This window comes from Pseudoalteromonas sp. BSi20439 (genome assembly GCF_000241165.1).
Classification (GTDB): domain Bacteria; phylum Pseudomonadota; class Gammaproteobacteria; order Enterobacterales; family Alteromonadaceae; genus Pseudoalteromonas.
The window spans coordinates 115,343-173,013 of sequence record NZ_BADW01000010.1; the positions used below are offsets into that span (position 1 = coordinate 115,343).

Consider the following 57,671-nt stretch of genomic DNA (forward strand, 5'->3'; position numbering starts at 1 on the left):
TAGGCCAGCGGCTTTTACAGCGGCAACCAAGGTTGAAAACGAACCATTGGCAGCAGCCACATCAACAATATCTTTTTTCATACCATGGTGATCGGCATGCGCTGCTGTAGAAAGGGTTAAACTTGCAAATACAAAAGTCAGAACAGAAGCTATTTTTTTAAACATGTTACTTTCCTTTAAATTGATTAGGTATCGGTTAAATATTACGCAGTGTTGCTAAGAGGCGATCATTTATTAAATGCAGCTAAATTTAGCATGGATATTAAATGCGTCTTACATAATGAAAATAGTGAAGTAAATTAGTGATTACATGAAAGCTTTTATCACTCAATACGGTCTGTGTATTTTATATTTTTTAATTAAAACGTGGAAAAACAATATGAAAAAACGGGCTATTTTTACTGCGCTATTTACTTCTCTTTCATCAATCGTTTCTTTTGCTGGTCAAACTGATACTCAAGTAACTATTAATCAACAACAGCAGCACACTATTCCTATGGTGGCACAATTAACGGGTGATATGGCACAACGCATTGTAAATGCGGCGGCTATTGCCGCTAAAAAAGATAACTTAGCGGTTTCTATTACTGTTGTGGATGCATCAGGACAAACACTTGCAGTGCTTCGTGACCACTTTGCAGGTGTTCATACTATTAGAGCCAGTTATAAAAAAGCCTATACCGCCAATTCGCAAAAGCGAGAAACCGCAGTTATAGCAAAAGGCATAAAAGAGGGCACTATTCCGGCAGATCTTCGTTATTTGGATGAAAACATTTTAATACTGGATGGCGGAGTCCCTATTTATATTAACGATACTGTGGTGGGGGCTGTGGGTGTTGGCGGTGCTCATGGCAGTGAGGATGTACGTGTTGCAAAAGCAGGGATCAAAGCGTTATGGTTAGCGCAGTATAAAAATTGAGCGCATAACTAAAATACAGCCAAAAGTGATAGTCAAAGGATTTTAAAGATTATGAACGAAACTGATTTAATACACTTAAAACGTAGCATAGCGCTAGCTAAAGAGGCGTTAGAAGCAGGCGATGAACCGTTTGGCTCTGTGCTTGTAGATGCTAAAGGAAATGTATGTATGGAAGATCGCAACCGTGTTGCGGGTGGCGATCATACACGTCATCCTGAGTTTGAAATTGCTCGATGGGCTGCAAATAATATGACACCTGAGCAACGCGCTGGGGCTACCGTGTATACCTCAGGGGAACATTGCCCTATGTGCGCAGCAGCACATGCATGGGTAGGTTTAGGCCGAATTATGTATGTGAGTTCATCTGCGCAATTAACTAGCTGGCTTAACGATCTCAAAATGACTAAGTCACCGGTTAATCCGTTACCCATTGAAGCGGTTGCTCCTAATGTTGCTGTTTATGGGCCCGTACCAGCACTTGTTGAGCAAGTTCAAGACCTGCATCGTCAATTTCACCAAGCAGATTAACAGCGCAGCAGCACACCGTGTTTAGACTAAAGCGACTACCTGTTATAGTTAACGGTAGTCACTTTTATTAAACGCAGCACAAGGGATTATTATGATCGTTAACCTGTTCGATAAATTAATATTTGCTTGCGCTTTTATTGTTTCATTGCAACTACCGCAGCTGAGTGATCATTACCAACAACATTTAGCGGGCTTGTATCATGCTACCAAGTGGCAAGTTGATGGCTATGCAGATACAGCAGAGCAATATAATTTTTCTAGTACACAAGCAATGATAAAGCGTCATTTAGCAAACACTGAACCGAGTGTCAGAGCCGATGCAAAGCAAAAACAACAAACATTACTGCAATTTGCTGATTTAAAAAAAGGGATGGCTATTTTTGAACAAGGTAATTTAGTGCAAAAAATGCTGTATATGTTCTCCCCAGAGCGCTTTGACAGATTACAAAATACACTTAATAACTTTAAGTTAGGTATTCCTTTAACCGCGAGTGCAGTGTTGTTTGCATTGGTATTAGCTATTTTATTAAATCAATTACTTATGCTGCCACATACTCTATACGTTAGGCGTAAAAAACGTATTGCATCCGATGCGGTAAAATTCAATAGTTGATCGTCAACGGATTATCATTGGTGATTTTCAATGGCTTTCTTAACAACAAATGCGCCACGAATGTCACCCAATTTAAAATCAGTTGCCTGATCATTAGGGTATAAAGTCGCTATTTTTTTAGAAACTGCGGGGGCAATGTCACTGCCATGACATGCCAAACACGCTTTTTGAGTAGGGATCGCTTTTACAAAATACCAGCCATCCGGTCTTTGCTCTTGATATTCTATGCTTGCTACCGGCTCGCCATTGAGCTTACGTTGTTCAAAGTTTAATAAAACATTTTTGAGCCATGCATCGGGTTGATTATCTGAGTTACGAGTTTTTAAAGCACTGCGGCTAATTTGCCAAGGACTGTTGCTGTGTTGTGAAGCAATAGCGGGTGCTGCTGTATTGCATACACTTATTGCCGCGAGTGGGCCGCTTTGCTTCATAGTACTAACGAGTACCTGTTTTAAATCAGTTGAAAATGCCTTGATGGTTTGTCGTGCCTCGCCGGTATTGCTAGCAAAAGCAGCGGATGAAATAAATAAACTGGAAAAAAGTAAAATAATGCGCATAATACACTCCTCAATATTAGTAATCTCTAATATACAGAGGGACAGGTGTTTTTCAACTAAATCGTAAAGTGTTTCAGCACTTTTTTATTTGATGTAGCGCGCCTAAAATCGATAAACAGTTCCAAGTGAGAATAATATGCATACTAAACAAGATGACAATAAAGTGATAGATCAACAAAACACCTATGATGCTGGTGGACTCAGTGTGGATGATCCTTTGGCGGCAATTAAAGCTATTCGACTTGAGCAGTTAGCACAATGTCGGCTAAAAACACAAAAAGAAATGCAAACTGCGCATAATAAAAATAAACCCTAAGCGATAATAATTTGCTAAATTAAGTTTATTAATTTTAAACCTTGGCTAGTGCAATCAATTCGTTATCTATAAAACACCCTCATCAGATCATTTCTTTTATTGCTTGGCTATGTGCTTTAGTTGTGCTGTTGGTAGGGCTAATTACACCTGACAAAAAAGAAATTTTATTGCTATTAACAGTGAGCTCGCTGTGCTTACTGATGTTTAATAGTGTGGCAATGACTACTTGGGTATTTCACCAGTTTAAAGATAAGCAGTTACGCTTCATAGCACTTCTATGTAGCGCAGCTTTGATGTTGTGTACAGTTGGGGATGTGATTAACTTTAATCTATCCCAACATTATCACCGCTATGCAACGTTAATAAAGCATGACTATTTAGTTGATTCAATTTTATTGTTTGCACCTGGCTACAGCCTTTTATTTTTAGCCTGTGTGTTAGCCTATAAAAGGCAACAAGCTATATCGCGACTAAAAAGCGCCTTTTTTATAGTTGTAGTACTGGTTGTAAGTGCTACGTCACTCGCCTCTATGTATCTTGATGGAGCTGGTATACCAATTTTAGCCATGACAGGCTTTTATAGTGTTGTGGTAACTGCGGTGGGACTTATGGGTCTGATGTTGGTTGTTGTTTATGGTGGTTTTTATGCACCTAAACCAATAATGTGGGTGAGCTTAGGGCTTTTACTTGCTGCATTGGCTGATGCCATTATTGGTGCTTTTTGGATTTATGGTAACCAAGGGCAAGGTTTTTATCCTCAGGTGCGCTATATAAACTGGTTTATATATATTAGCTCCCAATGCTTAGTGATTCATTTGGCAAAAGTAGTCGCCTTAGCTAAATAACGTCAACAATAAAAAAAGCCGCTAAATATTTAGCGGCTTTTTAAACAAGCACAGTGCTTACATTACTCGCATACCAGGCTCTGAACCATCGTCTGGGTTAAGAATGTATATTTCTTTACCGCCAGGGCCTGCAGCAAGTACCATACCTTCAGACATTCCAAAGCGCATTTTACGCGGTTTAAGGTTAGCGACCATCACAGTTAGCTTTCCTTCGATGTCTTCTGGTGCGTAGGCTGATTTAATACCTGCAAATACTTGGCGTGTTTCGCCGCCTAAATCAAGAGTTAACTTAAGCAATTTGTCAGCGCCTTCTACGTGCTCTGCTTTAGCTATTTTAGCAACGCGTAAATCTACTTTTGCAAAGTCATCAAATTCAATCTCAGCTGCAATAGGCTCTTTTGCCAGTGGGCTATTAGGATCGATTTTGTCTTTTTCAGCGATTAAGCTTTCTTTTGATTCTTCAACCATTTTATTCACTTTGTCCATTTCAACACGTTGCATTAACGGCTTAAATTTATTGATAGGGTGGCTTATTAGTGCAGTTTGCACACCTTGCCATGTAAGCTCATCATTTAAGAAGGCTTCAACATTTGTGGCCATACCAGGCAGTACAGGCTTTAAGTAAGTGATCAGTACGCGGAATAAGTTAAGTCCTAATGAACATACCTGATGCGCTTCTTCTTGCTTAGACTCGTCTTTAATAAGCACCCAAGGCGCAGCATTATCAATAAATTGATTTGCTTTATCAGCAAGGGCCATAATCTCACGGATTGCGCGACTGTATTCACGATTTTCGTAATGTTCAGTGATAGTGGCTGAGGCGTTTTGGAATTCCGCTAGTAGCTGTGGTTCCATAATCGTGTCGCTTAACTTACCGTCAAACTTTTTAGTAATAAAGCCAGCACAACGGCTCGCAATATTAACTACTTTACCCACTAAGTCTGAATTTACACGCTGTGCAAAATCTTCTAGGTTTAAGTCTAAATCGGTGATGCCACTGTTTAGTTTAGCTGCGTAGTAATAACGTAAAAATTCTGGGTCTAGGTTATCTAAATAAGTACGCGCTTTAATAAACGTGCCTTTTGATTTAGACATTTTTGCGCCATTAACCGTAACAAATCCATGGGCAAATACGTTAGTAGGCTTTCTAAATTGAGCGCCTTCTAACATCGCAGGCCAAAACAGGCTGTGAAAATAGATGATGTCTTTACCAATGAAATGATAAAGCTCAGCGTCAGACCCTTCTTGCCAAAACGCATCAAAGTCGATGTCTTGTTTGTCACATAAGTTTTTAAAGCTCGCCATATAACCAATAGGCGCATCTAGCCATACGTAAAAATATTTACCTGGAGCATTTGGGATTTCAAAACCAAAATAAGGTGCATCACGGCTAATATCCCATTGCTGAAGACCATCGGCAAACCACTCATCTAGCTTATTCGCCATTTCTTGCTGGATTGTGCCTGAGTGTAGCCATTCTTTAAGCATGCTTTCAAAGGCGGGTAAGTCAAAAAAGTAATGCTCAGAATTTTTTAAAATAGGCTCAGCACCCGACATAACCGAGCGTGGGTTGATCAGCTCTGTTGGGCTATAGGTTGCGCCACAGGCATCACAGCTATCACCGTTTTGATCTTCTGATTTACAGGTAGGGCAGGTGCCAGTAACAAAGCGGTCTGGCAGAAAAATGCCTTTTTCTGGATCGAATAACTGGGAAATAGTGTGCTTTTTAATATGACCGGCATCATTAAGGCGGTTATAAATAAGCTCACTAAATTCTTTATTTTCTTGGCTGTGAGTGCTGTGGTAGTTATCAAATTTGATATTAAAATCAGCAAAATCGCGTTGGCGTTCTATGCTAACATTTTTAACCATTTCCTCTGGCGTGATCCCTTGCTTTTGCGCATTAAGCATAATAGGTGTGCCATGAGCATCATCGGCGCACACATAGTATGCTTCGTGGCCTTGTAGTTTTTGAAAACGCGACCAAATATCAGTTTGAATATACTCTAATAAATGCCCTAAATGGGTAGGGCCATTGGCATAAGGTAATGCGCTAGTAATCAGGATCTTTCGCTGTGCCATAATCATTCCGAATTAAGCGTTCCTAGTCAGGAACAGATGAAAATTATTACATTATCGATAAGCGCGGTAGTAACAGAGTACACTGCTTATGGATATTTACTAATTGACTGGTGTTAATGCCCTGAATGTTACATAATTCCGTGGCACTTTTCATCAAAGAAACGCTATTTTATTGCTATGTTTGGACTGTCGAAACTATTCTCTGCTAAATCGGTGCAAAAACAACCGATTATTTCTGCTTTAGCGGCCTATCGAAGTGCCGCTTTCGCTGTGGGTATTGTGCAAGATTTTATCGCTGATATTACTCAAAACACCGATAAATCAATTATTGTTAAACTCACTCTTCCGTTTGCAGCACAATCTGAAATGCCACATGTTGCTAAATTTTTAACCGAGCGACTTAAAACCGAAGTAAATGTAAGCGCGGTGGTGACACTTAAAGAGGCTGCAAAATTTAAAGCCATAAAGCACATTATTTTAGTGGCCTCAGGTAAAGGCGGAGTGGGTAAGTCAACCACGGCTGTTAACATTGCAGGTTCGCTTAAAAATGAGGGCGCTAAAGTCGGCATTTTAGATGCTGACATTTATGGTCCTTCTATACCTATGTTGTTAGGTTTGGTAGGCAGTGAGCCTGTCACTAAAGACAACAAGCAATTACAACCATTTAATGCTAACGGCATTAAAGCGCAATCTATTGGCTTTTTAGTGCCTAGCGACGATGCTACCGTATGGCGCGGTCCTATGGCCTCAGGCGCGCTTAGTCAGCTATTAAATGAAACCGATTGGGGTGAGCTTGATTACTTAATCGTCGATATGCCCCCAGGCACTGGCGATATTCAATTAACCATGAGCCAAAAAGTCCCTGCCAGTGGCACTGTAATTGTTACTACGCCACAAGATTTAGCGCTGGCAGATGCGCAAAAAGGCATTGCTATGTTTAATAAAGTAAACGTGCCAGTGCTTGGTTTGATTGAAAATATGAGCCATTACATTTGCGGACATTGCGGCGAAGCTAATCATGTATTCGGTAAAGATGGCGCACAAAAATTAGCCATGAAGCATGGTGTTCCTGTGCTTTCGCATATTCCGCTTGCGATTAATATCAGAGAATCCTCTGAACAAGGTAAATTGATTGCCAATGATGCAAGTGCTGCTATAAGTGAAACCTACAGTGCAGCCGCACGGCTCATCGCCAGTACGCTTTATTATCAACAACATCACAACACAATTGAAGTTGTGATTACGGAAGATTAAAAATGAGACTTTCAGATACACATATAAAAGAATATTTAAACGATGGGCGTATTGTTATTGAGCCAGCGCCAACCAGTGAAATGATTTCAGGGGTGACTGCGGATCTTCGTTTGGGTAATAAGTTTAGAACTTTTCATGCTCATAATGCTGCTTACGTTGACTTAAGTGGACCAAAAGTTCAGCTTAATAAAGCGTTAGAGTCAATCATGAGCGACGAAATTGTATTAGACGATGGCGAAGCATTCTTTTTACACCCCGGCGAGCTTGCATTAGCAATAACCTATGAAAAAGTAACGTTACCTGCTGATATTGTTGGCTGGTTAGATGGACGTTCATCGCTGGCACGTTTAGGTTTAATGGTGCATGTCACCGCTCACCGAATCGATCCAGGTTGGAGTGGTAATATTGTCCTAGAGTTTTATAACTCGGGTAAATTGCCACTGGCGCTAAGACCCATGATGAAGATTGGTGCAATGAGCTTTGAAACGCTCACCGGCCCATGTGAAAACCCATATAACACTCGTGTTGATGCAAAATATAAAGATCAAAATAGCGCGGTGGCAAGTCGTATCAGTGATGATAAATAGTAATTCTGATTTTTAGAAACGATTACTATGCTTGTTGATGAAGCGCGTAACCTAATAATTGAAAATATTGGTTAAGTGCTTCATTGGCTTTTAACGTTTGGCTAAGCTCAGGGTAAATTAAATTATTACTGTTTAATCCACTGACCAAAAAGCTATTTTTTATTGTTTGATGCTGATTTATACAGGCTTCAAAACAGCGAGCTGCAAGCTCCTCTGGCATACTCATGTATTGCTGCTTGTGTGCCTTATCAAACGCGATACAGCGTTGGACAAATTCATTCGCATCTTCACCGTTTTGCGCTAAAAATACCTGCTTATAAAATTGATTAAGTGCATCATTAAGTGGATGGCTCAAATCAGGAGAGTTTGACAGCCATAACTTAGAGGCGAAACCAAAGCGGGTTTTTGATTTAAATAAATGCTCACTAATATGATGATCGAATGCATGAAACCACTCATGGGCTAAAGCACCGCCGCCTGCGTTTTTTGCCAGTGCGAGAGTTTGGTCATAAGCATTATAGTGTGCTTGCACACCTTTTTGTCCGCCATGGCCAAAGGCAAAGTTAAGTTTACCGCGAAGGCCAATTGCCGTTGGTGGTAAATGTAAAATTTGCGCTAAATCAGCTAGCGCATCATAAATTAAATTGGCACTAATAAAGCGCTCTTCTTTAGTCACCCACTTACCAACGACCATTGAACGAAAACCAAAAGTCGTTCTAATATCGCTAAAATCAACTTGGTCGTCAAAACGATAGTCAGGGCCTTGGCGTGAAAATCCGCGCTTTAATCGAGAAGGGGTATTACGCATTGGTAATTTCATTTTTAATTACAAGTAACGTGCTTTTACGTGAGCGGGCATGTGTTGGGTTTGTTTTTTTATTAATTCGTCTAATAAACCATACAAGGGTGCAGGGTTTAGTGCTTCTATGAGCCATAAACTATGTGCTACTGCTTCTAGCGTCGATAAACTATCTGCTCTAGGGGCTTTACGAATAGCATAACGGTTGGTGGGAATATGGCTAAAGCTTACCGTTTTAAACTGTTGTAATAACGGGGTTAATTGCAAAATTTTAAAGGCTTTATTCCATGTGCCATCAATCACAATTAAATGCGTAATAGCTTGCAGGTTTTCATTATTATTTGGTAGATCTAATTTTACGGCGTGCTCGCTTGGGTAGAGTAATACGGTCGATTCAATAGGCAGGTTTTGTAAACAGGCGAAGTCCTGATTATTTTCGCCTTTAATAATTTTACAGTGGGTTAAACCCAAAGCTAATAATTGCGCCGTATTTTTGCTAACTTTTGCTTCACTGGGGTGCTGCAAAATAATAACCTGAGTTTGGTTATTAACACGGGTAATTGCGTTGCAAATACAGGTGCTTAGCGAAAAATTACACTGTTTACAAAGAGGGCGAGCCATTGAATACACTATTTCGTTAGTACATTTGGCGTAATTATACATTTTTGCGGTAATAAAGTTGGTTTTTTTTGTGCTTAGATATAGAGTAAGAGATAAGAAAAAAATCGATGGACCGTATTGAAGGGCATGAATATGACAGAGATCAATATTGACGAATCCGCTTTAGAAAGTATGGAATCGCTATTAGGTGAACAATTTCCAGATACACTGGAATTTTGTTGTGCGGAATTTGAGCGATTGGGTAACGAAGCAATTGCTGCGCTTGGGCAAGATAAAGAGGCCGCTATTCGCCACTCTCATAGCCTTAAATCAAACGCCGCTCAATTTGGTGCGGCAAGTTTAGCCGAAGTTGCCCGTTTAATTGAATATAATTTAAATAATGGGAATGACGAGCAGGCTGTTGATGCAGCCGATGGATTAATGGCGCAAGTTACTGGCTCACAAGCAAAACTAAATGCATGGTTAGCTGGACGCTAAACGTGTTTCAACAGTAATAAAAAAGAGTGTTAACGTGAATTTTTTTCAGTTTTAAGCGCTTAATTTTTCTAGTAATTCACGGCTTTACTGAGTTAGTCTAATGATTAACTTGCTCTTTAGAGGTAACAATGTCAGAAATAAAAAAGAGTCATAAATTAGACGGCGTCTGTTATGACATCCGAGGTCCCGTTTTAGTGCAAGCTAAAAAAATGGAGGATGAGGGCCAAAAGGTATTAAAGCTTAATATAGGTAACCCCGCCGCATTTGGTTTTGATATGCCAGAAGATATGCATCGCGATATCATCCGTAATTTATATTCAGCTCAAGGGTACTGTGACTCTAAAGGTCTTTATTCTGCGCGTGTTGCTATTTATCAGCACTACCAACAGCGTGGCTTACACAATTTAGACGTTGATAATATTTACATTGGTAACGGTGTGAGTGAACTTATCCAAATGGTCACTCAAGCACTGTTGAATAATGATGATGAAGTGTTAATTCCTGCCCCAGATTATCCGCTTTGGACTGCCTCGGTAAAATTAGCAGGTGGCAATCCGGTTCACTATTTGTGTGATGAAGAGCAAGACTGGTTTCCTGATATTGACGATATCAAAAGTAAAATTACTTCTAAAACCAAAGCATTGGTGCTGATAAACCCCAACAACCCAACTGGGGCCGTTTACAGTAACGCTTTGCTTGAAGAATTGATCAATATTGCTCGAGAGCACAAGCTTTTGCTGTTAAGCGATGAAATATACGAGAAAATTCTATACGACGGCGTTACCCATACTTCTATTGGTTCATTATGCGATGATCTCCCTATCATTACCTTTAATGGCTTAGCTAAAACATACCGCGCTGCTGGGCTGAGAATGGGCTGGATGGTGCTAAGTGGTCGTACGGCATTAATGACAGATTTAATTAAAGGCTTAGATATTCTTGCTTCAATGCGCCTCTGTGCCAATGTGCCCGCACAATATGCAATTCAGCAAGCATTGGGAGGGGTTCAATCAATTGATAGCTTAATAGACCCCGGTGGGCGTTTATATGTGCAGCGAGATATTGCTTGGCGCGGCTTAAATGCGATTGATGGAATTAGTTGTAAAAAGCCAAAAGGGGCGCTTTATGCTTTCCCTAAAGTGGATACCGCTAAATTCAATATTAAAAGCGATGAACAAATGATGTTTGATTTGTTAAAAGCAGAAAAAATATTATTAGTGCATGGGCGCGCCTTTAACTGGCCAGAGCCTGATCACTTTAGATTGGTATTTTTACCCAATAAAGATGATTTATCGAGTGCAATGATGAAAATGCAGCGTTTTTTCAAAGATTACCGACAAGAATAGAAAATAAAAAGCGAGCCAAATGGCTCGCTTTATTGTTAATGCACTAAAGTAAATGGTCGTGTTTCAAAGCATGCAATAGGGCACTGCATACGTTGCCTTGGGATACCTGCTTCCATAAAGACGTGGCCTTGCTGAATAAACCCATTATTTTTGAATCGTTCTACTTCGTTTAAAATACAATTAATACTGATTGCTTCAATACCTTGCTCCGCTGCTAATTTAACAATGAAATTAAGCAGTGAATTATAAACATTGCGGTTGCGATGCTGCGGCAATACGGCGATTCTACCAATTAAACCATCATTACATAATCGACCTGTGGCAACAGGTGAGTGCATATTATCGGTGACCAGAATGTGTTGAGCGAGTGCATCTAAGTTGTCAAATTCAATACTTTTAGGAATATGTAACTCATATACAAACACTCGCTCCCTTATATGTTGCAGTTGACTTTTTTCACTTTGCCAATCAACTTTGTCAACGGTATAAACCATGACCTCCCCCTAGCTAAACCAGATACCCTCATTAACCAGTGTAGTAAAAGTTTCGATAAAATCTAGGCTAGGTGTGGTTGCATTAAGCACGCTACTATCAAATTCAATAAAATCAGTAAGCTGTTTTACCGCTTCTAAATCAGATAAGGGTAAAGCGAAGTTTTCGCCATTGATACTCAGAAGTAGCTCTGCATCCATACATTGATAAATAGCACGTGTGCCCCCTAAACGCTCAAATTTTACTTGGTTTTCAAGCAGTTGTTGTATTTGTTCGACACTAAATGGGTCTTCTTCAGGGGCTAAGTCCATATCATGCTTAGGTTGGCTAAGGGTATTACCTAACCAGTGTTTAAATAAACTCTCGTCTTCTAGCAATGCTTGCATTAACGTTTTTACTTTATCGACTTCGCTTTGGGTTAGCTCACCTTTAGAATCACGCAGGGCGAGGGTATGGTCGGTATACCTTTCTTGGCCGCTTTCTGTGTCGATAATATGATCAGCAAAACTTGAAAGTAAATCTTGTTGATTAGGTGCTCTAAAACCGACTGAATAGTTAAGTGCATTCTCAACCGCATAGCCTTCATGAGGACAACCTGGTGGTATATACAAAATATCACCGGGCTCCAAAATACAATCAATTACTGCACTGAAAGCTTCAACTTGCAGTAATGTTTTATTTTGAGCAAACTGTTTTAGTGTTGGGTCGGGTAATCCTACCCGCCAATGGCGCTTACCTTCACCTTGAATAATAAATACATCGTATTGGTCTAGGTGTGGGCCAACACCGCCACCTGGGGTTGAGTAGCTGATCATCAAATCATCTATTCGCCAATTAGGTATAAAGCGAAAAGGTTCAAGTAACTGAGCAGCCTCTGGATGCCAATGATCCACTGCTTGCACGAGTAGTGTCGAGTGCTGATCAGTGAGTATTTCAAAATCGTCAAATGGTCCCTGATGCGATTGCCATTGTTGATTGTGGTTAGTAATAATGCGCGATTCTATGCTGTCTTCCATAGCAAGGCCTGCGAGTTCATTCGCATCAAGTGGGTCTTGAAAATCTTTAAAACCAGCTTTGATCAACAGTGGTTTTTTTTGCCAATATTGACTTAAAAACGCTTGCTCTGATAATTCATTTATTTTTAATTGATACATAGAATGCCTATAACGTTAAGACCTAAATGAAAAAGCGAAAGGCAGGTACCTTTCGCTTTTTATTAGTAGATTTGAGTGATTAAACTAAATCATCAATAAACTTAACAGCGCGACCAATGTAGTTAGCCGGCGTTAGTTTTTTCATTTCAATTTTTGCAGCTTCTGGTAGGTCTAAACCATCGATGAAATCAGCCATAATTTCTTGATTTACACGTTTACCACGGGTTAAATCTTTTAGCTTTTCATATGGTTTTTCAATACCGTATTTACGCATAACGGTTTGAATTGGCTCAGCGAGCAGCTCCCAGTTTTGGTCAAGCTCATCTGCTAAACGTTGCTCGTTTACTTCAAGTTTGCTTACACCTTTAAGGGTTGATTGGTATGCAATTACCGCATAACCCATACCTACACCTAAGTTACGTAATACGGTTGAGTCAGTTAAATCACGTTGCCAGCGAGACACAGGTAGTTTTTGTGCTAAATGACCAAAGATAGCATTGGCTAAGCCTAAATTACCTTCTGAGTTTTCAAAATCAATCGGGTTCACTTTGTGTGGCATAGTTGATGAGCCAATTTCACCGGCAATGGTTTTTTGCTTAAAGTGATTAAGCGCAATGTAGCCCCACATGTCGCGGTCAAAATCTAGCAATATAGTATTAAAACGCGCAATTGCATCAAATAGCTCTGCAATATAGTCATGCGGTTCAATTTGTGTAGTAAACGGGTTAAGTGTTAAACCTAGGCTAGTTACAAATTTATCTGCGTGAGTATGCCAGTCGTAATCAGGGTAAGCACTTAGGTGAGCATTGTAGTTACCTACAGCACCATTTACTTTGCCTAACATTTCTACTTGTGCAATTTGGTCACGTTGACGCTTTAAACGCATGTATACGTTTGCAAACTCTTTACCCATTGTTGATGGGGTAGCAGGTTGCCCATGCGTACGTGTCATCATTGGAATGGCTTTGTATTCAATAGCTTTTTCTTTAATTGCGCTTAATAGCTCATCGCAATAAGGTAAAATAACATTGTTACGGGCTTCACTTAACATTAAACCGTGAGATAAATTGTTGATATCTTCAGAGGTACATGCAAAGTGAATAAATTCATTAATGGCATGTAATTCAGCGTTATCAGCTACTTTTTCTTTTAGTAGATATTCAACAGCTTTTACATCATGGTTAGTAGTGCGTTCAATGTCTTTAACACGCTGCGCATCGGCTTCACAGAAGTTATCGACGATAGCATTTAATAGTCCGTTTGCTTGCTCGCTAAAAGCGGGGACTTCTTTAATCTCGCTTGCTGCAGCTAACGCTTGCAACCAACGCACTTCAACGGTTACGCGGTATTTGATTAATCCAAATTCGCTAAAAATACTGCGTAGTTCAGTGGTTTTGCTGCCGTAGCGACCATCAACCGGAGAGATAGCCGTTAACGCTGAAAGCTCCATAATAACTCCTAAATTTTAGTTTGAACGATAATTAAATTTTTGTTTTAGCTATGGCGAGAATTTTTCTTTTCGCAAAAAAGAAATGACGACGTTTGCCGCCCATTTGTCGCCATAATACTGCACTGCGAATTCCGGCTAAAAGTAATGCGCGGATTTTATTTTGCGTGAGCTGCTGTTTTAATAACTCGGGTTTACCATAAACCTGAATTCGGTGCCCAAGGGGGCTTAGCACCGACGAGTATATATCTGCTAAACCGGCAACAACACTGTCATCGGTAATAGCAAAATGATCCAAACGACGATGAATATCATCAATACGTTTACCTAATTCATTGAGGCTTTTACTGTTAGCACTAAGCGCACGCTCTAACTGCATTAAACCACCTACATATTTGACTATTTCTACATCTTTTTGAGCACCGGCACTCAGTTGTGCCATCAATGTTTTATAGCCATCACGTAAGTTATGTTCACCTTGATAAACATCTTCTGGGGAAGCTGGCGAGGTTTGCACAATACTTGATAATAAAATCGATAAATCTTGTTCATCAGCGCGACCATATTGGGCAACCTTCTGAACTTGCTTAGCCACTTGACACATGGCTGCAAGCGCCATGACTTGATGTTGATTCATTACTTAATCACCGAATCAATAATGCCACCACCTAAACACACTTCATTAGCGTAAAATACGGCAGATTGTCCTGGGGTTACCGCTTTTTGTGGCTCATCAAATAATACGCGTGCCATACCATCTTCACCGACTAATAAGGTACAGCTTAGGTCTTCTTGACGGTAGCGTGTTTTTACGGTGCAACGAGTAGTACCTTGAGGACCAACACGATCTACCCAGTGTAATTGGTTGGCATTTAGGCCATTACTGTAAAGGCGAGGGTGATTTTTACCTTGGCCCACAATCAATACATTGCGTTCAACATCTTTGTCTACAACATACCAAGGTTCGCCTGAGCCTTCTTTCATACCACCAATTAACAAGCCTTTGCGCTGACCTAAGGTGTGGTACATCAACCCTTCATGCTCACCAACGTTGTTACCATCTGTGTCTTCAATAACACCAGGTTGAGCAGGTAAGAATTTTTGTAAGAAATCTTTAAATTTACGCTCACCGATAAAACAAATACCAGTACTGTCTTTTTTATCGTGGGTAATTAAATCTTGCTCTTCAGCAATACGGCGTACTTCTGGCTTGGCAATATCTCCGACAGGGAACAGCGTTTGCGCGATATGTTCATGGCTCAATGTGTACAAAAAGTAGCTTTGATCTTTATTATCATCTAGGCCACGGCACATAACATATTTATCATCTCTGAGCTCACGACGTACGTAGTGGCCCGTTGCTATAAAGTCAGCACCAAGTGCTTGAGCCGCAAATTCTAAAAAGGCTTTAAATTTAATTTCTTTGTTACACATGATGTCTGGGTTAGGTGTGCGACCAGCTTTGTACTCAGCTAAAAAGTATTCGAATACGTTGTCCCAGTATTCCGCTGCAAAGTTAACGGTATGAAGTTCAATACCTAATTTGTCACAGACAGCTTGGGCATCTTTTAAATCTTCAGCGGCAGCGCAATATTCATCATTGTCATCTTCTTCCCAGTTCTTCATAAACAAGCCTTCTACTTGATAGCCTTGTTGTTTTAATAAATATGCAGATACAGAAGAATCAACACCGCCGGACATACCAACGATGACTTTAATGTGACTATTTTCGCTCATGAATAATTTCGCTTATACAGATTACTGTTAACTTGGAAAGGCCGCGATTATAGCATGTATTTTGTAAGTGCTTAAAGAGAGGAAGGGCTATTGAATAGATTTTGTTGCTTTTTTTTATGTTGGTTAGGGATGATTTACTCTTTGTTAGTCGATTTTTACTTATCCGATTAGATTACACATTTTGCGGTGCTATTGTAGCCCCTTTGTTTGAACACATTTTAATTTGAAAAGAACAACAGGTCCAAGATGTCAGGCCATTAAATTATAAACACTCATTTAAGTTATAAATGATGAGTAAATGTTGTTTATTTAAGGTGTTAGTACTGTTTATAGAAAATCAAAGAATATATTTATTATTGTTCATTAACAAACCTTTACAACCAAATGATTATGCAATACCTTTAGATGAGTTTAAATTGCATAAACACTCAAATAAGTATTTATAATATAGTCAATGGAATGAATATATGAATTATGCTTCTCAAGCACAAAAGGTAAAATCTTACATTGTTGAGTTATCAACAAAGGTACAACGCGATGATTGCTTAGTAGCAGAACAATTACCACATAACTTTAAAGAATCAGCTTACAAACTGTTTTATCAAACCATTAGGGTTCCTCGTCCTTACCGCTTTGAAGAACCCAACCCTATTTTAGCGCTATTTAGACTCATTGAACATTCTTTAGACTTTATTAATCCCTTTCAACAAGTCATTTTAAAGCAGCTAGAAAAGTGGTGGTTAGAATGGCATTTTGTTGCCACTATGAATGCTTCTCTTGAAATGAAACACGTTGAACAGCAGCGTTTTGTTAGTAGTGCAACTGAACATCCAATGCGAAAACATGAACTGAGCCATTATGCAAAATTATTTACTATTTTGCCTTTGCCCGTGTGTAATGTTTGTATGGTAACCGGCGATATTTTAAAGCTTAATCAACGGTTTGTAGATGTATTTGGCTATACAATTGATGATATCCCTAATTTAAAACAGTGGTGGAAGGTCGCGTATCCTGAGCCTAGTTATAGAGAGTCTGCTCAAACGATGTGGGGTGAGTCTTTAGCGCAGGCAAATAAAAATAATGACGATATTCCTGCTAATGACTATCAAATTGTATGTAAAGATGGTTCGAAAGTGATAATGCAAGTGTCAGGTATTAGTGTAGAAAGTGAATTTATTGCTGTATTTAACGATGCGACGGAGCGTTTGAAAACCCAAGAGATACTCAGCGATATGGCCTTTTTAGACTCATTGACTAAAATTGCCAACAGACGCCGTTTTGACGAAAAATTACATGCTGAATTTAAAAAACTGATAAAAGTAAATACTCAACTTTCTATGATCATTATTGATATAGATAATTTCAAAAAATTTAATGATAGGTATGGTCATATTGCAGGGGATAAGTGTTTACATAGCGTAGCGCAAAAGCTAGCAGAAACAGTCAGTCGTCCTGAGGACTTTGTAGCGCGCTATGGCGGAGAAGAGTTTGTTGTTTTACTCCCACAAACAGATAATCAAGGTGCACTCTTTATTGCAGAACAAATACAAAAATCTATTGAAGATTTAGCGATAGCTCATGAAGATAGTTTTACTGGCTTTCTCTCTGTGAGTATGGGAGTTCATACGGTAAAACATGGCGAAAAAACTAACCATGTCGATTTCTTTAAAGCAACGGATAGTGCGCTGTATTATGCAAAAAGGCAGGGCAGAAATTGTATTGCCTTAGGAAGGCATGAATAACACAGCATGTTTAACCTTTGCTTTTAATGCCAGATAAGCAAAGACTAACGTAAAGTATTAACTGTTGGTTGGTGGCCCACTGATTTTATATTGACCTGTTTCAATTCCATCGAGTGTGTATTTACCAATACTATAGCGAATTAACCGTAACGTTGGGTGGCCAATGTGTGCGGTCATTCGTCGAACTTGACGGTTCTTCCCCTCGTTTATAGTGATACTCAACCAAGATGTTGGAATTGATTTACGTTCTCTCACTGGGGGAGTGCGTGGCCAAAGCGCTGGTTCATCGATTAACTTTACCTGTGCAGGTAAGGTTAATCCATCTTTGAGTTCGACCCCTTGACTGAGCGCATCAATAGATGCTTCTGTAGGCACCCCCTCAACTTGTACCCAGTACGTTTTGTTGGTTTTTTTACCAGGAGCGGTTAAGGTATTTTGTAATTTCCCGCAATTGGTCAATAATAACAAGCCTTCACTGTCTCTGTCTAAGCGACCCGCAGCATAAACATCTTTAATAGGAATAAAATTAGCCAGTGTTTGTCTATTTTGCTCGTCTGTGAATTGGCAAAGGACATCATAAGGTTTGTTAAATAAAATAACTTTTTTATCGCTTTGGGCTATCTGTGGCTTAATTGCTCTTTTTATCGGGCTCTTTTTTACAGCACTGCGCGAATATGTACGACCTGTATTGCGTTTACTTGTTGATGATGACGTGTTTTTAGCTTTTTGTTTCATTAAATACACCGTGCAGGTTTAGGTAAGCCCGCAATTTTAGTGGCTTGTTTGGCCGGTCCCTTCGGAAAAAGCTTATACAGGTACATGCTATTACCTTTATCCTCACCGAGCGCTTTAGCCATCGCTTTGACTAACATTCTAATGGCTGGACTGGTGTTGTATTCTAGATAAAATGCGCGCACAAAGTTAACAACTTCCCAATGCTGCTCGGTTAATATAATGCTTTCATGTTGTGCAATAACATCGGCTAACTCTTTTGACCAATCAGTATGATCTAGCAGGTAACCTTGCTTATCTGTGTCTATTGTTTGATTATTAAATTCCAGCATAAATCACCAAGTAATTGATTGTTTAGATGATAAACTTAGGGTAACGAACTCATCATAGCTAATCGCTTTATCATTCAAATTTAAAGAGATACCACGCGCCGCTGCATCGTCCTTTAAAATATAAAGCGAATCGGCAAATTGTCTGTATTGCCCTTTAGCAAAACAGGCATCACCCACTAATAAAACCGAGTCTGTTAGCATAATCAGATTATCGAGACTGTTTGCACTGTAGTAATTCAGTGGTTTTGAAAATATATGTAAAGTGCTCATAGCGTTACCACGTGCTGCTGATTTTGAATTAACTGTTTTTGGGCATTAAAGTTAACGGTTTTTACTTCAATAAGTAGCTCATTTTTACTTAAACCGTAGTCAATGAGTGACTTCTCACACACGTAGATATTATCAACATCATATATTTCTAGGGTTTTAATATTTTTAAAAAAATCTTTAAGCCCCAAACTATTCGGGCTTTGATTTTTTTTAAGAGCTAGCACCGCAGGACCGCTAAACAACCAACTTATATTTTGATCAACTGCGGCAAAAATAAGGGTCATATCAAGTGCATCGCGAATATGCATGTCATCAAATGGGCTTGATTGACTAATAACGAGTACATTAATCATTTAAATTGTATCCATTTATCTGCTTCACTGGCTAACATAGCAAATTCAGCGAGGCCAGCTACAGCGAATACACCAGTATTTTGCATATCTAAGCCACGCTTTTCAGCTGCCATAACGCACAGCATTAAATTAATATTTTTGTCGGCTAGCTGTTGCCAAAGCGAGGATAAATTGAGCTCATCAGAGGCAAGCTCAAAATGAGTAGAAGCATGATAGATACCATCTTGGTATAAAAATATTGCATCAATACTATGCCCTTGTGCTAAACAAGCGTGAGCAAATTTAACAATACGCTGTGTGGTATCGTGATCCGATGGTGGAGTATGTAAAGAAAGTACAAAGCGTGCCAAAACTATTCCAATAAAAAAGCCCCAATAAAGGGGCTATTTTAACAGAACTATTTAATTAGTCATTATTTGCGCCAAGTAACGCAAGTAAAGACGTAAATAAGTTATAAACGCTCAGGTATAAAGAAACCGTTGCGCGGATATAATTCGTTTCGCCGCCATTAATGATTCTGCTCGTATCGAACAAAATTAGGCCAGACATGATTAGTACCACGGCTGCGTTTAGTACCATAAACATTAAAGAGCTACCTAGGAAAATATTTACAATACTTGCCACGATAACCACAATTAAGCCCACAGTTAAAAAACCACCCATGAACGAGAAATCTTTTTTAGTGTTAAGTGCATAAGCAGATAAACCAAAGAAGATTAACGCCGTAGAACCTAGCGCTTGCATAATTAGCATAGGGCCATTAGGTAATTGTGCATAGTGATTAAGGAGTGGGCCTAAACCAGCGCCCATTAATCCTGTAAACGCAAACACCCAAAATACACCAGATGCTGTGTCGGCTTTTTTGTTAACAACAAAAAGCAGACCAAATGAGACCAGTGTAAATACTAGTCCCATGAAATAAGGTAATTGCAGTGCCATTGAAATGCCGGCGGTGACGGCACTAAATGCAAGTGTCATTGCAAGTAGAAAATAAGTGTTTTTAAGCACTTTGTTTGTTTCAATGGTCGACATTACCGGCTTTGCAGTATTGTACGATTGATTAAATGCCATTGTAGAGCTCCTGTAAGTGAAACTAAGTAGTTCCTGTAATTTAACTAAAATTAGATTACCAACTCTTATATGTTTGGGCAAACCTTTGTAGATCAATAGACAACTAAATTTAAATAAAAGTTCACTCGGCGTATAGGAATCGCCCTTTTTGCTTTATGTTTAAATAAATTAGTTGTTTTTTAATCACTTGAACAAATAATTGAAAAAAAAGCTTCACAAAGCCCATGGGTTTCCCTATTATTCAGGCCGTGCGGAGAGATGGCAGAGTGGTCGAATGCACCGGTCTTGAAAACCGGCAGGGGTTTATAGCCCCTCTAGGGTTCAAATCCCTATCTCTCCACCACCTTATTAAAATAACTATGAGTACGCACTTACTTGTAGTTTATGCACTTTCGGAGAGATGGCAGAGTGGTCGAATGCACCGGTCTTGAAAACCGGCAGGGGTTTATAGCCCCTCTAGGGTTCAAATCCCTATCTCTCCACCATTATATTAAAGCCCGCTTATTAGCGGGCTTTTTTGTGTCTAATTTTCGCTATACCTAACCTCAAAACCAAGTATATTTAGTTAAAAAATACGACCATAGTCTCTATTTATAAGCTACAGCTCTTAGGGCATGCTAAGAAATAAGATTTATGCTTGTGTATTTAAGGTTCTTACTATGAAACATCAACTTGCTAAAAGCGTCGCACTTTCATTATTATCTCCTGTTATTATCGGCAGTATGCTAGGAATATATTACGCATTGACTATGCGTGGTGACGCGGTGTCTATCTTTTTAGGGCTATTGATGACGGCCATTGCTAATGCCCACATAGTAGGGTTAACGATGGCTGCGTTTGTGGTGCCAGGCTACTTACTTATGTTTAAGTATTCTAAGGTGAATTATTCTGGGGTATTAACTCTTGGCTTACTGGGTGGCGCTATTTTTAGCTATCTGCTTAGTGCGACTACTGGCGAGATATTTTTAATCAATAGTGTGATGTCGGGATTTGCTGCAGGACTGTTTTTATTTGGCCTGCGTAAATCGGTACAAAGCTAATTGCAGAATATTTAATCAAGTGTGTCGTAAAACCATGTAATTTCCTTTTTTTTACCCGCAAAAGGTTTCAATTTTTAGTGACAAAGAGTACCTTTAGCTACTGTATGTTTAATAAGAAGTAGTTTGGTATGCAAAAGCACGATTTTTACCAGTCATTAGTTAAGCAAACTGAATCGCTGATAGGCGGTGAATCAAACATAATTGCCAATATGGCAAATATTAGCGCGCTATTATTTACTTCTTTAGAAGATGTGAATTGGGCGGGCTTTTATTTTATGGATTCACCGACAGAATTGGTACTTGGTCCATTTCAAGGCAATCCAGCTTGTATTCGTATTCCGGTAGGGAAAGGGGTATGTGGCACTGCTGCGGCAACCGAGCAAACCCAGTTAATTTCAGATGTGCATGCGTTTGACGGTCATATAGCCTGTGATGCGGCGTCAAATTCTGAGATAGTTGTACCTATCATGAAAAACGGCCGTGTATTTGCGGTACTTGATATAGATAGCCCAAGTATTGGCCGATTTGATACTGATGACCAAGCAGGGCTTGAAGCACTTGTAAAATGCTTAGAGGCTAGCCTGTAATGAAAGATTTGCTAAATGTTCAAGATTACCTATTCGCCGTTCAAGATGTAGGTGATTGGGAAGGTGAAGAAGAACATGTAGCGGAAACGCTCAATGATTTGATTCACATGGCCTGGGATCGTCTACCTGATGATTTAGACTGTGATTCAATTGATGAAATTATAAATGGTATTTGGGAACATTTACGTGGTGATATGGCTGTGATTGAAACTGACTTTGAAGAGTTAGTTGATTGGAGCATCCACTATGTTGATTCTGCCCTTGATGAAAAGATGTGATTAAATAGGTTCTAAAATGGAAACCACAAACAAGCTAAAAGATATTAATGAAGTATTGGAGTTCTTATACCAAGAATTTCCACAATGTTTTAAACAAAAAGAAGGCATTCAGCCGCTTAAAGTAGGTATCTTTAAAGATATCGCTGAGCGTATTGAAGGGTCTGAAAAAGTTAGTAAAACACAAGTACGCCAAGCACTTAGAAAATACACATCTAACTGGCGCTATCTTGAAGCGGTTACTAAATCTGAGTTCCGTATTGATCTTGACGGAAATCAAGGCGAGAAAGTTGAGCAAGAGCATATCGACCACGCACAAAAAGCGTTGGAAGAAAGCCGTGCTAAAATGGCAAAGCGCAAAAAGCAGCAACGCCCACGTCAAGACTCAGATGCAAAATCTTTTAAGAAGAAGCCAGCGCATTCAGCTAAAAATCCATCAGCTGCAGCAAAACCTGCCAAAGCCGCTGCGCCTAAGCGTTCAGGAAAAGTTGAACCTTTACCTGCAGGCGAGGTCAAGGTTAATAACAAGGTTAAAGTTAAACTTGGCCAAGCACTTGTTAATGCAGTAATCACTGAAGTAAACAAAGACGATGTTCACGTTGAACTAGTGACAGGTATGCAAGTAAAAACCAAAGCCGACAGCTTATACATTATTTAAGTTGCGAAAAAAATTAAGGAGTTGTGTATGAGTAAAAAGTTTACGCTCATTCCGTTAGTTGCTGCGCTGTTTTCAGGTTCGTTATTTGCTGCAGTAGAGCCGGTAACATTAGAAGACTTACCCTTGTTAAAACAAGAAAGTCAGCACGGTACAGCCAGCAAACGAGTGGCTAATCTATTTACTCGTTCACATTACACACCCGTTCGATTTAACGATGAGCTTTCGAGTAAAGTATTTGATCGTTACATCGAATCCCTTGATTTTAATAAAAGCGTGTTTTTAAAAAGCGATGTAGACTCATTTGAGCTATATCGTAACCGTTTTGATAACGCGCTGCTTAGCGGTCAGTTAGGGTTTACGTTTGATATTTTCAACTTAAGCCTTAAACGCCGTTTTGAACGTTATGAATTTTCACTGTCGCTACTTGAAAACGAAATGACGTTTGACGAAGAAGATGAATATTTTTATGACCGCGAAGATGCACCGTGGGCAACTACCCAAGCTGAGCTTGATGAAATTTGGCGCGAACGGGTAAAATATGATGCACTGCGTTTAAAAATGACTGGCAAAGATTGGCCAGGCATTAAAGAGGTGTTGACTAAGCGCTATAAAAACGCAGAAAAACGCCTTGTTCAGTCAAAATCTGAAGACGCATTTCAAATTGTAATGAACTCGCTAGCACGCAGTATTGAAGCGCATACTTCATACTTGTCACCTCGTCGTGCTGAACAATTTAAAATGGACATGGACTTAGAGCTTGAGGGGATTGGCGCAGTATTAACGCCTGATGAAGACTACACGGTTATTCGTAGTCTAGTTCCAGGAGGCCCTGCAGACAAATCTGAGCAAATTAAAGCCGATGATCGCATTATTGGTGTGGCTCAAGAGGGCGAAGAGTTTGTTGATGTTATTGGTTGGCGTTTAGATGACGTGGTTGATCTTATAAAAGGTCCTAAAGGCACGAAAGTACGTTTACAATATTTAAAGGGTGCAGATGCTCACGGTACGCCAAAGGTAGTTGAGATAACCCGTGATAAAATTCGTCTGGAAGACCGAGCAGCAAAATCAGAAGTATTTGAAGCCAGCTATTCAGATCTGACTAGTAAAATAGGGGTAATCGAAATCCCTGGCTTTTACAACAACCTTTCTAAAGATGTAAAAGTAGAACTTGCTAAATTAAAAGAGCAAAAAGTTGACGGTATTATTATAGACCTACGTCAAAATGGCGGTGGTTCGCTATATGAAGCGACGCAGCTGTCAGGCTTGTTTTTTGATCAAGGCCCAGTGGTACAGATTCATACATTAAATAATCGCATTGAAGAGCAAAAAGATCGTGATGGCATTACTTATTACGATGGCCCACTGACAGTGCTTGTTGATAGATACAGCGCGTCTGCATCTGAAATATTTGCAGCGGCAATGCAAGACTATGGCCGCGCAGTTATCATAGGTGAACAAACCTTTGGTAAAGGCACTGTGCAGCAGCATAAAGGCCTCGCACGTGCTTATGATTTATACGATAACCCGCTAGGTAGTGTGCAATATACAATTGCAAAGTTTTACCGCATTAATGGTGGTAGTACACAGCATAAAGGGGTGATCCCAGATATTACGTTCCCATCGGCTATTGACCCTGCTGAGTGGGGGGAAAGTAAGCAAGATAATGCACTACCATGGGATAGCATAGTACAAGCACAGTATAAGCAAATAGGGCGTTTAAATCCTGTTATAAATGTGCTTGAAAAACAGCACAATGAGCGAATTAAAACTGAACCTGAATTTAATTATGTGTTTGAGGATATCGCTCGTTACAACGAAGAAAAAGATCGTAAAACAATTTCTTTAGTCGAGAAAAAACGTATTAAAGAAAAAGAAGAAAATGAAGCGCGAGCATTAGCACGCACTAACGAGCGTTTAAAGCGTTTAGGCAAACAACCTTTAGAAAATTTAGATGACGTGCCTGAGGTAATTGAAGAGCTTGACCCATTTCTTGAAGAAGCAGCACTTATTACACAAGATTATATTAAATATGGTCGCGTAGCTAAGCGCTAACATAGGCTTTATTCAGTAAAAAAAAAGGCGCTAAGGCGCCTTTTTTACTATCGATAATTTGCTAAATTGTTATAATTGCTGATTACCAAAAGTTGAGCTAGATCAAGCATGCTCAATAAATGCGCGTACGTGCTAATAAAAATAATCAACATGCATCGAATGTGTGTAGGAGTCTATATTTTGAAGCCAATTGAAGAAAAACCACTTAAAAGTGCCTCGTTTCTTGATGCACTCATTCCAATTACTGTATTAATTTGTTTATTAGGTGCCGCTGTGTACTTATTTGGTGATGACTCATCGTCAGGTCCCAATCAAATTGCCTTGTTGTTTGCAACATTCGCTGCGGCATTAATTGGTTTAAAAAATGGCTACACCTGGAAAAAATTAGAAGATGCAATGATTGAGGGGATCACCTTATCTCTTAGTGCAATTTTGATCTTACTCATGGTAGGGGCATTAATCGGAACCTGGCTATTATCAGGAACCGTACCAACGTTAATTTATTACGGCCTCCAAATTATCAATCCTAGCTGGTTTTACGCCGCGAGTTGTTTAATTTGTGGCATTGTAGCAATGAGTATTGGTAGTTCATGGACTACAGCAGCGACTATAGGTGTCGCGTTACTTGGTGTAGCTTCTGGGCTTGGTTTAGAGCCGACAGTTACCGCTGGCGCCGTAATATCAGGCGCTTATTTTGGCGATAAGCTTAGCCCACTATCAGAAACTACCAATTTAGCACCGGCTGTTGCTGGCGCTGATTTATTTGAACACATTCACCATATGTTATGGACAACTGTTCCAAGCTTTGTAATTGCATTAATCATCTTTGTTTTCATGGGCTTTAACGCGACAGCAGCGGGAGAGGCTGGTCAAATAGACCAAATAACTGCAATTCTTCAGCAAAACTTTAACATTGGCTTAGAAATGTTGGTGCCTTTAATTGTGTTACTAGTCTTAGCAATAAGAAAAATGCCAGCGTTTCCGGCTATTTCTATAGGCGCTGTCATTGGCGCTGTATGGGCATTGTTATTTCAATCTGATTTAATTGCTAGCCAAATAGATATGACCCAAGGTGAATTTGTTGGTTACTTTAAACTGGTTTGGACCACTTTTTTTGACGGTTTTACTATTAGTACCGGTGATGCAAAAATGGACTCGTTACTCAGTGGCGGTGGCATGTCAGGCATGCTAACCACGACATGGTTGATCATGACGGCACTTATGTTTGGTGCGATTATGGAAAAAACGGGTCTACTTGATATATTTGTTAAAAGTATTCTTAAAATCGCAAAAAGTACCGGTTCATTAATTGCTTCAACTATTGCTACCTGTATTGGTACCAATATTATCGCAGCAGATCAGTATATTGCTATTGTTGTACCCGGGCGTATGTTTAAAGAAGAATATAAAAAACGCGGGTTAAAGCCGGTTAATTTGTCACGCACACTAGAAGATGGCGGTACAATTACCAGCCCGCTCATACCATGGAATACCTGCGGTGCGTATATGCAAAGTGTCCTATTAATCAATCCGTTTGACTATGCGCTTTATGCTTTCTTTAACCTTATAAATCCTTTCTTAGCCGTTATTTATGCTTACTTAGGTATTAAGATACTGCGTATCAAGCCTAAGAAAACGGCTTAATTTAAGTAGCTCCTTTTATCACTAAAAGGGGCTATTTTTTTGGAGTGATCATGACTGAACTACAAAAACCTCAAGCAGAATATTTAAAAGACTATAAAGCCCCCGATTTTTCAATCGAGCATACTGAGCTGACTTTCGACTTACAGCCATTAACGACTCAAGTAAATGCTTTATTAACGCTTAAACGCGTGGGTGATTCAAATGCACCACTGGTATTAGATGGCATTGACTTAACTTTGATTTCTTTATCGATTGACGGTGCAGAGCTCACAGATTATAAAATTATAAATCAGCAATTAATCATTAATAATCTGCCTGATGAATGTCAGTTAAGCATAGTGACGCAAACTTCACCGCAAGCAAACACATCACTTGAGGGGTTGTACTTATCGGGCGGGGCTTATTGTACTCAATGTGAAGCGCAAGGGTTTAGAAAAATAACCTACTATATGGACCGTCCTGATGTACTTTCAACTTTTGATGTCACTATTATTGCCGATACGGCATTTCCGCATTTGCTCTCTAATGGTAACCAAGTGGACAGTGGTGAAACGCAAGATGGACGCCATTTTGTAAAATGGCAAGATCCGTTCAAAAAGCCGAGTTATTTGTTTGCTCTAGTGGCAGGGGACTTTGATGTTTTACACGATAAATACACTACCCGCAGTGGTAAGGATGTCACCCTAGCGTTATTTGTCGATAAAGGAAACTTACCTAAAACAGAGCATGCTATGACGTCGCTTAAAAAAGCGATGGCTTGGGATGAGTCACGTTTTAATTTAGAGTATGACCTTGATATTTATATGATTGTTGCCGTTGATTTCTTCAATATGGGAGCAATGGAAAATAAAGGGTTAAACATTTTCAACAGTAAATGTGTGCTGGCAAATCAAGAAACGGCAACCGATAAAGATTACCACACCATTGAGTCTATTGTTGGCCACGAGTACTTTCATAACTGGACCGGAAATCGTGTAACTTGTCGTGATTGGTTTCAGCTGTCTTTAAAAGAAGGTTTAACGGTATTTAGAGATCAAGAGTTTAGTAGTGATTTAGGCTCTCGTGCGCTAAATAGAATTGACGCGGTAAAAGTGATGCGCACTCATCAATTTAGCGAAGATGCCGGCCCAATGGCACACCCAATACGCCCAGAAAAAGTCATCGAAATGAATAACTTTTACACCGTTACTGTGTATGACAAAGGGGCTGAAGTTATTCGTATGATGCATACATTGTTGGGTGAGGAAAACTTCCAAAAAGGCATGATACTGTATTTTCAGCGTCATGATGGCCAAGCGGTTACCTGCGATGATTTTGTTGCGGCAATGAGTGATGCATCATCAATTGATTTATCACAATTTAAGCGTTGGTATAATCAGTGTGGGACACCACGTTTAAACGTTACCAAAGCGTATGATGAAAGTGCACAAATCTTCACGCTCACTATAGAGCAACTTGCGCCCCTGAATCAGCCTAATAATGCGATGTTACATATTCCTTTTGCGATTGAACTTTTAGATCAGCAAGGCCAAAGTATTGCATTGCAATACCAAGGTAAAAAGGTTGATAGCGTATTAAATGTTACTCAAGCTAAACAAACATTTCATTTTGATAATATTGAACACAGTCCAACCGCCGTATTGCTAGAAGATTTTTCAGCACCGTGTATTTTGAATCAACAGATCACTGAAGCTGATTTATTACATATTATGCGTTTTGCACGCAGTGACTTTTCACGCTGGGATGCACAACAACAATTGTTTATTGATGCACTCAAGGCAAACGTTATTTCAGCTAGTAATGCACCACTAAGCGATGCCGTTATTGATGCACTTAGGGTGCTAATATCGCAACGAGAGGGTGATTTAGCGCTGATTGCTGAACTCTTAAAACTGCCTAGTTTTGATACTTTAGCTGCGGAGTTTGACGTTATTCCGGTTGATGACATTATTGCCAATATTGAGCTATTCGAACAACAAATTGCCAAACAACTACATACTGAGTTTTTAAGTTGTTATCAGGCAATCACCGATGATGGTAGTGTGAGTGCCAAAGCGGTGGCTATTCGCGCTTTAAAACAACTTTGCTTGCACTATTTAGCAAAAACAGACAGTGCTAAGGCGGCAAGCTTAATTGAGCAGGCAGCAGCATCAACAAATATGACTAATGTGCTTGGCGCTTTGAGCAGTGTAGTTAAAGCTGCGCACCCATTATCAAATCAATTACTTGCGCATTTTGACAGCCAATGGCGCCATGATGTGCTAGTAATGGATAAATGGTTTGCTTTACAAGCAATGAACAGCGCTGATGATGCCATTGAGAAAATTAAGGCCTTGTATACACATCCATGTTTTGATTTTTCAAATCCGAATCGAGTTCGTGCATTAGTGGGGAGTTTTTCGCACTTTAATACCGCACAATTTCATCGCTTAGATGGTCAAGGTTATACATTACTTGGCGATTTATTAATTAAGCTTAATGCGATTAACCCGCAAAATGCATCACGTATGTTAACGCCGTTTATGTCATGGCGCCGCTATGATGAAACCCGTGCCAGTGCAATGAAAGCGCAATTAGAGCGCCTTTCGAATTTAGAAGGTTTAAGCGATGATTTATTTGAAAAGGTTGAAAAAGCTTTACAATAAATCATGATAGAACATTATTTTTATATAAATTTGAGCTATAACGAGTGCATGGATTATTACCATGGCCGGTATAGCTCAATTCAAGTAACAGCTGATAGCGGCAAAACAATTCGTTTTGCTGCACATTATCTTCGGCCCTTCATGTCTAGTTTAGGTATTCGTGGTCGGTTTAGACTTATTTTAAGTAATGAAAACAAGTTCATCCGTCTCGAACGAGTAGCCTAGCTGTTGTTTTTTGTGATATAGATATACACAAATATTGCCTTTTTGTTAATTTCGATTTGTTCTATTGTTAATTTACGTGTATAAATTATCTGGTATGACGTCTTACCAATACGTAAACGTTAAACAAATAAAAAACTTATAACTGATTGAAGGCGACCATTTGTAATTTGTTTAATTCGCTTCTATCGTTACGATTACACTAAAAACAATAACTTGATCACACAAAAAATACCCGCGACAGGGGGGAACCAAAATGATAAGAAGATCGCTTTTTGTTAAAAATAAAATAGTACTCGGCTTAACAGCTGCGGCTATCGGTTTATCAGCAGCACAGACACAGGCTGCAACATTTGAGGTAGGCGGTTTTGATATCGCTTTCGACTCTACTTTTTCTTATGGGCAAAGTATTCGCGTAGAAGACCGTGACTTTAACCTCATTGGTAAAAGTAATAACCCATCATTTGATTGGACAGGTTATAACCCAGCAATCAATACAATTTATTCATCTCAAGATGTTTGGGCTCAACCGGGCTCTTACTCAAATAATGGTGATGCAGGCGATTTAAACTTTGATAGCGGCGAAACTTTTTCAAAGCTATTAAAAGGCACGCATGATCTATCAATAAGTAAAGATAACTACGGCTTATTTACTCGTTTTATGTACTTTTATGATTTTGAATTAATGGACGGCGATCGTGCCTACGTTAATCCAACATCAGGTCAGGGTGTAGATCCGTGTGATGATGATGATACTAAAGAGCAAAGCTGTGCTGACATTCGTTTACTTGATGCGTATGTGTGGGCAAACTTTGATTTAAATGAAGGCAAAAACCCGCTTTCTATTCGAGTTGGTCAACAAGTGGTTAACTGGGGGGAAAGTACATTAATCTCTCATGGTATTAACGTAAACCCGGTTGATATTGACCGATTAAAAGCACCAGGTGCTGAACTAAAAGAAGCGTTTATTCCGGTTGGTATGTTGTGGGCCTCATTAGGGCTTACAGAAAACATGACCTTAGAGGGCTTTTATCAATACCAATGGCATGAAACACGTTTACCAGCAGCAGGGACTTATTTTTCTACCAATGATTTTGCGGCTGAAAACGGTTATCAACAAAATGTACAGCTTGGTTTTACCTCAAATCCTGATATTGACTTAGCGTTTTTAACAGATAACTTGAATAACCTGATGGCAACTTATGGCCAAGTGGCTGCGAGCCAAGGTATTGACCCTTCAAGTGCAGCTGGACAAGAATTACTGGCCAATATGTACTTAGCGTACCCAACTAAGGTTGCCCTTAAAGGTAAAGGCTATGATGGAAAAACCGAACCTGATGATGGCGGCCAATATGGTTTACGCTTAGGCATGTTCTTACCCGAGTGGAACGATACAGAAGTGGCACTTTACCATGTAAATTACCATAGCCGTCGTCCACTTATTTCAGGTCGCGTATCTAATTTCACGCAAGCATCAATACAACAAGATTTAGCGATGATTGCCACCACAGAAATTACCTCTGATAACGTATCTGATTTAAAAGCATTTGCTAAAGCGACAAACGAATACCCTGAAGATATTAAACTTTACGGTTTAAGCTTTAACACTTCACTTGGTGAAACAGCGTTTGCTGGTGAGTTTACTTTTCGTGAAGACGAACCATTACAAATCGATGACGTAGAATTACTTTATGCAGCTATGCCTGAGCAATTAGCGATTGCCGATTTACGCACTGAATTTGCGGGTATTTCGCAAATGAGTAAAGGTGATGCTGCAAGTGTTGTAGGTCCAGGCGAGCTGGCTAAAGGTTACATTGAACGTAATACTTCACAGCTACAGTTTACGGCAACGCATTTATTCGGCCCTTCATTAGGTGCTGATAGCTGGGCAGTTGTCGGTGAAATTGGTGGTGTTCGCATCAACAATATGCCTGAATACGATGAAATGCGGTTGAATGTGTCTGGTACTGGTCGAAGCGGTATTATGCAAGGCCCAGGTAGTTCAGACTATTCTGCATTGCATATGGCTTTATCAAATGGTCCTGAGCAAAAATCGTTTGCTACGGCGTCGTCTTGGGGTTATCGCTTAATTGCCAAAGGTGATTACTTTAATATTTACAATGGTATTAACTTTTCACCTCGTTTTGTGTTCTCGCATGATGTTAATGGTAATACGCCGGACCCAATGTTCTTATTCATTGAAGATCGTAAGTCACTAGGTGCTACTATGAGCTTTAATTACCAAAATGCATGGTCTTTAGATGTAAGTTACAACTCATTTTGGGGTGGTGGCGACACCAACACTTTCTCTGACCGAGATTACGTTTCTTTTAACTTAAAATATTCTATCTAGGGGTAACATTATTATGATTAAAAAACCTACCCTCATTGCTACAGCGTTTTGTAGTTTGTTTGCAAGTCACACAGCACTGGCTAAAATTAGTCCAGAAGAAGCTGCGCGTCTAGGTAAAGACCTAAGCCCAATTGGGGCAGAAAAAGCAGCTAATGCAGATGGTTCAATCCCAGCGTGGAACGGTGGTATTACTGCTGCACCAGCAGGTTATGAGCCAGGTATGCACCACTTAGACCCTTACGCAACTGATGAAGTATTGTTTACTATAGATAAAAGCAATATTGATAAGTACAAAGAAAATTTAAGCCCAGGGCAAATAGCATTATTTGAAGCGTACCCAGATACGTTTAAAATGCCTATTTACAAAACACGTCGTTCAGCGTCATACCCACAGTTTGTATACGATGCGACAAAGAAATTTGCTACTACAGCTGAATTAGTTGAAGGCGGTAACGGGATTAAGAACACAGCAATTGGTATTCCATTTCCAATTCCTAAAACAGGTTTAGAAGCAATTTGGAACCATTTACTTCGCTATCGTGGTCAATCAATTGAGCGCTTTGGTGGTCAAGCAGCGCCAACGGCATCGGGGTCGTACAACTATGTTGGCTTTGATGAGCAACTATTAGTTAAATATTCTGATCCAAGTGCAACGCCGGCTGAACTACAAGACTCTAATATTTTGTTTAAGTTTAAACAGCAAGTGACAGAGCCAGCACGTTTGGCAGGGACCGCGTTATTGGTGCATGAAACCATGGATCAAATTTTAACGCCGCGTCAAGCGTGGACGTATAATTCAGGTCAGCGTCGTGTTCGTCGTGCACCTAATGTAGCGTATGATGCTCCGGGTACAGCAGCAGATAGCTTACGTACTACCGATGATTTTGACATGTTTAACGGCTCACCAAATCGTTATAACTGGACGCTAAAAGGCAAGCAAGAGCTTTACATCCCATACAATAGCTACAAGCTTCACAGTGATAAGCTAACCTATGATGATATTTTAAAGCCGGGCCACATCAACCCAGAGCATACACGTTATGAAAAACACCGTGTGTGGGTTGTTGAAGCGAACTTAAAAGATGACACGCGCCATATTTATAAAAAACGTGTGTTCTACATTGATGAAGACAGCTGGCAAGTACATGTTACCGATATATACGATAATCGCGACCAACTGTATCGTGTAGCAATGGCTTATGGCCTTAACTACTACGAAGTACCGACTCAGTGGAGTACGCTTGAGGTTTACCACGACCTTAACTCACGTCGCTACTTAGCCATTGGTTTAGATAACCAAGAAAAGATGTATGATTTTTCTCAGTCATTTAATGATAATGAGTTCACATCGAGCGCTTTACGTCGCGCTGGCAGATAGTATAAAAGCAGGCACCTAGTTTCCTAGGTGCTTTTTTCTTTCACATCGCGTTTGTCTATTAACGCACAGGTTTTCCTCTTTATAACAGACAAACAAATCCTCAGTTCAAGGCGAATTTAATTTATGAAGTATTTGGTCTATGCCAGCCTGATTCTAAGCGGTGCGAGTTTTGCACAAGACGCACCTTTAAGTGCGATTAGCGCGATTAATGCAGATAAAACACTCCTTACCGATATCACACAAACCTCAGCAGGGCTCATTGCTGTGGGTAAGCACGGTACGGTCATTAAAAGTGTTGATGGTAACAATTGGCAACAAGCACAATCAGTGCCTACACAAGTATTACTAACAGCGGTTGAATTTACTAATGATTCTAATGGCTGGGCATGTGGACATGACGCCACAATTATAAATACCACCGACGGTGGTGAGAACTGGCAGTTACAACAAGCAAAGCTCTCACTTGATAAACCCTGTTTAGATATTTATTTTAAAGACGATTTACATGGTTATGCCGTGGGCGCCTACGGTATGTTTTATCAAACCAGTGATGGCGGCGAACATTGGCAAAAACGCTTTTTAGATTCACTGTTATTTAGTGAAGATAGAGCGTACTTAAACGATTTAAAACAAACCGATCCTGAGGGTTACGAAATAGAAACCTCGTCTATATTACCTCACTTTAATCGCATTGAACCGACTAGTTCGGGTTTAATGCTAGTGGGAGAGATGGGCTTAATGGCAAAAAGTGATGACGATGGCCAAACTTGGCAACGTTTAGATGAAATTTACCCTGGCTCGTTTTTTGGTTTTGCTTTTGATTCATCGCAACAAATCGTCGCAGGGCTACGCGGTAATATTTTCGTAAATAAAACCGACAGTGGACAATGGCAGCATTTAGAAAATGACAAAACCGCCACTATTAATAGCATTATCAACTACAACAATAAACAATGGCTATTACTGGCTAATAGCGGTGTTATTTTTCATCTAAAAGATGATGAGTTGTCATACGAGCAATTGGCCGATGGTAAGGCAATACTTGATGGTGTAATTGTTAAAGATAGACTTATTCTGGCGACAGAAAATGGCATTAAAGTGAAGGAGTTGACCCCTTAATGCAAGCAATTTTAGATTTCTTAGAAAAAGCGATTTTTAGACACCGCTTAGTGGTGCTCATAAGTTTTGTGTTGATCACCTGTTTATTGGTTTTTAAAGCAACACAGATTCAACTTGATGCGTCATTTAATAAAAATATCCCGCTCAATCATGAATACATGAAGGTATACACTAAACATGAGAAACAGTTTGGTGGCGCTAATAGTATTTTAATTTCAGTATGTGATGACAGTGGTGATATTTTTAACCCTGAATTTTTTACTCAATTAAAAGCTGTGCATGACCAACTTTACTTTATTCCAGGAGTAAATCGTCCCTTAGTAAATTCAATTTTTTCACCTAGTGCTCGCTTTGTTGAAGTCGTTGAAGATGGCTTTGCTGGCGGGCCTATTATACCAGCCAACTTTAAAGCCGATAAGCAAGGCTTAGGAATTGTTAAAGAGAACATTGAAAAGGCCAAAGTAGTGGGTCGTATGATAGCAAGCGATTATTCGTGTGCCATGGTCACCGCCCAACTGTTAGAGACTGATCCGCAAACACAAGAAAAATTAGACACTCTCGCTTTTGCAAAAAAATTAGAAAGCGAAATTCGTGAGCCTCTAAGTACCGAAAAGATCAGTATTCATATTATTGGTTTTGCAAAAATGGCCGGCGATATAGCCGAGGGCGCAAAAGGGGTTGTATTATTTTTTGCCATTGCAATTGCGTTTACTTTTGTCATGGTATGGCTATTTTGTGGCAGCTTAAAACTTACTATCTTACCGATTGTGTGTTCAATTATTGCGGTAATTTGGCAGTTAGGATTGCTTTCTAGCTTAGGCTTCGGTCTTGATCCTATGTCTATCTTAGTGCCATTTTTAGTGTTCGCTATTGGCGTAAGCCACGGTGTGCAGATGATTAATGCCATTGGTAAAAAGGTTGCTGAAGGTAAGTCTACAGCAATATGTTGCCAATCAAGCTTTAGGGCTTTACTTGTGCCTGGCGGGATTGCGTTGTTATCTGATACGGTTGGCTTTTTAACCCTATTAACCATTGATATCGGTATTATTCGTGAACTTGCTATTACTGCGAGTTTAGGTGTGGCAGTGATTATATTTACTAACCTTATTTTATTGCCTGTATGGGCATCGTATATGCGCTTTGAAAACAGCATCCATATTCAATCAGGTGATGCTAATAAACCGAACATACTCGATGCAATGCGCGATTTGTTGGTTAAAGCAACCGACCCAAAAACAGCAAAAATCATTATTGGTTTCACTCTGGTTTTATTTGCACTGGGCTATTGGCAAGCAGACAAAATGCGTATTGGTGATTTACATGCTGGGGCACCATCATTGCACCAAGATGCACGTTATAACCAAGATACCTTTTTAATATCGGACAAATACACCATTTCGTCTGATATTTTAAAAGTGATTGTGGAAGCATACCCTGCGGCCTGTACAGAGCACGATGTAATGGAACGTATATCGCGTTTTCAATATAAAGTTGAAAACTTAGCGGGCGTGCAGTCAGCGGTGAGCCTGAGCTCAGTGGCACAATCAGTCAATGCCGGTTACAACGAGGGCAATTTAAAGTGGCAAAGTTTGCCGCGCAATTCTGCCAGCTTAGTGCAATCAACGTCACGTGTAGAAACCAGTACAGGGTTATTAAACGGTGATTGTTCGGTAATGCCGGTGATTATATTTTTAGACGATCACAAAGCACAAACAATTGATAACGTGATTGCAAAAGTAAAACAATTTGCCGATGAAGAGGGCACAGATAAACTTGCCTTTAAATTGGCATCAGGGCCAGTTGGTGTTATGGCGGCAACAAATGAGTCTGTTTCAGCAGCGCAAATACCCATGATGCTCTATGTTTACGGTGCGGTTATTATTTTATGCTTACTTAGTTTTAAGAGTGTAAAAGCAACAATTGCGGTGGTATTACCCTTGTACATAGTATCAACCCTTGCACAAGCATTGATGGTACAGCTTGAGATTGGTCTGACTGTTTCAACGTTACCAGTGATTGCTCTGGGTGTAGGTATTGGTGTTGATTACGGTATTTATATTTTGTCATCGATGATGGGGCAGTTAAAACAAAACGTACCATTGAGTATTGCTTATCGTAATGCATTAGTTGAACGTGGTAGTGCGGTGTTATTTACCGGTATTACATTAGCGATTGGTGTAAGTACGTGGATTTTTTCTGATTTGAAGTTCCAAGTTGATATGGGAATTCTGCTTACCTTCATGTTTTTAGTAAATATGTTGGGCGCAGTGTTACTTTTACCTGCAATTGGCAGCTTGCTCTGGACTGACCAGAAAAAATAAGGTGAATAAATTTGCTCCAAAATGGCCAGTAATGGCCATTTATATCTATATTTTGTGAATAGATGACCAAATAGCTGAAATGCTTAAAATGTTTTCATCGAAAAGGCTGTTTATTAGTTTCAAAAGGGTTAGAATTTAACTGACTCCACGCTAATAAATGGCTGTACAAATACTCTGCTAAACTAGCAGTGATAGATTAAGGAACATACAATGACACGAAATGAAGGCCAAGCCTCGGTTATTTTAGATAACGTCTGTAAGCTTATCCAGAAAAAAGTTCGCGCTGATAATGTGTTACTCGTTGAGAAATTCGCCAAAGCCTTGTACAGCAATATGTCTAAAGAGGATTTGGCAAATCGCAACGACAGTGACTTATATGGTGCTGCACTTAGCCTTTGGAATTCGCTAGAAAAAAATACATCAGATGACGCAGTTATTCGCGTTTTCAACCCTGAAGTGGCAAAAGATGGCTGGCAGTCATCGCATACCATTGTAGAGATCATTGCTAAAGATATGCCATTTTTAGTTGACTCTGTGCGTATGGCCATGACACGAGAAAACATTGCCTCTCACTTACTTCTACATAGCCCACTGAAAATTCAACGGGATAAAAACGATAAAATATCAGGGTTATCAAGCTTAAAAGCAGAGCAAGAATCAACATCAACAAAAACAGTATTCTTCATAGAAATTGACCGTCAAACAGATGCTACTGTTATTGAGTCTTTCAAAAAAGAACTTGAATCTGTACTCGTTGATGTATCGGTTGCGGTTGAAGATTGGCAGCCTATTCGCGAAAAACTAATCGCAGTTAGCAAAAGCTTACCTAAAAGCCACAAAGATAAAAATGATAACGAAATAAATGAAACCGTTGAGTTCTTAGATTGGCTAGTAAAAGACAACTTTACATTAATGGGTTACCGCCAATATGAGCTTTCGCCAGTCCAAGGTGATTATCAATTAAAAGGTAAAATGGATACCAGCTTAGGGTTAATGAAAAACTCAGATGCTGAGCATACACGTTTGCTTTCTGAGTTACCTGAAGTGGCTCGTCAAGAAGCACGTAGTAGTAACTTATTAATTTTAACAAAAACCAATTCATTATCTCGAGTTCATCGCCCAGCCTATATTGATTATGTGGGTGTTAAGCGTTTTGATGACAAAGGTAATGTGATTGGTGAAGACCGTTTTATAGGTTTATTCTCATCTAACTTTTATAACAACAGCGCTGCTGATGTCCCGGTTCTTAAAAGCAAGATTAATCGCATTATGGATATGTGTGATTTTGCTAAGGGTACACATGCATACAAAGCGGTATTAAACATCTTAGAAACCTACCCACGTGACGAATTAGTGCAAGCTCGCGAACATGAGCTACTTGAAGTTGCTATGGGCGTGTTACAAATTCAAGAACGCGACATGTGTCGTTTATTTGTTCGCAAAGATGCATACGGTCGCTTCCTATCTTGTATGGTGTATGTACCACGTGAACGTTATAACACGGCGCTGCGCCGCGAAACGCAAGCTATTTTAGCTAACGCATTTAATTCTGACGTTAAAGTCGAATTTACTACCTATTTCTCTGAGTCTACACTGGCGCGTACCCATTACACTGTTCGTGTGACCGACAACAATATTGAATATAACGTGAAAGACATAGAAAACAACCTAATAGAAGCCGCTCGTACTTGGGAAGACAAATTACAATCAGCCTTACTTGAATCTGCTGGTGAGGCCCGTGGTAATGAATTAAACCGTAAATATTGCAATGCCTTTGCACGCTCATACAAAGAAGAAGTATTACCTAGCGCTGCAGTGGTCGATATTGAAAAGCTAGAAATGCTAAGCGATGATAATAAGTTAGAAATGTTGTTCTATCGTCCACAAGAAGAAGCAAGCAGCAATATTGTGCGTTTAAGCTTATTCCATAAAGATGAACCAATTCATTTATCTGATGTTATGCCAATGCTTGAAAACTTTGGTCTACGTGTTGTAGGTGAAACGCCATACTCGGTTAAAACCAGTGATGGTGGCGTAAATTGGGTCATGGACTTCTCTATGCTAATTGATAGCAAAGGGATGGCTGATTTTGATAAGATCTCTGCACGTTTTCGTGCTGCGTTAACCAGTGTATGGGCAAACCGCTTAGAAAACGATGGCTTTAACCGTCTTGTGTTAATGGGTGGTTTAACGGGTCGTGAATCTTCAATTTTACGTGCATACGCAAAATACATGCGCCAAATTGGGGTCACTTTCTCGCAAACGTATATTGAAAGCACCTTTGCGAATTACCCGCATATTGCCGCTAAAATTGTAAACTTATTCTCTAAAAAGTTCTCTGTAAAAAGCCCTGCAAGTGCTAAAACGCTTGAAAAGCTAGGCTTGGAAATTTACGCAGAGTTAGAAAACGTTGCCAACCTTGATGATGATCGTATTATCCGTTTATACGTTGATATGATTGTTGCCACACTGCGTACTAACTACTTCCAAAAAGATGCTGAAGGCAAATTTAAGTCTTACATCTCACTTAAAATTCAGCCAAGTTTAATTCCAGAAGTCCCACTACCTGTTCCAGCGTTTGAGATATTTGTTTATTCTCCACGTGTTGAAGGTGTGCATTTACGTTTTGGTAAAGTTGCCCGTGGTGGGTTGCGTTGGTCAGATCGCCGAGAAGATTTCCGTACAGAAGTACTTGGCTTAGTAAAAGCGCAACAAGTAAAAAATACCGTTATTGTACCGGTAGGTTCTAAAGGTGGATTTGTATGTAAACAACTACCTAGTGAACGTGAAGCGTTTATTAAAGAAGGCCAAGAATGTTATAAAATCTTCATTCGTGGTTTATTAGACATTACAGATAATATTGACCGCGGTGAAATAGTACCTGCTGTTGATGTTACTCGTCATGATGAAGACGATGCGTACCTAGTAGTAGCAGCGGATAAAGGCACAGCAACATTCTCTGACATTGCCAATGGCATCGCAAACGAATATAACTTCTGGCTAGGTGATGCGTTTGCATCAGGTGGTTCAGTAGGTTATGACCATAAAAAAATGGGTATCACAGCGCGTGGTGCATGGGAGTCTGTTAAACGTCATTTCCGTGAAATGGATATTAACTGCCAAACAACAGACTTTACAGCAGTTGCTATCGGCGACATGGCCGGTGACGTATTTGGTAATGGTATGCTGTTATCAAAGCATATTCGCTTGCAAGTGGCATTTAATCACTTACATATTTTCGTTGATCCAAACCCAGATGCAGCAGCTTCTTACCCAGAGCGTGAACGTTTATTTAAATTACCACGTTCATCATGGGAAGATTACAATAAAGAGTTAATCTCAAGCGGTGGTGGTATCTTCTCGCGTGCTGCTAAGTCGATTACGCTGACCCCTGAAATGAAAAAGATGTTAGGCACTAAAAAAGCCAGCATGACGCCAAATGAGTTGATCAAAGCATCATTAATGATGAACTATGATTTATTGTGGAATGGCGGTATCGGTACTTACATTAAGCATTCTAAAGAAACTGATGCCGATGTTGGGGATCGTGCAAACGATGCGCTGCGCATAAATGGTAAAGACCTTGGTGCTAAAGTATTTGGTGAAGGTGGTAACTTAGGTGCAACCCAACTAGGTCGTATTGAGTTTGCAACTCAAGGCGGTCGCGTAAATACTGACTTTATCGATAACGTAGGTGGGGTTGCGTGTTCAGATAACGAAGTAAATATTAAAATTTTACTCAATGGTTTAGTTGCGGAAGGCGACTTAACGCGTAAGCAACGTGACGAACTACTTTATTCAATGACTGATGAAGTGTCTGAATTAGTACTTAAAGATTGTTATCGTCAAACGCACACTTTATCGATTACTCAATCGAAAGGAACCTCTACGCTTAAAGAAAAAGTACGCTTTATCCATGCGCTTGAAAAAGATGGCAAGCTAGACCGTGCAATTGAGTTTATTCCTACTGATGAAGAGCTGGCAGAACGCGCCGCCGCAGGTAAAGATTTAACGCGCCCTGAGTTATCTGTATTGGTTTCTTATGCGAAAATGGTGCTCAAAGAGTCATTAGTCACTGATGAAATTACAGAAAACCCGTATTACCGTCAGTTATTAGTTAAATCATTCCCGCGTCCATTACGTGAGAAATTTAATGATGCAATGGATAATCATCCGCTACGCAAAGAGATTATTGCCACTAAGTTAGCAAATAATATTGTTAATGATATGGGCTTAAACTTTATGGTGCGTATGAATGAAGAAACCGGTGCAAATGAAGCTGAAATTGCATTGTGTTACTCAATCGCAAGTGAAATTTTCCAAATGCGTGAAACATGGTTATCTATTAGTGATCTTGATAATAAGATACCATCAAGCGTACAAACAGAAATGTTATACCAATTACGCCGTACAGTTCGCCGTGCAACACGTTGGTTCCTGCGTCATCGCACCAAAGCACAATCAATTGAGCAAGCGATCGAAATATTCTCACCAACATTTGCAGATTTAAGTGAAAACTTAACTAAATACATCGTTAAAACAGAAAGCGATCGTATTGTAAGTGCGCGTGAAGAACTAACGCAAAGCGGTGTACGTGCTGATATTGCACAGCGTATTGTATCGTTATCAAGCTTATTCTCGGTAATGGATTTAACGCAAATTGCACAAAACTCTAATCGTAAAATCGATATGGTGTCGCACACTTACTTTAAATTAGGTGCGCAAATGGGACTACATTGGTTCTTAGATCAAATCACTAATCAACCGGTTTCTAACCATTGGCAGGCATTAGCGCGTGCGTCATATCGTGAAGAGTTAGATTGGCAGCAACGCACCTTGTCAGAAGTTGTATTAAACAGCTTTGAAGGTGAAAACAGTGATGTAGATGGCCAAATTGAACAATGGATGGATAGTCAAGATCTGTTGCTTCAACGTTGGAAGCAAATGCTGACAGAGTTTAAAACATCGCAAAGCCATGATTTTGCAAAGTTTTCTGTCGCATTAAGAGAGCTTATGTTGCTTGGTCACAATTGTGATACATCAGCAAAGTAACAAACTGCTATTGATTAAAACTAATCGTTAAACAGTTTTTGTTATATAATACCTCAGCCTTGTCTGAGGTATTTTTTTGTCTACAATTTTAAGAGGATTATATTCATGTTCTACGATTTAGCTCGCCGTTTTATGTTTACCCGTGATGCGGAGTGGGCACATGATTTTGCTCTTAACAACTTACGTCGCTTTGCTAACACACCATTAAGTGCGGCATGGGCACAAAGTGTTGCTAATAAGCCGGTAAATTTTTTAGGTTTGGAATTTAAAAACCCAGTAGGACTTGCTGCAGGCCTAGATAAAAACGCCGAGTGTATCGATGCCTTTGCCCAAATGGGCTTTGGTTTTGTTGAAGTGGGTACAGTAACACCGCGTCCTCAAGCGGGTAACGATAAGCCTCGTATGTTTAGATTGCCACAGTCAAATGCGATAATTAATCGTATGGGCTTTAATAACAAAGGTGTTGATAATTTAGTTAATAATGTAAAAGCAGCTAAGTACGATGGCATTTTAGGTATTAATATCGGCAAAAATAAAGATACCCCAAATGAGCAGGGTAAAGACGACTACATTCACTGTATGCGAAAAGTGTTTGAGCATGCATCCTATATTACTGTAAACATTTCATCACCCAATACACCGGGCCTACGAGACCTACAATATGGCGCAGCATTAGATGATTTATTGCAAAGTCTAAAAAATGAACAGCTTGATTTAATTGCAAAGCATAATAAACAAGTGCCTATGCTGGTTAAAATTGCACCAGACTTAGATCCAATTCAAATTGAACAAGTCAGTGAGTCATTATTAAATAATAAAATTGATGGTGTTATAGCCACAAATACCACCTTAGAGCGCAGTTTAGTTCAAGGTCAGCAATATGCTGATGAGGCAGGCGGTTTATCCGGTGCGCCAGTTAGAGAGCGTTCAACCCATGTTGTTTCTGAAATCAAGCGCTTAACAAATAATCAGTTACCTATTATTGGTGTGGGTGGTATTGATGACGCTCAATCAGCAAAAGAAAAGTTTGATGCGGGTGCAGATTTAGTCCAAGTTTATACCGGTTTTATATACAAAGGACCGCAATTGGTAAAGTCGATCATTAACCACTTATAAGGATCAGTTATGTAAGCTTTTGATCGTTCGATAAATGTTCTAAAAAGACGTTTTAAAAATGGTCAAAAGCAGCTATACTCTAAGCTTATTGTCTTATTTTATTTTTTTAAGTACTAAGTAGGGAGGAGCAAATGTTACAAGCGTCAAAGCAATGGCAATGGATAGCATGCGCTGAGAAAAACCGCTTACTGCTTGATTTAAATGACGATATGCAACTTTGCACACCTTATAAGCTTAGACAATTAACTGATTGCGCTTTTAAAAATCCTTACTTCAGCCTTGAAGATGCGGCTTTTTATGAGCAAGTCTATTATTATCTTGAGCAGTTTAATTTATGGAACTCTGCTCAGTTATGCCAAATAGCCCTTAATGCAACGGCAGTTAAATTTCAACTAAAGCCTGTGTTAGCAAAAAGTTGGTTTTTTAAACCATATACCGGTAGTACGCCCAGTACTGAAGCGGTTATAAACTTAAGCTCTGAGTCACAAACAGGTGAGTTCTTAATTGTAGAGCATTGCCCTGATGCTTCTGTTTGTATAAATTTAAGCGAAACTTTTGCACTTGACGGCAATTTATCACTTGCCCAGTTTGAAGTGATCCGCGTATTAAACAATCGTGTTTTCCCCCTCATTACCTCACAGTACGATAGTCAAACAGCTTAGCCTAATTTAGTCTCTAGGGCTTGTTTATGGCGTATTTGTACGCAAACCTATGTTATAATCCCGCGCAATTAGCTATTAAGGGTTTTTACTTTGCAATTTATCGCACTTACTTCTATCGGAATCGAAAATTTATTGGTTGATGAACTTACAGAACTTGGCGCTACGGTGTCAAAACAAACTGTGGGTTCTGTTCGCTTTGAGGCTGACTCATTGCTAGCGCAAAAGGTGTGTTTATCAACACGCTTTGCTACGCGTGTACTTATGCTTATTGAAGAAAAAGAAGGCGTAAATGACAAAGACAGCTTGTATAAATTTGCACGCTTGCAACCTTGGCAAGAGTGGTTTGGTCCAACACAAACTTTTGCAGTTGACTTTAATGGCACAAACGATTCACTTAAAAATACCCAATTTTCAGGTCTAGTGATTAAAGATGCCATTGTTGATTACTTTAACGATTTATTTGAACAGCGCCCAAATGTTGATAAGCAAGATGCCAATGTGCGAGTAGTTGCCCGTTTAAATCGTCACGGTGTTTCACTTTATATTGATTACTCAGGGCCGCGTTTATCAGAGCGTGGATACCGCCAAGGCCAAGGTAAAGCACCAATTAAAGAGCATTTAGCTGCGGCAATAATAAAACGCAGTGGCTGGCTTGAAAATGTCAATCAACCGCTATTCGATCCATGTTGTGGCGCTGGTACTATTTTAATTGAAGCGGCGGGTATGGCACGTAATGAAGCGCCTGGATTATTCCGTGAAGGGTTTGCGTTTGAGCGTTTACCTAGCTTTAGAGTGGCAAAATTCAAAGAACTTAAAGAGCAGCTTTTAGCGAATATTACTGATCCTAAATTATGGCTAATTGGCCATGATTACGATGCACAAGTACTTGATAAAGCGATTGCCAATGCAAAACGCGCCGAGCTTGATACGGTGATTAAATTTAAGCAAAGCGATGCGACAAAACTGACGAGCGTTGCAAAATTACCGGGTGTTGTTATTTCAAACTTACCTTATGGTGAGCGTATTGGTTCTATGGCTGAACTTGTAAACTTGCATCGTAGTTTAGGTGTTGGTTTTAAAAAGCACTTTAATCATTGGAAGCTCGCTCTACTGGGCATGGATGAAAGCCTGTTTAAATTACTTAAATTAGTGAAGCAAAAACGCTATAAATTTAAAAATGGCCCCCTTGATGTTGAATTAAACCTGTATCAGCTTGATGACAAGCAAGTCAGCCTTACCTCTGATGACAAACCCGCTTTAAACTTCGAAGGCTCGATGGCATTTGCTAATCGCCTGAAAAAGAACAAGCAAGGCTTAAAAAATTGGCTTAAGCAAAATCAAGTCCATGCGTATCGTGTTTACGATGCAGATATTCCTGAATACAACGTTGCGGTTGATATTTATGGTGATTCAGCGGTTATTTTTGAATACGCAGCACCGAAAGAGATTGATGAAAAAACCTCTGAGAAGCGTTTACAAGATGTTATTAGCTTGACAGCACAACAACTTGATATTGCACCTGAAAACATTGCTGTAAAAGTACGTAAAAAGCAAAAAGGTGAAGAGCAATATACACCCATGGCTAAGCAAAATAGAACCATGGTAGTAGAAGAGTTTGGTGCTAAGTTTAAAGTTAATTTATTTGACTACTTAGACACGGGGCTATTTTTAGATCATCGCCTTGCACGTCGTTACATTCAAGAAAACGCAAAAGATAAGCGCTTTTTGAACCTGTTTGCATACACAGGAACCGCCTCAGTTCATGCAGCCATTGGTGGCGCAAAAGCGATTACTACCGTTGATTTATCTAAAACCTACTTAAAGTGGGGTCAAGATAACTTTGCGCTTAACGATATTAGCAATACACGTTATCGTTTTGAGCAAGCAGATTGTTTAAAATGGCTAGAGTATGCACAAGGGCAGTATGACCTGATCTTTTTAGATCCGCCTACTTTTTCAAATTCTAAACGAATGAAAGACGCGTTTGATGTGCAAAACGACCACATTAAGCTGTTAACTTGGGTTAAAAAAATATTGAGCCCATCGGGTACGCTAATATTCTCTAATAATAAACGCGGTTTTGTAATGGATGAAGTTGGCTTGATGGGGTTAGGGTTAAAAGCAGAAAATATTTCTGAAAAAACCTTATCTCCTGACTTTAAACGAAATAAAAAAATTCATAATAGCTGGTTAATTAAACATGGCTAAGTGGATTTTATATCACACCGACGGCTGCCACTTGTGCGAGCAAGCAGAGCAGCTGTTAAAACCGTTACTTTCATCAACCGATGAATTACAACTTATTGATATTATGAGCGATGACGCATTAATTTTAGAGTATCAAATAAGCATTCCGGTTTTAAAAAATCAACAAGGCCAACAATTATTTTGGCCTTTTACTGCACCTCAGGCGCAGCAGTTTTTAGCGCAAGCAGAATAAGAGTAAAGATTAACTATGGATTTAATTAGAATTTCAAAAGCACAATTAGCTTACGGTACACACCCATTACTTGATAATGCAGATGCAGTAATCGAAAGTGGCGAACGTGTGTGTATTGTAGGTCGCAATGGTGCAGGTAAATCAACGCTTTTAAAAGTACTCGACGGTCAAGTAATACTTGATGATGGCGAAATAAACCAAGTTGGTAGTTTAAAAATATCGCGTTTAGAGCAAGATCCACCTAAAGGGGCAAGTGGCACTGTATTTGATTACGTTGCCCAAGGTATGCCCGAAATTGCTAACTTACTCATTGATTTTCATCATGTAAGCACACAATTGCAAACAGATTGCACTGATCAACTATTAAATAAATTAGAGCGTTTATCTAATAAATTAGAGGCGGCAGATGGCTGGCGTTTTGATAGCCGAATTCAGCTTGTACTTACTCAATTAGAGCTAACTCCTGATGCGAAACTTGAGTCGCTTTCTGGTGGTTGGTTACGTAAAGTTGCATTAGCGCGTGCTTTAGTGAGTGAGCCTGATTTATTACTGCTCGATGAGCCTACTAACCACTTGGATATGACAAGTGTAATGTGGTTAGAGCAATTTCTAAAAGAATTTAAAGGCGGCATTGTATTTATATCTCATGACCGTGCATTTATTCGAGCTGTTGCTACACGTATTTTAGATTTAGATCGCGGTAAGCTAATTTCTTATCCTGGTGATTATGCCACTTATTTAGAACAAAAAGCGCATGATTTAAAAGTAGAAGAAACACAAAATGCATTGTTCGATAAACGTTTAGCGGAAGAAGAGGCATGGATCCGCCAGGGTGTTAAAGCCCGTCGTACTCGTAACGAAGGCCGTGTTCGTGAGCTGAAACAATTACGTAATGAACGCAAACAGCGTGTGGATCAGGTAGGCAAAACTGATTTCAATATTGAAACAGCCGATCGTTCAGGTAAGTTAGTATTTGAAGCGAAACACTTAAATCATGCATTTAAAGACAAAGTGATAGCTGATGACTTCTCTACCTTAGTAATGCGTGGCGACCGTATCGGCTTGGTAGGCCCTAACGGCATAGGTAAAACAACGCTATTAAAATTACTATTTGGCGATTTAAAAGCAGACAGTGGTGAAATAAAGCAAGGTGTTAATTTAGAGTTTGCTTATTTCGATCAGTACCGTGAAAAACTTGATGAAGAAGCGACCGTTCAAGATAACGTTGCTGAAGGTAAGCAAGAGGTGATGATGGGCGGGCGCTCACGTCATGTGTTAGGCTATTTACAAGACTTTTTATTCCCGCCGGCACGCGCTCGCACACCGGTAAAAGCACTTTCAGGTGGTGAAAAAAACAGGTTGTTATTAGCCAAACTATTTTTGAAACCTTCAAATATATTAGTGCTTGATGAGCCAACAAATGACCTAGATATAGAAACATTAGAACTCCTTGAAGATATTATTAATCAATATCAAGGTACTGTGCTGATTGTTAGCCATGACCGAGAGTTTATTGATAATACCTGTTCGAGTGTTTGGGCATTTGAAGGGAACGGCAAAGTCACTGATATAGTTGGCGGCTACAGTGATTATGAAGCGTATACCAACTATTTAGCAGAGCAGCAAAAGCAGCAGCAACAGCAGCCAGTAAAAAAAGTTGAAAAAACAGAGCCAACGCCAGTTAAAAGCAATAACAAAGCAAATAAACTCTCTTACAAATTAAAACTTGAACTAGAGCAACTACCTAATAAAATGGAACAACTTGAAGCTGAGCTTGAAAAACAACAAGAACGAGTAAGTCACGAAGATTTTTTCAAGCAAGACAGTGATATAACAGCCAAGGAATTGAACCATTTAGCCCAACTTGAGTCTGACCTTGAAGCCGCTTTTGAGCGTTGGGAAGAACTTGAAGAATTAAAGAATCAGTAGTAAGGAATAAAATGAAATATAAATTACTCGCGGCCAGTGTTTTAGCAACACTGAGTACATCGGCATTAAGTGCAACCTATGCGTTAACGGAGTTAGGTAACTTTGAAAACGCAAAACATACTTATGTTACCGATGTGAGTGAAAACGGACATGTCATTGGGCTTGCTAATGGCTTATACAATATCCCAATTGATATTAGTTATATTGATTTTACCGATAGTTTAATTAATAACGCTTACAGAAATGAAGTAAATTCATTTGAACTAAGTGATAAAGAAATTACGTTTACACTTGGTGATATCGAAAACAACGACGCTATTTATACCAATGCTGATGCGCATACTTTTATGGTTCGTTTTTTGTCAAACTTATCTACTAACTTTGAATACCAAAAAATTAGCTCTATTGTTGCTACAAATTACAGCAGTGGTGTAATAACAGAGCAATCTTTATTTGATGTTGCTTCAGTTGATTATGACGGATTAACGCGCTCGACTAGCAACTTTTATAATGCAGTTGCACAGGACGGTACTACCGTGGGTTGGGGCAGTGCACCGTTTGATAAAATCACTTTTACACCAGATGGTGAAACAGTTGAAGAAACTTGGTTTACCCGAGAGTTTATAGAGCGTGGTATTTTAATTTCTGAGGGCGGCGTAGAAGTGCCACTTGTTCCAGAATTTACTGAACATGGTGGGACGAGTAAAGCGTCTGATATTGTTGCCACTGACACAGGTTATATTGTTGTTGGTAATGTTTCAGTTAGTATTCCGACTGAAAGACAAACTACAATTACTGATAATTGTGATGGCCTTGATGAGCCAGTAATGGCTTGTATTGAATCACTGAATAGTCGAAGTACGCGTGGTTTATTCAATAAAACAGCGGTTAAATGGACTCTAGATAGTGCTTTTAATGTCACTTCAACAGAGCTGTTAGGTCTAGCGCTTACTCCAAAAGAAGACGAAGACAATAATCCGTTTATTAGTAACGCCTTAGCGGTTAACAAAAATGGCGTTGCAGTCGGTTTTTCTAACACCCGTTATTTTGATCGCGATGCGACTATTTTAACTATGCCAACGTATTTTAAAGACGGTGAAGTGGTTGATTTTATAAACCAGCAAGATGATTGGCAAGCAGGTAAAGCATTTGCAATCAATGATAATGACATTATTGCAGGTTATGCTACTAAACGTATTGAAGGTTCCTTAAGAAACAAACTTTTCTACCATGATATAAATACAAACACGACCGTGTTCCCTGAAGATTATTTTATTAGCTCAAGCTCATATGCAAATGATATTAATAATCAAGGTTACATTGTAGGTGAAGGTGATGTTGGTGAAACAGCGAGTTCAAGACGCTCTGAAGCATTTATTTATAAAATTGGTGATGACAAAATCACTAACTTGAATACTCTACTACCGTGTTATGACAGTGATGGTGAAACTAGTTTTAGTTATAAAATGGTCGAAGCGAAATCAATTAATGAAAGCAACGAAGTATTCGGTGTGGCAACTAAAACGGTTGAAAAACTAAACTCACTAGGCGAAGTCGTAACCGACATTAATGGCAATATTCAATATGAAAGTGTTGCAGTGGCGGTAAAGCTTTCGCCTATCCCTAATGGTGAAGTTGAAAACTGTAAAGCCCCAGATGCAGAGTTTTATGAACGTAGCTCAGCCAGTTTTTCATGGTTTGGTTTATTACTGCTACCTTTAGTTGGATTAAGACGCGTTTATCGTTTCTAATTACAGCTATTCGTTTATAAAAAAACCAACTTGTTAAGTTGGTTTTTTTTGTTCTATAGTAATATAAACAGAAGCACTTGATGGAGTAGGCGCTAGTTATTTCTCGATGTCCAAGCTCGTCTCACTGAGCGGCGCCAAATCAAATCAATACCAAAATAACCAATAACACTAGCAATAGATGCACACACAAGTGAACCGACTAAAAAAGCGGGGCCAATTGTCGTTAAACTTTCTATAAACCATGCCCAACTTGCCTCAAACGCAAAATGTTGCTCCGGTTGATTAAGTACTAATGTGCCAACCAAGTATGAGCCGTAAAAAATAGGTGGCATTGTAAGTGGGTTAGTGATCCATACTAAAGCAACAGAAATAGGTAAATTTACTCTTAAGATTATGGCTGCGGCAGCTGCTAGCACCATTTGAAAAGGAACAGGGATGAATGCAAAGAAAAGTCCAACGGCAAAAGCACCGCGTGCTGAACGTCTATTTAAATGCCAAAGGTTAGCATCATGTAAAAGACGACCAAATATTTTTAGTGATTTGTGATGTCTAATTTTATTTGGATCAGGTAAAAACCGTTGGATCGTTTTTTTAGCCATTTAAAGCAACCATTTACGTCTGTGTGGATGAGTCTTGGATTTGTTGTCGGTGTCGTTGTTACCGTGTTTTATTATCAAACCCTTGAATTTACAGTTATCACAATTTCAATCCTCATTGTGAGCACGTATTTTAAGCCGTTTTTAACTGTATTGTTAGGCTTTATTTGCGGTATTTGTTGTGTAGCAGCACATTTTATCTTGTTTTATTCATTTGAATTGCCTGAACAGCACGAAAAATATGCTTACTCTGTCGGTGTTGTGGTCGAAGAGGTTATTTCTGCTAAACCTCCCCAATATGTAAAAGTTAAAATAACGCGTTTGGAAGACAGAGAATATAGTCACTTTAGGACACCTTATGCCTTATTAAGTATTAATTTTGCACAACCAATTCAATCTGGTGATGCTTTTAATGCTCAAGTGAGACTTAAAAACTATAGATCCATTAAGAATTTTACTGTTTTTGATAATCAGCTTTATGCTTTTACCCAAAAGATAGCGTTTAAAGGTACAGTGCTCAATAAACAGCTTAATATTAAAAGCTCTCAAAAAAGTAATGCGGTGTCAGCTTATAGAGCCTATGTCAAAAAGTTGGTAAATAATGCTGAGCTGAATTGGCTCTATTATGTGCTGTTAACTGGCGATAAGTCATTAATGACATTCGAGCATAAAGAGTTAATGCAGAGCCTTGGGTTAAGTCATTTGTTGGCGATTTCTGGATTACATATCTCTCTAGTGTTTGGTTTTTGTTATTTTGTTACACGGTTTTGTCTTAAGTTGGTTAAACCTGAACTAAATCAAGCCTTAAATGTTTCTATTTTTTATAGTGCTGCTGGTTTTATAGTCGCATTCTTATATGTTTACTTGAGTGATTTCATCATCTCCGCAACCCGCGCTTTAATTATGTTGGGCTGTTATTTATTGCTTTATTACTTGGCAAAGCAATCATTGAGGTGGCGCAGTATTTTATATGCGTTGGTTATTATTTTAGCGATTAATCCATTTAGTTTGCTTAATCCTGGTCTGTATTTTTCATTTTTAGCGGTATGTATCATTTTTATGGTTTTAAAGCAGTTTCCGCTGCGAGGTCATACACTACTGGCCAATATTCGCACTCTTGCTGTTATTCAACTGGGATTATTTATTGGCTTGCTACCGCTGTCATTATACTTTTTTAATGGCGTGAGTTTAGCGGGTTTAGCTTTAAATCTTGTCGCTATTCCCATTTTATCTTTTGTATTAATGCCCGCTTTATTTTTAAGTGTGTTGCTGGGATTATTAACCGATTGGTACGCATTTATTGTGTTGTATGATTTTCCACTGACCTATATTTATCAAATGTTGCAGGCAATACCTCAGCACATACGATGGCTTAATGTCGGTCAGGTAAGTATAACCACTGTGGTGCTGCTTTATAGTGCTGTTCCGTTACTTTACTTTATTGAGCTTCGCTTACTGGCGTGCATTCCGCTTTTGACTTTACTGTTTAACCATTACTTTACCCAAACTAGCCTTTGGCGGCTGAATGTATTTGATGTGGGACATGGACTAATGGTACTGATAGAAAAAGACAAGCACGCGTTTATTTATGACTTTGGCCCAAGTTACTTTAATCGCTTTAGTCGTGTGCCTAGTGTATTACTACCCTATATTGATGCCCATAATCTAATGGTAAGTACCGCGATTGTGAGTCATCAAGATAACGACCATGCCGGAGGTGTTGCGCATTTTAAAGCGGCTGGCTATGCATGGAGCTTTGATTATTTTCATCCAAGTGGTGTATATAACGACTGCATAGCAACAACGATAGACTTCAAAGGCTTGAGTATTCAAACCTTTGCAAAAGAGGAGTTTAATAACAGTAATGATAATTCCTGTGTCGTTAAAATCTCAAGTGCAAACCACAGTGTGCTTCTCACTGGTGATATATCAAAGGCGAGGGAGTCTAAATTAATTAAAAAAGGGGATGATTTACAAAGTACCGTTTTGTTAAGTCCTCATCACGGCAGTGATAGTTCCTCCAGTGTCGAGTTTATTAAGGCCGTAAACCCAACATTTGTGATTCATTCAAGTGCGTATCAAGGTCAGTGGCAATTTCCAAATAAAGCAGTGGTCAAGCGTTATAGTGAAATACACGCCAAACAATATAGCACCGGTGATGTAGGACAAATTCGGGTTGATTTTTATGCTAAGCACCTAGAGCTGACTACTGCAAGAGGGGCGGAAAGTTATTGGTTTATCAAAGATTGACGTTTTGTTTTGCTGTTGCTAAGGATACAATAGGGGCTGTTACTGGTTTTAGAGAGTGTTATGGAACAAAGTACTACACAAATTTATAAACGGCTTGTTTCTTACGTTGGCGCCTATAAGACGGTTGCCATCGTCGCGATTATTGGAATGATAGGTTACTCAGGTATGGATGCATTATTCATTCAACTGATGAAGCCGTTTATCGATGAAGGTTTAAATGAGCGTAACAGTCAGGTACTTACTTATGCGCCATTTGTTGTTATTGCGCTGGTTATCGGGCGTGGCGTATTTAACTTTATGTCATCGTACTGTTTAAGCTATGTAGGCTCACAAGTAGTGAGAGCGCTGCGCCAAGAATTGTTTGAGCACATTTTACATTTACCGGTATCCTTTCACGATAAAAATTCGACGGGCGATCTTATTTCAAAAATTACCTTTGATACTGAGCAAGTTCAACAAGCAATTACCAAAGCTTTGCTTATTGTAGTGCGTGAAGGCGCTTTTGTGGTGTTTTTACTCGCTTTGATGTTTTATACCAGTTGGCAACTATCGTTAATCTTTTTAGTGATTATCCCACTGGTAGCCATCATAGTAGCCGTGGTATCTAAACGTTTTCGTCATATCTCGAAAAATATTCAGTCTGCTATGGGACAGGTAACACGTAGCTCAGAGCAAATGCTGAGTGGTCACAAGGTGATCCATGGCTTTGGTGGCCAAACGCAAGAAATTGATCAATTTTCTAAAATTAATAATCATAATCGCCAGCAACGTATCAAAATGGATGCGACTAAGGCGTTAAGTGTCTCTATTATTCAAATTTTAGCCGCCAGTGCAATGGCTGTTATTTTATGGGTTGTCTCTATGCCCTCAATGATAGACAGCATTAGCTCTGGTGATTTTGTAGTGCTTATTTCATCAATGATGATGTTACTGCGCCCACTAAAACAATTGGCTAATGTTAACAGCGATTTACAGCGTGGTATTTCAGCTGCGCAGAGTGTTTTTTTAGTACTTGATGAAGAAATAGAAAAAGACACGGGTACTTTACCGGTTGATAAGGTAAAAGGGCATATTGAGGTAAAAAACGTGACCTTTAAATACCCAACCAAGGATGAAGCGGTGCTTAACGATTTATCACTGAACATTAAAGCCGGTGAGAGTATTGCGCTTGTTGGCCGCTCTGGCTCGGGTAAATCAACAATTTCTAATTTGTTACCCCGATATTATGACTTAGAAGCGCCAAGCGAAATTTTACTCGATGGCGTTGCTCTTAATGAATATAAGCTTACTGATCTTCGCCGTCAATTTGCGTTAGTGTCGCAACAAGTGGTGCTATTTAATGACACGATTGCCAATAATATTTGTTATGGTTTACAACGAGAAATCTCTATCGAAGAGCTTCACACCGTTGCGAAGCAAGCTCATGTGTGGGAGTTTGTAAAAGACTTACCCGAGCAACTTAATACTATGGTTGGTGAGAACGGGGTAATGCTTTCAGGCGGTCAACGCCAACGTATTGCGATTGCCCGTGCTATTTTAAAAGACGCACCTATTTTAATTTTAGATGAAGCGACCTCGGCCTTGGATACAGAGTCTGAAAAGCTTATTCAACATGCCCTTGATACATTAATGAAAGATAAAACCTCTATTGTTATCGCTCATAGGCTATCGACTATTGAAAACAGTGACCGTATCTATGTGATTGATAACGGTACAGTGATAGAAAGTGGCACGCATACTCAATTACTGGCTAACGATGGTACCTACTCAGCTCTTTGTAAAATGCAGTTTGGTGAGCAGGGGTGAGTAAAATAGAGCAAAGCTGGTACAAACCTTTTAGTTTAATTACGTTATTGCTATTACCACTGTCCGCTATTTTTGGCTGTATTTCTTTGCTGCGTAAATACTGCTACAAGTTCGGCATTTTTAAATCGTTTATCAGCAAAACACCGGTTATTGTGGTTGGTAATATAAGCGTTGGCGGCAATGGTAAAACTCCATTTGTATTATGGCTGCATGATCACTTAATCGCCCAAGGTTTATCCGTTGGTTTAATTAGTCGCGGCTATGGTGGGAAAGCAGCTCATTACCCATTATTAGTGACTGCCAATACGACTACTTTAGAGGCTGGGGATGAGCCGGTACTTTTATTTAACCGTTTACAATGTCCGTTAGTTGTGGGGCCAAATAGGCAGCACAATATAGAAATGCTCAATAAACATTTCAAGCTTGATGTGATTATTTCAGATGATGGCATGCAGCATTACAAAATGGCGCGCAGTATAGAATGTTGTATTGTTGATAGCGAAAGAAAATTTGGTAATGGCTTTTTAATGCCAGCAGGACCACTTCGTGAAACCGCCTCTCGTTTAAACAGTGTAGATTTAGTCATTGAAAATGGCTCTGAGCAAGAATTTAGTTATCGCTTGCAACCATCAGTTATTAAACGTGTTGCCGATAATACTGATATAACGACGCCCTTAAAGGCTGCGCACGCGGTAAGTGCGATTGGTAACCCAGGTCGTTTTGAGGCTTCACTGCAAGCACAAGGTATTAAGTTACTGTCTACGCATCACTTTCGCGATCATTATGCTTACAGTGCTGATGATTTTGCTCAATTTGGTGATGACTGTATATTAATGACAGAAAAAGATGCGGTTAAGTGCCGTGATTTTGCAAAGCCGAATTGGTATTACTTGCCAGTTGACGCTCAGCCAACTGCAGCAGTAATAAACACATTAAATTTATTATTAAAAGAAAAAGGGATCCATCATGGCCTTTGACACTAAGTTACTCGAAATTATTGCTTGCCCTGTATGTAAAGGTAAGTTGCGCTTTGATAAAGAAAACCAAGAGCTGATCAGCACTGCAGCAAAACTAGCTTACCCTGTACGCGATGATATTCCGGTATTGCTTGAAAACGAAGCCCGAGAATTGTCTCTTGAAGAGGTAGAAAAGTGGAATTCGTAGTTGTTATCCCTGCGCGTTACGCTTCTACGCGTTTACCAGGTAAACCGCTCGCTGATATTTGTGGCAAACCAATGATACAGCATGTGTATGAAAAAGCCTGTTTGTCAGGAGCTAGCAAGGTGGTTATTGCCACCGATCATCAAAAAGTGTTTGATGCTGCTAAACGTTTTACTAGTAACGTTTTGATGACACGTGAAGATCATCAATCAGGTACAGAGCGCTTAGCCGAGGTGGTGGATTTACTTAATTTAGCCGATGACACTATCGTGGTAAATGTACAAGGTGATGAACCTTTGTTATCCCCTGATAACGTATCGCAAGTGGCGACATTATTAGCGCAATCAATTGCACCAATGGCAACCTTAAGTGTTGCTATCGAAGAGCGTGATGAAGTGTTTAATCCTAATGCGGTTAAAGTGGTCAGTGACATTAATAAAAATGCCTTGTACTTTTCAAGAGCGAGTATTCCTTTTGATAGGAGTACCATGATGGCAGAGCAGCAACCACTGAATTTAGCGCCTTTTCAACGTCACGTGGGTATTTATGCTTACCGTGCAGGATTTATAAAGCAATATATTGAATTAAGTGTTTCACCATTAGAACTACTTGAATCGTTAGAGCAGTTACGCGTGCTATACCATGGTTATGCAATTAAAATAGAGCAAGCATTAGTTACCCCTCATGCAGGAGTCGACACACCAGAAGATTTGGCTAAAGTGGTTGCCCATATTCAAAGTAAAAGCGCGTGAACACAACACAAACGCCTGTATTAAAAGTGCAATATACGCATGATGATTTTTACATCATAAATAAACCGCAAGGGCTCAATTTTCACTCTGAGGAAGGTCCCGGTTTTGTGGTACTAGCTGAGCAACAGTTAAACGAAAAATTATTTGCAGTACACCGTTTAGATAAAGTCACCTCTGGGTTGATTATACTCGCGCGAAGCAAAGCGGCAGCAGCTGAATTTACGCAATTATTTACCCAGCACGCGATTAATAAGTTTTATCTAGCGGTCAGTGATACCAAGCCTAAAAAAAAGCAAGGCTGGGTTAAAGGTGATATGGCTAAGTCTCGCCGTGGCACGTATAAATTATTAAACTCACAAAGTAACCCTGCTATTACACGTTTTTATTCGTTTAGCTTTAAAAGCGGTTTTAGAGCTTACTTATTAAAACCCTATTCGGGAAAAACTCATCAGCTTAGGGTGGCATTAAAGAGTTTGGGTGCCCCCATAATGGGTGATGCGAGTTATGCAGGGAGCCCTGCAGAGCGTACCTATTTACATGCATTTGCGCTGGATTTTAATTGGAAAGGGCAAAAAATACAACATACCCTGTTGCCACAATCTGGTGAAGAGTATGCGCAATTAATAAAACATCAAGATTTTGATTCTTGGCAAACGCCGTGGAAATTGGATTGGTAAATGAGTGAACAAGTAACTGATATCCGCTTTGGTGGTATTAAACGACTATATGGTCAACAGCAATTTGAGTGGTTACAGCAAGCACATTTTTGTGTTGTGGGTATTGGTGGTGTAGGCAGTTGGACTGCTGAAGCACTAGCGCGTACCGGTGTGGGTAAAATCACCTTAATTGATTTAGATGATATTTGCGCAACCAATGTCAATCGTCAAATTCATGCCTTAACAGGTACAATAGGCGAAGCTAAAGTGGATGCTATGAAGGCGCGCTGCGAGCTGATAAACCCTGAGTGTATAGTGAATGTGATTGACGATTTTATTACCCTTGATAATATTCAAGAGCATATTCAAGGCTTTGATTATGTAATAGATTGTATAGATGCGGTAAAAGAAAAAGCGGCGTTAATCGCGCACTGTAAGCGTAATAAATTGCCTATAATTACCACGGGCGGTGCAGGTGGGCAAACCGATCCGAGTCAAATTACTTTTGGTGATGTGGCAAAAACCACCCAAGATCCATTACTTGCAAAAGTACGTTATATTTTGCGTAAGCAATATAATTTTAGCTCTAACCCAAAACGTAAATTTAATATTGACTGTGTATATTCAACAGAGCAGCTTGTTTATCCAGGTAGCGATGGCAATGTGTGTCATGCGAAACAAAATGCAGATGGCAGTATGAATATGGACTGTAATAATGGCTTTGGATCAGTGACGATGATCACTGGAAGTTTTGGATTCTTTGTTGCCGCTAAAGCAGTGAGAAAATATTTAGATAAGCGTGCACGTTTAAATATTTAACTACAAGCTGCTTATTATACTGTTATAAAAAGCGCTTAACGCGCTTTTTGTTTGGCTAAGGTTTGTATTTTTTCAACCATGGCTTTTACTCCATTGCCGCGAGAAGCGCTTAA

Annotated in this window: 54 protein-coding genes and 2 tRNA genes (2 of these 56 running past the window's edge); 38 read left to right on the forward strand and 18 right to left on the reverse strand. The window is 39.5% G+C overall.

Going from position 1 to position 57,671, the window contains the following annotated elements:
• On the reverse strand, positions 1 to 165 hold the beginning of the coding sequence (locus tag P20439_RS01150; RefSeq protein ID WP_008113610.1) for a fasciclin domain-containing protein. It extends 336 nt beyond the left edge of the window; the window shows 165 of its 501 coding nt (coding positions 1-165); the start codon lies at positions 163 to 165; its stop codon lies off the left edge, out of view.
• 145 nt (positions 166 to 310) lie between these two features.
• Between P20439_RS01150 and P20439_RS01155 the strand changes: the two genes are divergently transcribed.
• The 3 genes from P20439_RS01155 (at position 311) to P20439_RS01165 (ending at position 2,060) form a co-directional block, all read left to right on the forward strand.
• Positions 311 to 919, forward strand: a complete 609-nt coding sequence (locus P20439_RS01155; protein ID WP_008113609.1) for a heme-binding protein — start codon at positions 311 to 313, stop codon at positions 917 to 919.
• A 51-nt stretch (positions 920 to 970) separates the two neighbouring features.
• Positions 971 to 1,447, forward strand: a complete 477-nt coding sequence (locus P20439_RS01160; protein ID WP_008113608.1) for a nucleoside deaminase — start codon at positions 971 to 973, stop codon at positions 1,445 to 1,447.
• A gap of 91 nt (positions 1,448 to 1,538) precedes the next feature.
• Positions 1,539 to 2,060 carry a DUF2937 family protein gene (locus P20439_RS01165; RefSeq protein WP_008113607.1) on the forward strand — a complete coding sequence of 174 codons (522 nt, stop codon included), beginning with the start codon at positions 1,539 to 1,541 and terminating at the stop codon, positions 2,058 to 2,060.
• Positions 2,061 to 2,074: 14 nt separating this feature from the next.
• Here the strand turns inward: P20439_RS01165 and P20439_RS01170 are convergent, their stop codons facing one another.
• Positions 2,075 to 2,617 carry a DUF3365 domain-containing protein gene (locus P20439_RS01170; protein WP_008113606.1) on the reverse strand — a complete coding sequence of 181 codons (543 nt, stop codon included), beginning with the start codon at positions 2,615 to 2,617 and terminating at the stop codon, positions 2,075 to 2,077.
• Positions 2,618 to 2,753: 136 nt separating this feature from the next.
• Between P20439_RS01170 and P20439_RS01175 the strand changes: the two genes are divergently transcribed.
• Together P20439_RS01175 and P20439_RS01180 are read left to right on the forward strand one after the other, a co-directional pair.
• A complete protein-coding gene (locus tag P20439_RS01175) occupies positions 2,754 to 2,933 on the forward strand; it encodes a hypothetical protein (RefSeq protein ID WP_008113605.1) in 180 nt (59 codons plus the stop codon).
• Between the two features lie 218 nt (positions 2,934 to 3,151).
• On the forward strand, positions 3,152 to 3,778 hold the full coding sequence (locus tag P20439_RS01180; protein ID WP_238529448.1) for a hypothetical protein: 627 nt from the start codon (positions 3,152 to 3,154) through the stop codon (positions 3,776 to 3,778).
• Positions 3,779 to 3,835: 57 nt separating this feature from the next.
• Here P20439_RS01180 and metG read toward each other — a convergent pair whose 3' ends face one another.
• Complete coding sequence (gene metG / locus P20439_RS01185) at positions 3,836 to 5,860, reverse strand: methionine--tRNA ligase (protein WP_036932650.1); 2,025 nt, start codon at positions 5,858 to 5,860, stop codon at positions 3,836 to 3,838.
• Positions 5,861 to 6,037: 177 nt separating this feature from the next.
• On the opposite strand from metG, the gene apbC reads away from it, so the two are divergent.
• Positions 6,038 to 7,114, forward strand: a complete 1,077-nt coding sequence (gene apbC / locus P20439_RS01190; protein ID WP_008113602.1) for an iron-sulfur cluster carrier protein ApbC — start codon at positions 6,038 to 6,040, stop codon at positions 7,112 to 7,114.
• 2 nt (positions 7,115 to 7,116) lie between these two features.
• A complete protein-coding gene (gene dcd / locus P20439_RS01195; RefSeq protein ID WP_008113601.1) occupies positions 7,117 to 7,701 on the forward strand; it encodes a dCTP deaminase in 585 nt (194 codons plus the stop codon).
• A gap of 25 nt (positions 7,702 to 7,726) precedes the next feature.
• Here the strand turns inward: dcd and P20439_RS01200 are convergent, their stop codons facing one another.
• Both P20439_RS01200 and P20439_RS01205 read right to left on the reverse strand, forming a co-directional pair.
• Positions 7,727 to 8,509: a CLCA_X family protein gene (locus tag P20439_RS01200; RefSeq protein ID WP_008113600.1), complete on the reverse strand. Its 783-nt coding sequence runs from the start codon at positions 8,507 to 8,509 to the stop codon at positions 7,727 to 7,729.
• Between the two features lie 18 nt (positions 8,510 to 8,527).
• The gene (locus P20439_RS01205; RefSeq protein ID WP_008113598.1) at positions 8,528 to 9,121 is read right to left on the reverse strand and encodes a tRNA-uridine aminocarboxypropyltransferase; all 594 of its coding nucleotides are present in this window, start codon (positions 9,119 to 9,121) and stop codon (positions 8,528 to 8,530) included.
• A 132-nt stretch (positions 9,122 to 9,253) separates the two neighbouring features.
• Between P20439_RS01205 and P20439_RS01210 the strand changes: the two genes are divergently transcribed.
• Both P20439_RS01210 and P20439_RS01215 read left to right on the forward strand, forming a co-directional pair.
• On the forward strand, positions 9,254 to 9,598 hold the full coding sequence (locus P20439_RS01210) for an Hpt domain-containing protein (RefSeq protein WP_008113596.1): 345 nt from the start codon (positions 9,254 to 9,256) through the stop codon (positions 9,596 to 9,598).
• A gap of 128 nt (positions 9,599 to 9,726) precedes the next feature.
• Positions 9,727 to 10,944 (forward strand): pyridoxal phosphate-dependent aminotransferase, encoded by a 1,218-nt coding sequence (locus tag P20439_RS01215; RefSeq protein WP_036932631.1) that lies wholly within the window; start codon positions 9,727 to 9,729, stop codon positions 10,942 to 10,944.
• Positions 10,945 to 10,979: 35 nt separating this feature from the next.
• Here P20439_RS01215 and P20439_RS01220 read toward each other — a convergent pair whose 3' ends face one another.
• The 5 genes from P20439_RS01220 to mnmA all read right to left on the reverse strand — a co-directional run bounded on the left by P20439_RS01220 (position 10,980) and on the right by mnmA (position 15,774).
• Positions 10,980 to 11,438, reverse strand: coding sequence for a GNAT family N-acetyltransferase (locus P20439_RS01220; RefSeq protein WP_008113592.1), 459 nt, complete (start codon positions 11,436 to 11,438; stop codon positions 10,980 to 10,982).
• 9 nt (positions 11,439 to 11,447) lie between these two features.
• On the reverse strand, positions 11,448 to 12,590 hold the full coding sequence (locus P20439_RS01225) for a cupin domain-containing protein (RefSeq protein ID WP_008113591.1): 1,143 nt from the start codon (positions 12,588 to 12,590) through the stop codon (positions 11,448 to 11,450).
• Between the two features lie 79 nt (positions 12,591 to 12,669).
• The gene (gene purB / locus P20439_RS01230) at positions 12,670 to 14,040 is read right to left on the reverse strand and encodes an adenylosuccinate lyase (protein WP_008113589.1); all 1,371 of its coding nucleotides are present in this window, start codon (positions 14,038 to 14,040) and stop codon (positions 12,670 to 12,672) included.
• Positions 14,041 to 14,071: 31 nt separating this feature from the next.
• A complete protein-coding gene (gene hflD / locus P20439_RS01235) occupies positions 14,072 to 14,674 on the reverse strand; it encodes a high frequency lysogenization protein HflD (RefSeq protein ID WP_008113587.1) in 603 nt (200 codons plus the stop codon).
• On the reverse strand, positions 14,674 to 15,774 hold the full coding sequence (mnmA, locus tag P20439_RS01240; protein WP_008113585.1) for a tRNA 2-thiouridine(34) synthase MnmA: 1,101 nt from the start codon (positions 15,772 to 15,774) through the stop codon (positions 14,674 to 14,676). The genes hflD and mnmA overlap by 1 nt, the downstream gene beginning before the upstream one ends.
• A gap of 467 nt (positions 15,775 to 16,241) precedes the next feature.
• Between mnmA and P20439_RS01245 the strand changes: the two genes are divergently transcribed.
• On the forward strand, positions 16,242 to 17,516 hold the full coding sequence (locus P20439_RS01245; RefSeq protein ID WP_008112020.1) for a diguanylate cyclase: 1,275 nt from the start codon (positions 16,242 to 16,244) through the stop codon (positions 17,514 to 17,516).
• 57 nt (positions 17,517 to 17,573) lie between these two features.
• On the opposite strand, the gene P20439_RS01250 is transcribed toward P20439_RS01245, so the two are convergent.
• Genes P20439_RS01250 through P20439_RS01275 form a run of 6 tightly spaced genes read right to left on the reverse strand, consistent with a single transcriptional unit; the run spans position 17,574 to position 20,274 of the window.
• Positions 17,574 to 18,251, reverse strand: a complete 678-nt coding sequence (locus P20439_RS01250) for an rRNA large subunit pseudouridine synthase E (RefSeq protein ID WP_008112023.1) — start codon at positions 18,249 to 18,251, stop codon at positions 17,574 to 17,576.
• The gene (locus P20439_RS01255; RefSeq protein WP_008112024.1) at positions 18,251 to 18,580 is read right to left on the reverse strand and encodes a TusE/DsrC/DsvC family sulfur relay protein; all 330 of its coding nucleotides are present in this window, start codon (positions 18,578 to 18,580) and stop codon (positions 18,251 to 18,253) included. Before P20439_RS01255 ends, P20439_RS01250 begins: the two co-directional genes overlap by 1 nt.
• 3 nt (positions 18,581 to 18,583) lie before the next feature.
• On the reverse strand, positions 18,584 to 18,850 hold the full coding sequence (locus P20439_RS01260) for a DsrH/TusB family sulfur metabolism protein (RefSeq protein WP_028835169.1): 267 nt from the start codon (positions 18,848 to 18,850) through the stop codon (positions 18,584 to 18,586).
• Positions 18,847 to 19,203 (reverse strand): sulfurtransferase complex subunit TusC, encoded by a 357-nt coding sequence (gene tusC, locus P20439_RS01265; RefSeq protein WP_008112028.1) that lies wholly within the window; start codon positions 19,201 to 19,203, stop codon positions 18,847 to 18,849. Before tusC ends, P20439_RS01260 begins: the two co-directional genes overlap by 4 nt.
• Positions 19,200 to 19,553, reverse strand: coding sequence for a sulfurtransferase complex subunit TusD (tusD, locus tag P20439_RS01270; protein ID WP_008464037.1), 354 nt, complete (start codon positions 19,551 to 19,553; stop codon positions 19,200 to 19,202). Before tusD ends, tusC begins: the two co-directional genes overlap by 4 nt.
• 55 nt (positions 19,554 to 19,608) lie before the next feature.
• A complete protein-coding gene (locus tag P20439_RS01275) occupies positions 19,609 to 20,274 on the reverse strand; it encodes a Bax inhibitor-1/YccA family protein (RefSeq protein ID WP_008112034.1) in 666 nt (221 codons plus the stop codon).
• Between the two features lie 252 nt (positions 20,275 to 20,526).
• On the opposite strand from P20439_RS01275, the gene P20439_RS01280 reads away from it, so the two are divergent.
• The 21 genes from P20439_RS01280 (at position 20,527) to P20439_RS01375 (ending at position 49,518) form a co-directional block, all read left to right on the forward strand.
• Positions 20,527 to 20,617 (forward strand) — tRNA-Ser (locus P20439_RS01280).
• Between the two features lie 51 nt (positions 20,618 to 20,668).
• A tRNA-Ser gene (locus P20439_RS01285) sits at positions 20,669 to 20,759 on the forward strand.
• 174 nt (positions 20,760 to 20,933) lie between these two features.
• The gene (locus P20439_RS01290; protein WP_008112036.1) at positions 20,934 to 21,314 is read left to right on the forward strand and encodes a hypothetical protein; all 381 of its coding nucleotides are present in this window, start codon (positions 20,934 to 20,936) and stop codon (positions 21,312 to 21,314) included.
• 128 nt (positions 21,315 to 21,442) lie between these two features.
• Positions 21,443 to 21,901 (forward strand): GAF domain-containing protein, encoded by a 459-nt coding sequence (locus P20439_RS01295; protein WP_008112037.1) that lies wholly within the window; start codon positions 21,443 to 21,445, stop codon positions 21,899 to 21,901.
• A complete protein-coding gene (locus P20439_RS01300; protein WP_008112039.1) occupies positions 21,901 to 22,179 on the forward strand; it encodes a hypothetical protein in 279 nt (92 codons plus the stop codon). The genes P20439_RS01295 and P20439_RS01300 overlap by 1 nt, the downstream gene beginning before the upstream one ends.
• 16 nt (positions 22,180 to 22,195) lie before the next feature.
• The gene (gene proQ, locus P20439_RS01305) at positions 22,196 to 22,834 is read left to right on the forward strand and encodes an RNA chaperone ProQ (RefSeq protein WP_008112041.1); all 639 of its coding nucleotides are present in this window, start codon (positions 22,196 to 22,198) and stop codon (positions 22,832 to 22,834) included.
• 27 nt (positions 22,835 to 22,861) lie between these two features.
• Positions 22,862 to 24,886, forward strand: coding sequence for a carboxy terminal-processing peptidase (gene prc / locus P20439_RS01310; protein WP_008112043.1), 2,025 nt, complete (start codon positions 22,862 to 22,864; stop codon positions 24,884 to 24,886).
• 159 nt (positions 24,887 to 25,045) lie between these two features.
• Positions 25,046 to 26,530, forward strand: coding sequence for a Na+/H+ antiporter NhaC (nhaC, locus tag P20439_RS01315; protein WP_036932638.1), 1,485 nt, complete (start codon positions 25,046 to 25,048; stop codon positions 26,528 to 26,530).
• A gap of 50 nt (positions 26,531 to 26,580) precedes the next feature.
• Positions 26,581 to 29,175: an aminopeptidase N gene (pepN, locus tag P20439_RS01320; protein WP_008464040.1), complete on the forward strand. Its 2,595-nt coding sequence runs from the start codon at positions 26,581 to 26,583 to the stop codon at positions 29,173 to 29,175.
• Positions 29,176 to 29,178: 3 nt separating this feature from the next.
• On the forward strand, positions 29,179 to 29,400 hold the full coding sequence (locus P20439_RS18035; RefSeq protein WP_016900377.1) for a DUF2835 family protein: 222 nt from the start codon (positions 29,179 to 29,181) through the stop codon (positions 29,398 to 29,400).
• A 253-nt stretch (positions 29,401 to 29,653) separates the two neighbouring features.
• The gene (locus P20439_RS01325; protein WP_008112050.1) at positions 29,654 to 31,750 is read left to right on the forward strand and encodes a DUF1302 domain-containing protein; all 2,097 of its coding nucleotides are present in this window, start codon (positions 29,654 to 29,656) and stop codon (positions 31,748 to 31,750) included.
• A gap of 13 nt (positions 31,751 to 31,763) precedes the next feature.
• Positions 31,764 to 33,128 carry a DUF1329 domain-containing protein gene (locus P20439_RS01330; protein WP_008112052.1) on the forward strand — a complete coding sequence of 455 codons (1,365 nt, stop codon included), beginning with the start codon at positions 31,764 to 31,766 and terminating at the stop codon, positions 33,126 to 33,128.
• A 123-nt stretch (positions 33,129 to 33,251) separates the two neighbouring features.
• Positions 33,252 to 34,247 (forward strand): YCF48-related protein, encoded by a 996-nt coding sequence (locus tag P20439_RS01335; RefSeq protein WP_008112054.1) that lies wholly within the window; start codon positions 33,252 to 33,254, stop codon positions 34,245 to 34,247.
• Positions 34,247 to 36,568, forward strand: coding sequence for an RND family transporter (locus P20439_RS01340; RefSeq protein WP_008112056.1), 2,322 nt, complete (start codon positions 34,247 to 34,249; stop codon positions 36,566 to 36,568). Before P20439_RS01335 ends, P20439_RS01340 begins: the two co-directional genes overlap by 1 nt.
• Before the next feature lie 210 nt (positions 36,569 to 36,778).
• Positions 36,779 to 41,620 (forward strand): NAD-glutamate dehydrogenase, encoded by a 4,842-nt coding sequence (locus P20439_RS01345; RefSeq protein ID WP_008112058.1) that lies wholly within the window; start codon positions 36,779 to 36,781, stop codon positions 41,618 to 41,620.
• A gap of 105 nt (positions 41,621 to 41,725) precedes the next feature.
• A complete protein-coding gene (pyrD, locus tag P20439_RS01350) occupies positions 41,726 to 42,736 on the forward strand; it encodes a quinone-dependent dihydroorotate dehydrogenase (protein ID WP_008112059.1) in 1,011 nt (336 codons plus the stop codon).
• 131 nt (positions 42,737 to 42,867) lie between these two features.
• The gene (locus P20439_RS01355) at positions 42,868 to 43,398 is read left to right on the forward strand and encodes a cell division protein ZapC (protein ID WP_008112062.1); all 531 of its coding nucleotides are present in this window, start codon (positions 42,868 to 42,870) and stop codon (positions 43,396 to 43,398) included.
• Positions 43,399 to 43,488: 90 nt separating this feature from the next.
• Positions 43,489 to 45,606, forward strand: coding sequence for a bifunctional 23S rRNA (guanine(2069)-N(7))-methyltransferase RlmK/23S rRNA (guanine(2445)-N(2))-methyltransferase RlmL (gene rlmKL, locus P20439_RS01360; RefSeq protein ID WP_008112064.1), 2,118 nt, complete (start codon positions 43,489 to 43,491; stop codon positions 45,604 to 45,606).
• Complete coding sequence (locus P20439_RS01365) at positions 45,599 to 45,838, forward strand: glutaredoxin family protein (protein WP_008112065.1); 240 nt, start codon at positions 45,599 to 45,601, stop codon at positions 45,836 to 45,838. Before rlmKL ends, P20439_RS01365 begins: the two co-directional genes overlap by 8 nt.
• Positions 45,839 to 45,853: 15 nt before the next feature.
• Positions 45,854 to 47,767 carry an ABC transporter ATP-binding protein gene (locus P20439_RS01370; protein WP_008112067.1) on the forward strand — a complete coding sequence of 638 codons (1,914 nt, stop codon included), beginning with the start codon at positions 45,854 to 45,856 and terminating at the stop codon, positions 47,765 to 47,767.
• 11 nt (positions 47,768 to 47,778) lie between these two features.
• Positions 47,779 to 49,518: a DUF3466 family protein gene (locus tag P20439_RS01375; RefSeq protein ID WP_008112069.1), complete on the forward strand. Its 1,740-nt coding sequence runs from the start codon at positions 47,779 to 47,781 to the stop codon at positions 49,516 to 49,518.
• Positions 49,519 to 49,610: 92 nt separating this feature from the next.
• On the opposite strand, the gene P20439_RS01380 is transcribed toward P20439_RS01375, so the two are convergent.
• A complete protein-coding gene (locus tag P20439_RS01380) occupies positions 49,611 to 50,117 on the reverse strand; it encodes a DUF2062 domain-containing protein (RefSeq protein WP_008112070.1) in 507 nt (168 codons plus the stop codon).
• Between P20439_RS01380 and P20439_RS01385 the strand changes: the two genes are divergently transcribed.
• From P20439_RS01385 to tcdA, 7 genes are read left to right on the forward strand one after another with little or no spacing between them, the layout of a single operon-like run.
• Complete coding sequence (locus P20439_RS01385) at positions 50,097 to 52,364, forward strand: DNA internalization-related competence protein ComEC/Rec2 (RefSeq protein WP_008112071.1); 2,268 nt, start codon at positions 50,097 to 50,099, stop codon at positions 52,362 to 52,364. The genes P20439_RS01380 and P20439_RS01385 overlap by 21 nt on opposite strands.
• A gap of 60 nt (positions 52,365 to 52,424) precedes the next feature.
• Entirely contained in the window at positions 52,425 to 54,170 is a 1,746-nt protein-coding gene (gene msbA, locus P20439_RS01390; RefSeq protein ID WP_008112072.1) for a lipid A export permease/ATP-binding protein MsbA, read from the forward strand.
• Entirely contained in the window at positions 54,167 to 55,147 is a 981-nt protein-coding gene (gene lpxK / locus P20439_RS01395; protein ID WP_008112073.1) for a tetraacyldisaccharide 4'-kinase, read from the forward strand. The genes msbA and lpxK overlap by 4 nt, the downstream gene beginning before the upstream one ends.
• Positions 55,137 to 55,334, forward strand: a complete 198-nt coding sequence (locus P20439_RS01400) for a Trm112 family protein (RefSeq protein WP_008112074.1) — start codon at positions 55,137 to 55,139, stop codon at positions 55,332 to 55,334. The genes lpxK and P20439_RS01400 overlap by 11 nt, the downstream gene beginning before the upstream one ends.
• Positions 55,322 to 56,083, forward strand: coding sequence for a 3-deoxy-manno-octulosonate cytidylyltransferase (gene kdsB / locus P20439_RS01405; protein WP_008112075.1), 762 nt, complete (start codon positions 55,322 to 55,324; stop codon positions 56,081 to 56,083). The genes P20439_RS01400 and kdsB overlap by 13 nt, the downstream gene beginning before the upstream one ends.
• Positions 56,080 to 56,760: a TIGR01621 family pseudouridine synthase gene (locus P20439_RS01410; protein WP_008112076.1), complete on the forward strand. Its 681-nt coding sequence runs from the start codon at positions 56,080 to 56,082 to the stop codon at positions 56,758 to 56,760. The genes kdsB and P20439_RS01410 overlap by 4 nt, the downstream gene beginning before the upstream one ends.
• Positions 56,761 to 57,558: a tRNA cyclic N6-threonylcarbamoyladenosine(37) synthase TcdA gene (gene tcdA, locus P20439_RS01415; protein ID WP_008112077.1), complete on the forward strand. Its 798-nt coding sequence runs from the start codon at positions 56,761 to 56,763 to the stop codon at positions 57,556 to 57,558. It abuts the gene before it with no gap.
• 35 nt (positions 57,559 to 57,593) lie between these two features.
• On the opposite strand, the gene P20439_RS01420 is transcribed toward tcdA, so the two are convergent.
• Positions 57,594 to 57,671: the 3' end of a SufE family protein gene (locus P20439_RS01420; RefSeq protein WP_008112079.1), read on the reverse strand. It continues 339 nt past the right edge of the window; 78 of the gene's 417 nt are visible here — the last part of the coding sequence; its start codon lies off the right edge, out of view; it ends in the stop codon at positions 57,594 to 57,596.

What these genes read in the sequence shown, in the direction of transcription:
- P20439_RS01155 (WP_008113609.1), top strand. Translation starts at nt 311, where the DNA reads ATGAAAGCTTTTATCACTCAATACGGTCTGTGTATTTTATATTTTTTA.
- P20439_RS01160 (WP_008113608.1), top strand. Translation starts at nt 971, where the DNA reads ATGAACGAAACTGATTTAATACACTTAAAACGTAGCATAGCGCTAGCT.
- P20439_RS01165 (WP_008113607.1), top strand. Translation starts at nt 1,539, where the DNA reads ATGATCGTTAACCTGTTCGATAAATTAATATTTGCTTGCGCTTTTATT.
- P20439_RS01170 (WP_008113606.1), bottom strand. Translation starts at nt 2,617, where the DNA reads ATGCGCATTATTTTACTTTTTTCCAGTTTATTTATTTCATCCGCTGCT.
- P20439_RS01175 (WP_008113605.1), top strand. Translation starts at nt 2,754, where the DNA reads ATGCATACTAAACAAGATGACAATAAAGTGATAGATCAACAAAACACC.
- P20439_RS01180 (WP_238529448.1), top strand. Translation starts at nt 3,152, where the DNA reads ATGACTACTTGGGTATTTCACCAGTTTAAAGATAAGCAGTTACGCTTC.
- metG (WP_036932650.1), bottom strand. Translation starts at nt 5,860, where the DNA reads ATGGCACAGCGAAAGATCCTGATTACTAGCGCATTACCTTATGCCAAT.
- apbC (WP_008113602.1), top strand. Translation starts at nt 6,038, where the DNA reads ATGTTTGGACTGTCGAAACTATTCTCTGCTAAATCGGTGCAAAAACAA.
- dcd (WP_008113601.1), top strand. Translation starts at nt 7,117, where the DNA reads ATGAGACTTTCAGATACACATATAAAAGAATATTTAAACGATGGGCGT.
- P20439_RS01200 (WP_008113600.1), bottom strand. Translation starts at nt 8,509, where the DNA reads ATGCGTAATACCCCTTCTCGATTAAAGCGCGGATTTTCACGCCAAGGC.
- P20439_RS01205 (WP_008113598.1), bottom strand. Translation starts at nt 9,121, where the DNA reads ATGGCTCGCCCTCTTTGTAAACAGTGTAATTTTTCGCTAAGCACCTGT.
- P20439_RS01210 (WP_008113596.1), top strand. Translation starts at nt 9,254, where the DNA reads ATGACAGAGATCAATATTGACGAATCCGCTTTAGAAAGTATGGAATCG.
- P20439_RS01215 (WP_036932631.1), top strand. Translation starts at nt 9,727, where the DNA reads ATGTCAGAAATAAAAAAGAGTCATAAATTAGACGGCGTCTGTTATGAC.
- P20439_RS01220 (WP_008113592.1), bottom strand. Translation starts at nt 11,438, where the DNA reads ATGGTTTATACCGTTGACAAAGTTGATTGGCAAAGTGAAAAAAGTCAA.
- P20439_RS01225 (WP_008113591.1), bottom strand. Translation starts at nt 12,590, where the DNA reads ATGTATCAATTAAAAATAAATGAATTATCAGAGCAAGCGTTTTTAAGT.
- purB (WP_008113589.1), bottom strand. Translation starts at nt 14,040, where the DNA reads ATGGAGCTTTCAGCGTTAACGGCTATCTCTCCGGTTGATGGTCGCTAC.
- hflD (WP_008113587.1), bottom strand. Translation starts at nt 14,674, where the DNA reads ATGAATCAACATCAAGTCATGGCGCTTGCAGCCATGTGTCAAGTGGCT.
- mnmA (WP_008113585.1), bottom strand. Translation starts at nt 15,774, where the DNA reads ATGAGCGAAAATAGTCACATTAAAGTCATCGTTGGTATGTCCGGCGGT.
- P20439_RS01245 (WP_008112020.1), top strand. Translation starts at nt 16,242, where the DNA reads ATGAATTATGCTTCTCAAGCACAAAAGGTAAAATCTTACATTGTTGAG.
- P20439_RS01250 (WP_008112023.1), bottom strand. Translation starts at nt 18,251, where the DNA reads ATGAAACAAAAAGCTAAAAACACGTCATCATCAACAAGTAAACGCAAT.
- P20439_RS01255 (WP_008112024.1), bottom strand. Translation starts at nt 18,580, where the DNA reads ATGCTGGAATTTAATAATCAAACAATAGACACAGATAAGCAAGGTTAC.
- P20439_RS01260 (WP_028835169.1), bottom strand. Translation starts at nt 18,850, where the DNA reads ATGAGCACTTTACATATATTTTCAAAACCACTGAATTACTACAGTGCA.
- tusC (WP_008112028.1), bottom strand. Translation starts at nt 19,203, where the DNA reads ATGATTAATGTACTCGTTATTAGTCAATCAAGCCCATTTGATGACATG.
- P20439_RS01275 (WP_008112034.1), bottom strand. Translation starts at nt 20,274, where the DNA reads ATGGCATTTAATCAATCGTACAATACTGCAAAGCCGGTAATGTCGACC.
- P20439_RS01290 (WP_008112036.1), top strand. Translation starts at nt 20,934, where the DNA reads ATGAAACATCAACTTGCTAAAAGCGTCGCACTTTCATTATTATCTCCT.
- P20439_RS01295 (WP_008112037.1), top strand. Translation starts at nt 21,443, where the DNA reads ATGCAAAAGCACGATTTTTACCAGTCATTAGTTAAGCAAACTGAATCG.
- P20439_RS01300 (WP_008112039.1), top strand. Translation starts at nt 21,901, where the DNA reads ATGAAAGATTTGCTAAATGTTCAAGATTACCTATTCGCCGTTCAAGAT.
- proQ (WP_008112041.1), top strand. Translation starts at nt 22,196, where the DNA reads ATGGAAACCACAAACAAGCTAAAAGATATTAATGAAGTATTGGAGTTC.
- prc (WP_008112043.1), top strand. Translation starts at nt 22,862, where the DNA reads ATGAGTAAAAAGTTTACGCTCATTCCGTTAGTTGCTGCGCTGTTTTCA.
- nhaC (WP_036932638.1), top strand. Translation starts at nt 25,046, where the DNA reads ATGTGTGTAGGAGTCTATATTTTGAAGCCAATTGAAGAAAAACCACTT.
- pepN (WP_008464040.1), top strand. Translation starts at nt 26,581, where the DNA reads ATGACTGAACTACAAAAACCTCAAGCAGAATATTTAAAAGACTATAAA.
- P20439_RS18035 (WP_016900377.1), top strand. Translation starts at nt 29,179, where the DNA reads ATGATAGAACATTATTTTTATATAAATTTGAGCTATAACGAGTGCATG.
- P20439_RS01325 (WP_008112050.1), top strand. Translation starts at nt 29,654, where the DNA reads ATGATAAGAAGATCGCTTTTTGTTAAAAATAAAATAGTACTCGGCTTA.
- P20439_RS01330 (WP_008112052.1), top strand. Translation starts at nt 31,764, where the DNA reads ATGATTAAAAAACCTACCCTCATTGCTACAGCGTTTTGTAGTTTGTTT.
- P20439_RS01335 (WP_008112054.1), top strand. Translation starts at nt 33,252, where the DNA reads ATGAAGTATTTGGTCTATGCCAGCCTGATTCTAAGCGGTGCGAGTTTT.
- P20439_RS01340 (WP_008112056.1), top strand. Translation starts at nt 34,247, where the DNA reads ATGCAAGCAATTTTAGATTTCTTAGAAAAAGCGATTTTTAGACACCGC.
- P20439_RS01345 (WP_008112058.1), top strand. Translation starts at nt 36,779, where the DNA reads ATGACACGAAATGAAGGCCAAGCCTCGGTTATTTTAGATAACGTCTGT.
- pyrD (WP_008112059.1), top strand. Translation starts at nt 41,726, where the DNA reads ATGTTCTACGATTTAGCTCGCCGTTTTATGTTTACCCGTGATGCGGAG.
- P20439_RS01355 (WP_008112062.1), top strand. Translation starts at nt 42,868, where the DNA reads ATGTTACAAGCGTCAAAGCAATGGCAATGGATAGCATGCGCTGAGAAA.
- P20439_RS01365 (WP_008112065.1), top strand. Translation starts at nt 45,599, where the DNA reads ATGGCTAAGTGGATTTTATATCACACCGACGGCTGCCACTTGTGCGAG.
- P20439_RS01370 (WP_008112067.1), top strand. Translation starts at nt 45,854, where the DNA reads ATGGATTTAATTAGAATTTCAAAAGCACAATTAGCTTACGGTACACAC.
- P20439_RS01375 (WP_008112069.1), top strand. Translation starts at nt 47,779, where the DNA reads ATGAAATATAAATTACTCGCGGCCAGTGTTTTAGCAACACTGAGTACA.
- P20439_RS01380 (WP_008112070.1), bottom strand. Translation starts at nt 50,117, where the DNA reads ATGGCTAAAAAAACGATCCAACGGTTTTTACCTGATCCAAATAAAATT.
- msbA (WP_008112072.1), top strand. Translation starts at nt 52,425, where the DNA reads ATGGAACAAAGTACTACACAAATTTATAAACGGCTTGTTTCTTACGTT.
- P20439_RS01400 (WP_008112074.1), top strand. Translation starts at nt 55,137, where the DNA reads ATGGCCTTTGACACTAAGTTACTCGAAATTATTGCTTGCCCTGTATGT.
- tcdA (WP_008112077.1), top strand. Translation starts at nt 56,761, where the DNA reads ATGAGTGAACAAGTAACTGATATCCGCTTTGGTGGTATTAAACGACTA.